This window comes from Vulcanisaeta sp. (assembly GCF_049966235.1).
In the GTDB taxonomy this organism is placed as follows: Archaea; Thermoproteota; Thermoprotei; order Thermoproteales; family Thermocladiaceae; genus Vulcanisaeta; species Vulcanisaeta moutnovskia.
On record NZ_JBMFVA010000007.1, the window covers coordinates 1 to 55,955 of the forward strand.

General features: G+C 40.9%; 65 protein-coding genes and 1 tRNA gene. 35 read left to right on the forward strand and 31 right to left on the reverse strand.

Annotated elements, in window-relative coordinates; all coding sequences use genetic code 11:
- The first annotated feature begins 165 nt into the window (after positions 1-165).
- From ACP5L5_RS05800 to ACP5L5_RS05820, 5 genes are all read left to right on the forward strand, one after another.
- Entirely contained in the window at positions 166-831 is a 666-nt protein-coding gene (locus tag ACP5L5_RS05800) for a TorD/DmsD family molecular chaperone (protein ID WP_428762281.1), read from the forward strand.
- A complete protein-coding gene (locus ACP5L5_RS05805; protein WP_428762283.1) occupies positions 818-2,155 on the forward strand; it encodes a 4Fe-4S dicluster domain-containing protein in 1,338 nt (445 codons plus the stop codon). The genes ACP5L5_RS05800 and ACP5L5_RS05805 overlap by 14 nt, the downstream gene beginning before the upstream one ends.
- A 225-nt stretch (positions 2,156-2,380) precedes the next feature.
- Entirely contained in the window at positions 2,381-3,820 is a 1,440-nt protein-coding gene (locus ACP5L5_RS05810; RefSeq protein WP_428762284.1) for a hypothetical protein, read from the forward strand.
- A 268-nt stretch (positions 3,821-4,088) separates the two neighbouring features.
- On the forward strand, positions 4,089-4,418 hold the full coding sequence (locus ACP5L5_RS05815) for an ArsR family transcriptional regulator (protein ID WP_428762285.1): 330 nt from the start codon (positions 4,089-4,091) through the stop codon (positions 4,416-4,418).
- Positions 4,415-4,696: a hypothetical protein gene (locus tag ACP5L5_RS05820; protein WP_273302315.1), complete on the forward strand. Its 282-nt coding sequence runs from the start codon at positions 4,415-4,417 to the stop codon at positions 4,694-4,696. The genes ACP5L5_RS05815 and ACP5L5_RS05820 overlap by 4 nt, the downstream gene beginning before the upstream one ends.
- A gap of 252 nt (positions 4,697-4,948) precedes the next feature.
- Here ACP5L5_RS05820 and ACP5L5_RS05825 read toward each other — a convergent pair whose 3' ends face one another.
- Positions 4,949-5,743 carry a BtpA/SgcQ family protein gene (locus ACP5L5_RS05825; protein WP_428762286.1) on the reverse strand — a complete coding sequence of 265 codons (795 nt, stop codon included), beginning with the start codon at positions 5,741-5,743 and terminating at the stop codon, positions 4,949-4,951.
- 32 nt (positions 5,744-5,775) lie between these two features.
- Positions 5,776-6,276: a cob(I)yrinic acid a,c-diamide adenosyltransferase gene (locus ACP5L5_RS05830; protein ID WP_428762288.1), complete on the reverse strand. Its 501-nt coding sequence runs from the start codon at positions 6,274-6,276 to the stop codon at positions 5,776-5,778.
- Positions 6,277-6,395: 119 nt separating this feature from the next.
- On the opposite strand from ACP5L5_RS05830, the gene ACP5L5_RS05835 reads away from it, so the two are divergent.
- From ACP5L5_RS05835 to ACP5L5_RS05850, 4 genes are read left to right on the forward strand one after another with little or no spacing between them, the layout of a single operon-like run.
- Positions 6,396-6,878, forward strand: coding sequence for a hypothetical protein (locus ACP5L5_RS05835; RefSeq protein ID WP_013603933.1), 483 nt, complete (start codon positions 6,396-6,398; stop codon positions 6,876-6,878).
- Positions 6,869-7,198 carry an NADH-quinone oxidoreductase subunit K gene (locus ACP5L5_RS05840; RefSeq protein ID WP_048056830.1) on the forward strand — a complete coding sequence of 110 codons (330 nt, stop codon included), beginning with the start codon at positions 6,869-6,871 and terminating at the stop codon, positions 7,196-7,198. The genes ACP5L5_RS05835 and ACP5L5_RS05840 overlap by 10 nt, the downstream gene beginning before the upstream one ends.
- 25 nt (positions 7,199-7,223) lie before the next feature.
- Positions 7,224-8,498: a proton-conducting transporter membrane subunit gene (locus ACP5L5_RS05845; RefSeq protein ID WP_428762290.1), complete on the forward strand. Its 1,275-nt coding sequence runs from the start codon at positions 7,224-7,226 to the stop codon at positions 8,496-8,498.
- A 39-nt stretch (positions 8,499-8,537) separates the two neighbouring features.
- Positions 8,538-9,107 carry a hypothetical protein gene (locus ACP5L5_RS05850; RefSeq protein ID WP_428762291.1) on the forward strand — a complete coding sequence of 190 codons (570 nt, stop codon included), beginning with the start codon at positions 8,538-8,540 and terminating at the stop codon, positions 9,105-9,107.
- A 15-nt stretch (positions 9,108-9,122) separates the two neighbouring features.
- On the opposite strand, the gene ACP5L5_RS05855 is transcribed toward ACP5L5_RS05850, so the two are convergent.
- The 6 genes from ACP5L5_RS05855 to ACP5L5_RS05880 all read right to left on the reverse strand — a co-directional run bounded on the left by ACP5L5_RS05855 (position 9,123) and on the right by ACP5L5_RS05880 (position 13,935).
- Positions 9,123-9,671, reverse strand: a complete 549-nt coding sequence (locus ACP5L5_RS05855; RefSeq protein ID WP_428762293.1) for a DsbA family protein — start codon at positions 9,669-9,671, stop codon at positions 9,123-9,125.
- 164 nt (positions 9,672-9,835) lie between these two features.
- On the reverse strand, positions 9,836-10,402 hold the full coding sequence (locus ACP5L5_RS05860) for a DUF998 domain-containing protein (protein WP_428762294.1): 567 nt from the start codon (positions 10,400-10,402) through the stop codon (positions 9,836-9,838).
- A 40-nt stretch (positions 10,403-10,442) separates the two neighbouring features.
- Complete coding sequence (locus tag ACP5L5_RS05865) at positions 10,443-11,636, reverse strand: M24 family metallopeptidase (RefSeq protein ID WP_428762296.1); 1,194 nt, start codon at positions 11,634-11,636, stop codon at positions 10,443-10,445.
- A 44-nt stretch (positions 11,637-11,680) separates the two neighbouring features.
- Positions 11,681-12,127, reverse strand: a complete 447-nt coding sequence (locus ACP5L5_RS05870; protein WP_428762298.1) for a hypothetical protein — start codon at positions 12,125-12,127, stop codon at positions 11,681-11,683.
- A 140-nt stretch (positions 12,128-12,267) separates the two neighbouring features.
- Positions 12,268-13,200 carry a heterodisulfide reductase-related iron-sulfur binding cluster gene (locus ACP5L5_RS05875; RefSeq protein ID WP_428762300.1) on the reverse strand — a complete coding sequence of 311 codons (933 nt, stop codon included), beginning with the start codon at positions 13,198-13,200 and terminating at the stop codon, positions 12,268-12,270.
- 72 nt (positions 13,201-13,272) lie between these two features.
- Positions 13,273-13,935, reverse strand: a complete 663-nt coding sequence (locus ACP5L5_RS05880; protein ID WP_428762302.1) for a hypothetical protein — start codon at positions 13,933-13,935, stop codon at positions 13,273-13,275.
- A 136-nt stretch (positions 13,936-14,071) separates the two neighbouring features.
- Here ACP5L5_RS05880 and ACP5L5_RS05885 point away from each other — a divergent pair, with 136 nt between their 5' ends.
- The 4 genes from ACP5L5_RS05885 to ACP5L5_RS05900 all read left to right on the forward strand — a co-directional run bounded on the left by ACP5L5_RS05885 (position 14,072) and on the right by ACP5L5_RS05900 (position 18,305).
- The gene (locus ACP5L5_RS05885) at positions 14,072-14,497 is read left to right on the forward strand and encodes a translation initiation factor IF-2 subunit beta (RefSeq protein ID WP_013603923.1); all 426 of its coding nucleotides are present in this window, start codon (positions 14,072-14,074) and stop codon (positions 14,495-14,497) included.
- Between the two features lie 88 nt (positions 14,498-14,585).
- Positions 14,586-16,226, forward strand: coding sequence for a B12-binding domain-containing radical SAM protein (locus ACP5L5_RS05890; protein ID WP_428762304.1), 1,641 nt, complete (start codon positions 14,586-14,588; stop codon positions 16,224-16,226).
- 65 nt (positions 16,227-16,291) lie between these two features.
- Entirely contained in the window at positions 16,292-17,425 is a 1,134-nt protein-coding gene (locus tag ACP5L5_RS05895) for an MFS transporter (protein WP_428762306.1), read from the forward strand.
- Positions 17,426-17,831: 406 nt separating this feature from the next.
- Positions 17,832-18,305 carry a hypothetical protein gene (locus tag ACP5L5_RS05900; RefSeq protein ID WP_428762308.1) on the forward strand — a complete coding sequence of 158 codons (474 nt, stop codon included), beginning with the start codon at positions 17,832-17,834 and terminating at the stop codon, positions 18,303-18,305.
- A gap of 14 nt (positions 18,306-18,319) precedes the next feature.
- Here ACP5L5_RS05900 and ACP5L5_RS05905 read toward each other — a convergent pair whose 3' ends face one another.
- Positions 18,320-18,829, reverse strand: a complete 510-nt coding sequence (locus tag ACP5L5_RS05905) for a hypothetical protein (protein WP_428762309.1) — start codon at positions 18,827-18,829, stop codon at positions 18,320-18,322.
- Between the two features lie 157 nt (positions 18,830-18,986).
- Here ACP5L5_RS05905 and ACP5L5_RS05910 point away from each other — a divergent pair, with 157 nt between their 5' ends.
- A complete protein-coding gene (locus ACP5L5_RS05910) occupies positions 18,987-19,322 on the forward strand; it encodes an AbrB/MazE/SpoVT family DNA-binding domain-containing protein (RefSeq protein ID WP_428762311.1) in 336 nt (111 codons plus the stop codon).
- A gap of 31 nt (positions 19,323-19,353) precedes the next feature.
- Here the strand turns inward: ACP5L5_RS05910 and menA are convergent, their stop codons facing one another.
- The 3 genes from menA to ACP5L5_RS05925 are packed head-to-tail and all read right to left on the reverse strand — an operon-like array spanning position 19,354 to position 22,038.
- On the reverse strand, positions 19,354-20,244 hold the full coding sequence (menA, locus tag ACP5L5_RS05915; protein WP_428762313.1) for a 1,4-dihydroxy-2-naphthoate octaprenyltransferase: 891 nt from the start codon (positions 20,242-20,244) through the stop codon (positions 19,354-19,356).
- Between the two features lie 54 nt (positions 20,245-20,298).
- Positions 20,299-21,711, reverse strand: a complete 1,413-nt coding sequence (locus ACP5L5_RS05920; protein ID WP_428762314.1) for an FAD-binding oxidoreductase — start codon at positions 21,709-21,711, stop codon at positions 20,299-20,301.
- A 12-nt stretch (positions 21,712-21,723) separates the two neighbouring features.
- Positions 21,724-22,038: a 4Fe-4S dicluster domain-containing protein gene (locus ACP5L5_RS05925; RefSeq protein WP_428762316.1), complete on the reverse strand. Its 315-nt coding sequence runs from the start codon at positions 22,036-22,038 to the stop codon at positions 21,724-21,726.
- Between the two features lie 238 nt (positions 22,039-22,276).
- On the opposite strand from ACP5L5_RS05925, the gene ACP5L5_RS05930 reads away from it, so the two are divergent.
- Positions 22,277-23,824, forward strand: coding sequence for a hypothetical protein (locus ACP5L5_RS05930; RefSeq protein WP_428762317.1), 1,548 nt, complete (start codon positions 22,277-22,279; stop codon positions 23,822-23,824).
- 200 nt (positions 23,825-24,024) lie between these two features.
- On the opposite strand, the gene ACP5L5_RS05935 is transcribed toward ACP5L5_RS05930, so the two are convergent.
- Positions 24,025-24,981: a heterodisulfide reductase-related iron-sulfur binding cluster gene (locus tag ACP5L5_RS05935; RefSeq protein WP_428762319.1), complete on the reverse strand. Its 957-nt coding sequence runs from the start codon at positions 24,979-24,981 to the stop codon at positions 24,025-24,027.
- A gap of 174 nt (positions 24,982-25,155) precedes the next feature.
- Between ACP5L5_RS05935 and ACP5L5_RS05940 the strand changes: the two genes are divergently transcribed.
- Genes ACP5L5_RS05940 through ACP5L5_RS05950 form a run of 3 tightly spaced genes read left to right on the forward strand, consistent with a single transcriptional unit; the run spans position 25,156 to position 28,114 of the window.
- Entirely contained in the window at positions 25,156-26,259 is a 1,104-nt protein-coding gene (locus tag ACP5L5_RS05940) for a four-carbon acid sugar kinase family protein (RefSeq protein ID WP_428762321.1), read from the forward strand.
- Positions 26,260-26,276: 17 nt separating this feature from the next.
- A complete protein-coding gene (gene pdxA, locus ACP5L5_RS05945) occupies positions 26,277-27,272 on the forward strand; it encodes a 4-hydroxythreonine-4-phosphate dehydrogenase PdxA (protein WP_428762322.1) in 996 nt (331 codons plus the stop codon).
- Between the two features lie 23 nt (positions 27,273-27,295).
- On the forward strand, positions 27,296-28,114 hold the full coding sequence (locus ACP5L5_RS05950) for an SDR family NAD(P)-dependent oxidoreductase (RefSeq protein ID WP_428762324.1): 819 nt from the start codon (positions 27,296-27,298) through the stop codon (positions 28,112-28,114).
- Between the two features lie 11 nt (positions 28,115-28,125).
- Here the strand turns inward: ACP5L5_RS05950 and ACP5L5_RS05955 are convergent, their stop codons facing one another.
- From ACP5L5_RS05955 to ACP5L5_RS05965, 3 genes are read right to left on the reverse strand one after another with little or no spacing between them, the layout of a single operon-like run.
- A complete protein-coding gene (locus tag ACP5L5_RS05955) occupies positions 28,126-29,193 on the reverse strand; it encodes an isocitrate/isopropylmalate dehydrogenase family protein (protein ID WP_428762325.1) in 1,068 nt (355 codons plus the stop codon).
- A gap of 58 nt (positions 29,194-29,251) precedes the next feature.
- Positions 29,252-30,952: a dihydroxy-acid dehydratase gene (ilvD, locus tag ACP5L5_RS05960; RefSeq protein ID WP_428762327.1), complete on the reverse strand. Its 1,701-nt coding sequence runs from the start codon at positions 30,950-30,952 to the stop codon at positions 29,252-29,254.
- A 52-nt stretch (positions 30,953-31,004) separates the two neighbouring features.
- On the reverse strand, positions 31,005-32,294 hold the full coding sequence (locus ACP5L5_RS05965; RefSeq protein WP_428762329.1) for an MFS transporter: 1,290 nt from the start codon (positions 32,292-32,294) through the stop codon (positions 31,005-31,007).
- A gap of 346 nt (positions 32,295-32,640) precedes the next feature.
- Here ACP5L5_RS05965 and ACP5L5_RS05970 point away from each other — a divergent pair, with 346 nt between their 5' ends.
- Entirely contained in the window at positions 32,641-33,393 is a 753-nt protein-coding gene (locus tag ACP5L5_RS05970; RefSeq protein ID WP_428762331.1) for an acetoacetate decarboxylase family protein, read from the forward strand.
- Positions 33,394-33,615: 222 nt separating this feature from the next.
- Positions 33,616-33,864: a sodium:solute symporter gene (locus tag ACP5L5_RS05975; protein WP_428762333.1), complete on the forward strand. Its 249-nt coding sequence runs from the start codon at positions 33,616-33,618 to the stop codon at positions 33,862-33,864.
- On the opposite strand, the gene ACP5L5_RS05980 is transcribed toward ACP5L5_RS05975, so the two are convergent.
- Together ACP5L5_RS05980 and purB are read right to left on the reverse strand one after the other, a co-directional pair.
- Complete coding sequence (locus ACP5L5_RS05980; protein ID WP_428762335.1) at positions 33,861-34,091, reverse strand: hypothetical protein; 231 nt, start codon at positions 34,089-34,091, stop codon at positions 33,861-33,863. The two genes, ACP5L5_RS05975 and ACP5L5_RS05980, sit on opposite strands and share 4 nt — an antisense overlap.
- A gap of 64 nt (positions 34,092-34,155) precedes the next feature.
- On the reverse strand, positions 34,156-35,577 hold the full coding sequence (purB, locus tag ACP5L5_RS05985; protein ID WP_428762337.1) for an adenylosuccinate lyase: 1,422 nt from the start codon (positions 35,575-35,577) through the stop codon (positions 34,156-34,158).
- A 110-nt stretch (positions 35,578-35,687) separates the two neighbouring features.
- On the opposite strand from purB, the gene ACP5L5_RS05990 reads away from it, so the two are divergent.
- Both ACP5L5_RS05990 and ACP5L5_RS05995 read left to right on the forward strand, forming a co-directional pair.
- Entirely contained in the window at positions 35,688-36,704 is a 1,017-nt protein-coding gene (locus ACP5L5_RS05990; RefSeq protein ID WP_428762339.1) for an adenylosuccinate synthetase, read from the forward strand.
- Complete coding sequence (locus tag ACP5L5_RS05995; RefSeq protein ID WP_428762341.1) at positions 36,701-38,119, forward strand: NAD(P)/FAD-dependent oxidoreductase; 1,419 nt, start codon at positions 36,701-36,703, stop codon at positions 38,117-38,119. The genes ACP5L5_RS05990 and ACP5L5_RS05995 overlap by 4 nt, the downstream gene beginning before the upstream one ends.
- Positions 38,120-38,137: 18 nt before the next feature.
- Here the strand turns inward: ACP5L5_RS05995 and ACP5L5_RS06000 are convergent, their stop codons facing one another.
- Positions 38,138-39,283, reverse strand: a complete 1,146-nt coding sequence (locus tag ACP5L5_RS06000; protein ID WP_428762342.1) for an MFS transporter — start codon at positions 39,281-39,283, stop codon at positions 38,138-38,140.
- Positions 39,284-39,561: 278 nt separating this feature from the next.
- Here ACP5L5_RS06000 and ACP5L5_RS06005 point away from each other — a divergent pair, with 278 nt between their 5' ends.
- The 5 genes from ACP5L5_RS06005 (at position 39,562) to ACP5L5_RS06025 (ending at position 41,248) form a co-directional block, all read left to right on the forward strand.
- Positions 39,562-39,768 carry a hypothetical protein gene (locus ACP5L5_RS06005; protein WP_428762343.1) on the forward strand — a complete coding sequence of 69 codons (207 nt, stop codon included), beginning with the start codon at positions 39,562-39,564 and terminating at the stop codon, positions 39,766-39,768.
- 453 nt (positions 39,769-40,221) lie between these two features.
- A complete protein-coding gene (locus ACP5L5_RS06010) occupies positions 40,222-40,506 on the forward strand; it encodes a hypothetical protein (protein WP_428762345.1) in 285 nt (94 codons plus the stop codon).
- Positions 40,499-40,780, forward strand: coding sequence for a hypothetical protein (locus ACP5L5_RS06015; protein ID WP_428762346.1), 282 nt, complete (start codon positions 40,499-40,501; stop codon positions 40,778-40,780). Before ACP5L5_RS06010 ends, ACP5L5_RS06015 begins: the two co-directional genes overlap by 8 nt.
- A 53-nt stretch (positions 40,781-40,833) precedes the next feature.
- Positions 40,834-41,094: a hypothetical protein gene (locus ACP5L5_RS06020; RefSeq protein WP_428762348.1), complete on the forward strand. Its 261-nt coding sequence runs from the start codon at positions 40,834-40,836 to the stop codon at positions 41,092-41,094.
- Positions 41,095-41,152: 58 nt separating this feature from the next.
- Positions 41,153-41,248, forward strand: a tRNA-Cys gene (locus tag ACP5L5_RS06025).
- A 57-nt stretch (positions 41,249-41,305) separates the two neighbouring features.
- On the opposite strand, the gene ACP5L5_RS06030 is transcribed toward ACP5L5_RS06025, so the two are convergent.
- Both ACP5L5_RS06030 and ACP5L5_RS06035 read right to left on the reverse strand, forming a co-directional pair.
- Positions 41,306-41,719: a hypothetical protein gene (locus tag ACP5L5_RS06030; RefSeq protein WP_428762350.1), complete on the reverse strand. Its 414-nt coding sequence runs from the start codon at positions 41,717-41,719 to the stop codon at positions 41,306-41,308.
- A gap of 137 nt (positions 41,720-41,856) precedes the next feature.
- Positions 41,857-42,129, reverse strand: coding sequence for a hypothetical protein (locus ACP5L5_RS06035; protein ID WP_428762352.1), 273 nt, complete (start codon positions 42,127-42,129; stop codon positions 41,857-41,859).
- Positions 42,130-42,299: 170 nt separating this feature from the next.
- On the opposite strand from ACP5L5_RS06035, the gene ACP5L5_RS06040 reads away from it, so the two are divergent.
- Genes ACP5L5_RS06040 through ACP5L5_RS06055 form a run of 4 tightly spaced genes read left to right on the forward strand, consistent with a single transcriptional unit; the run spans position 42,300 to position 44,807 of the window.
- Complete coding sequence (locus tag ACP5L5_RS06040) at positions 42,300-42,716, forward strand: DsrE/DsrF/DrsH-like family protein (protein WP_428762353.1); 417 nt, start codon at positions 42,300-42,302, stop codon at positions 42,714-42,716.
- Positions 42,717-42,726: 10 nt separating this feature from the next.
- The gene (locus ACP5L5_RS06045; RefSeq protein WP_428762355.1) at positions 42,727-42,969 is read left to right on the forward strand and encodes a sulfurtransferase TusA family protein; all 243 of its coding nucleotides are present in this window, start codon (positions 42,727-42,729) and stop codon (positions 42,967-42,969) included.
- A 15-nt stretch (positions 42,970-42,984) separates the two neighbouring features.
- Entirely contained in the window at positions 42,985-44,178 is a 1,194-nt protein-coding gene (locus ACP5L5_RS06050) for an NAD(P)/FAD-dependent oxidoreductase (RefSeq protein WP_428762356.1), read from the forward strand.
- A gap of 5 nt (positions 44,179-44,183) precedes the next feature.
- Positions 44,184-44,807 carry a DUF1641 domain-containing protein gene (locus ACP5L5_RS06055; RefSeq protein WP_428762358.1) on the forward strand — a complete coding sequence of 208 codons (624 nt, stop codon included), beginning with the start codon at positions 44,184-44,186 and terminating at the stop codon, positions 44,805-44,807.
- Between the two features lies 1 nt (position 44,808).
- Here ACP5L5_RS06055 and ACP5L5_RS06060 read toward each other — a convergent pair whose 3' ends face one another.
- Genes ACP5L5_RS06060 through ACP5L5_RS06075 form a run of 4 tightly spaced genes read right to left on the reverse strand, consistent with a single transcriptional unit; the run spans position 44,809 to position 49,011 of the window.
- On the reverse strand, positions 44,809-45,678 hold the full coding sequence (locus ACP5L5_RS06060) for a hypothetical protein (RefSeq protein WP_428762414.1): 870 nt from the start codon (positions 45,676-45,678) through the stop codon (positions 44,809-44,811).
- Positions 45,679-45,727: 49 nt separating this feature from the next.
- Complete coding sequence (gene trxB / locus ACP5L5_RS06065) at positions 45,728-46,735, reverse strand: thioredoxin-disulfide reductase (protein WP_428762360.1); 1,008 nt, start codon at positions 46,733-46,735, stop codon at positions 45,728-45,730.
- A gap of 46 nt (positions 46,736-46,781) precedes the next feature.
- Positions 46,782-47,762 (reverse strand): galactose-1-phosphate uridylyltransferase, encoded by a 981-nt coding sequence (galT, locus tag ACP5L5_RS06070; protein WP_428762362.1) that lies wholly within the window; start codon positions 47,760-47,762, stop codon positions 46,782-46,784.
- Positions 47,752-49,011 (reverse strand): galactokinase family protein, encoded by a 1,260-nt coding sequence (locus ACP5L5_RS06075; RefSeq protein WP_428762364.1) that lies wholly within the window; start codon positions 49,009-49,011, stop codon positions 47,752-47,754. The genes galT and ACP5L5_RS06075 overlap by 11 nt, the downstream gene beginning before the upstream one ends.
- A 67-nt stretch (positions 49,012-49,078) precedes the next feature.
- Between ACP5L5_RS06075 and ACP5L5_RS06080 the strand changes: the two genes are divergently transcribed.
- Complete coding sequence (locus ACP5L5_RS06080; protein ID WP_428762366.1) at positions 49,079-49,531, forward strand: aminoacyl-tRNA deacylase; 453 nt, start codon at positions 49,079-49,081, stop codon at positions 49,529-49,531.
- Here ACP5L5_RS06080 and ACP5L5_RS06085 read toward each other — a convergent pair.
- A complete protein-coding gene (locus ACP5L5_RS06085; protein WP_428762368.1) occupies positions 49,512-50,726 on the reverse strand; it encodes a PUA domain-containing protein in 1,215 nt (404 codons plus the stop codon). The genes ACP5L5_RS06080 and ACP5L5_RS06085 overlap by 20 nt on opposite strands.
- 5 nt (positions 50,727-50,731) lie before the next feature.
- Positions 50,732-51,079 (reverse strand): hypothetical protein, encoded by a 348-nt coding sequence (locus tag ACP5L5_RS06090; RefSeq protein WP_013603889.1) that lies wholly within the window; start codon positions 51,077-51,079, stop codon positions 50,732-50,734.
- A 90-nt stretch (positions 51,080-51,169) separates the two neighbouring features.
- On the opposite strand from ACP5L5_RS06090, the gene ACP5L5_RS06095 reads away from it, so the two are divergent.
- A complete protein-coding gene (locus ACP5L5_RS06095; protein ID WP_428762370.1) occupies positions 51,170-52,147 on the forward strand; it encodes an Lrp/AsnC family transcriptional regulator in 978 nt (325 codons plus the stop codon).
- Here ACP5L5_RS06095 and ACP5L5_RS06100 read toward each other — a convergent pair.
- A complete protein-coding gene (locus ACP5L5_RS06100; protein ID WP_428762372.1) occupies positions 52,133-52,558 on the reverse strand; it encodes a phosphate-starvation-inducible PsiE family protein in 426 nt (141 codons plus the stop codon). The genes ACP5L5_RS06095 and ACP5L5_RS06100 overlap by 15 nt on opposite strands.
- 131 nt (positions 52,559-52,689) lie before the next feature.
- Between ACP5L5_RS06100 and ACP5L5_RS06105 the strand changes: the two genes are divergently transcribed.
- Together ACP5L5_RS06105 and ACP5L5_RS06110 are read left to right on the forward strand one after the other, a co-directional pair.
- Positions 52,690-53,007 (forward strand): hypothetical protein, encoded by a 318-nt coding sequence (locus tag ACP5L5_RS06105; protein WP_013603886.1) that lies wholly within the window; start codon positions 52,690-52,692, stop codon positions 53,005-53,007.
- A 5-nt stretch (positions 53,008-53,012) separates the two neighbouring features.
- On the forward strand, positions 53,013-54,083 hold the full coding sequence (locus ACP5L5_RS06110) for a V-type ATPase subunit (RefSeq protein WP_428762373.1): 1,071 nt from the start codon (positions 53,013-53,015) through the stop codon (positions 54,081-54,083).
- Here the strand turns inward: ACP5L5_RS06110 and ACP5L5_RS06115 are convergent.
- Genes ACP5L5_RS06115 through ACP5L5_RS06125 form a run of 3 tightly spaced genes read right to left on the reverse strand, consistent with a single transcriptional unit; the run spans position 54,076 to position 55,846 of the window.
- Complete coding sequence (locus ACP5L5_RS06115; protein ID WP_428762375.1) at positions 54,076-54,213, reverse strand: hypothetical protein; 138 nt, start codon at positions 54,211-54,213, stop codon at positions 54,076-54,078. The genes ACP5L5_RS06110 and ACP5L5_RS06115 overlap by 8 nt on opposite strands.
- A gap of 32 nt (positions 54,214-54,245) precedes the next feature.
- Positions 54,246-55,004 (reverse strand): hypothetical protein, encoded by a 759-nt coding sequence (locus tag ACP5L5_RS06120; protein ID WP_428762376.1) that lies wholly within the window; start codon positions 55,002-55,004, stop codon positions 54,246-54,248.
- Positions 55,005-55,006: 2 nt separating this feature from the next.
- Positions 55,007-55,846 carry an aldo/keto reductase gene (locus tag ACP5L5_RS06125; RefSeq protein ID WP_428762378.1) on the reverse strand — a complete coding sequence of 280 codons (840 nt, stop codon included), beginning with the start codon at positions 55,844-55,846 and terminating at the stop codon, positions 55,007-55,009.
- Positions 55,847-55,955 lie beyond the last annotated feature (109 nt).

A 55,955-nucleotide genomic window follows, 5' to 3' on the forward strand; every position in this document is an offset into this window, starting at 1 on the left:
ATTATGCTTAAGAGTTTTATTGAGTCTAGGGTTAAGTTCTTCATATGCACCGCCAAGGAATAGTGAGTCCATGGCCTTATTACAGAAGCTGAAGAACGTTAAACCAACCGGCGGTCACTGCAGTGGTGGTGTAGGTAATGCTAAGGGTCAAGGCACGTGATTAATATGGAGAACTTAGATCCTCAGGCTTTAAAATCACTTGCATTTTCCCGTTCTATTATTTACGACTTTCTAGCCTCATCCTACATATACCCGTATAGGCTTAATGATTTTGAGAAGTTAATTAAGTCAAGGATTAGTAGGGTTAGGGATGTTGCCGAGGCACTGGCGAGACTTTACTCATCAATGAATAACCTAATTAAGTTGTTAGACATTGCTAAGGATATTAATGATTATAATGCATTAACGCCAATACAGGTAGACTTCACTAGGATTGATTATGGGGCGATACCCTACGAGGGCTACACTCATACTGGTTATCTTGATATGAACACTGAGATATCGCTTAAGAGGATTTATGCAGATTATAACCTTATCGTGAATAAGGAATTTAGGGATTTGAGAAGTGATCACATTGCCGTTGAGTTTGCCTTCATGAGCTTCCTGGCCTATGAGGAATATGATGATTGGAGTAATGCCACTAGGTATATTGAGGAAGAGGATTACTTCATAAATAATCACCTAATTAATTGGGTCTCAATATTCGTAAGTACATCACTCAAGCTTGTGAGGACTGATTACCTTAAGCTTCTGCTCAATTTCACGAAGGATTTCATGACTCAGGATAGGGAGGTCATTAAGATTATGAGGGATGTTTATGGTGGTAAGTGAGGAGGGCAAATTACTAATCCTTGAGGATCCAAGTGATGAGGAATTGAATAGGGCTAGGGAGCATAATGGTCCAATAATTATAGTACTTAGGAAGTTAGGTAGTGTCAATGTCCAGGGTAAGCACCCAATGAACATTTACATACTTAAGTCGCCGAGTGATGAGAAGTTAGAGGCGTTAAAGGCACAGTTAATGGCTAGGAGAACAAGCACGAGGGAGGTCGCCATCGAGGGCCCCATCAGCAGGAGGGAGTTATTGATAGGTAGGGTTGTCAAGGTCATTGAGAAGAACGTACCCACATACTTCGAAAACGCATGCAGTGCTAGGTTTGGATGTAATGATTGCGTTAATGCATGCCCAACCAATGCAACATCAATTGTTAATAATAGGGTTGTCATTAACGAGAATGCATGCATTGAGTGCGGTCTATGCGTGTCAAAGTGCCCAACAGGTGCCCTGGCAATGGTTGGCGCAGATGATAATGAGTACGTAGCCCTACTCAATAAGTTAAATGACGTGAAGGGCATTAAAAGAATAACATTCACATGCCCATTGAATACTAGGGAGCCTAGGAATGGCGAGTACATTTACAGGGTGCCATGTGTCGATGCCGTTAGCCCTGAGTGGGTGGCAATGGCGCTTGCCAAATCCCTTGAAGTAAGTATTGAATGTCCTGACCAGTCATGTAAATTGGGCGGTGCTGACTATGCTAAGGGATTAATCAACGCGTTTATGGGGTCGTTTAAGCTGGGTATTACCAAGGATGACGCATTGTCGATGGCCACTGACGAAACGTTGAGTGAGAGAATTATTTACATGGGTATTAGGCGTAATGACTATGTTAAGGCATTGGTAAGGCTTAGGCCGAGGAGTAAAGGTGTTACTAATGAATTACTTAAGATATTTAGTATTCACATTGATGATGTTAAGTGTTCATTCTGCGGGGTGTGCTTTGCTAAATGCCCTGAGAGGGCGTTTGATGTTGGTAGGGATGGCAATAAGACAGTGCTTAAGTTCAACAGTCTCAAGTGTATTGGTTGTGGCCACTGCGCGAGGTTATGCCCTGAGAAGGCAATAACAATTAATAGGGCTAGGGAATTCCCGATGAGCGATAGCACAGACGTGGTCTATGACGAGGTAGTCACATGTAGGATGTGCGGTAAGCCCTTCGACACGAGGAGACACATAATGACTATGAAGATTAAGCTAGGTATCAAGGGAGACCCGGAGTGGCTATACCTATGCCCAGATTGTAGGAGGTACTACACGGCGAAGAAGATGCTTGAGAATGCATTGGGCGTAAAGGGAGTTAAGAGCTATGTCTAGTGATATGTTTATCATTCATTAAAATCCAAATCCAGTAGTTAAAAGCTCTACGGAACTAGAAACAGCCCTACCACTGGTTGTGTCAGGTCTGTTGTTCAACGATAACCATATTTAGTTACTTAATGACCAAGATTTTCCTTAATTTAAATAGTACTTAGTAATTAGGTAAGAATTTGTAAGAGATTACGAAAAATAGAGTTAAATAAGACCGTGGGTACGTAGTCGATGAACACCCAAACAATAGGACTGGTAATACTGGTGGTAATACTCGCGGTAGGACTGGGATACGTGGGTTACCTATACTCAACTACGGCATCAATAGCTAGCAAATACATGGTACTTCAAAACCAATACCAACAGCTACAGAGTAAATACCAAACCCTGGAAAGCGAGTACTCAGTCCTGGTGACGAACTATACAAACCTTGAGAATCAATACATGAGCCTACAAGGTCAGTACCAATCACTGGAGGGCATGTCTAACTCAAGCATGGGCATGATGCAGCCAGAGTTCATACCTGTCGGTGAAGCCACGATTACAGTGAACGCAACGCAGGGAGCCACGGTTAGGCTTGGCAATATAATAGCCGTAATTAGGCCAGACACGTATGTAGAGACACCGAGCGGGCAGATTCTCAGTACATATCAATTCTCAATAATCGACTATATACTGGAGAATGTTGGTTCAACACCCATGGAGATGGGCATGGGAGGTTCACCACCAATATATGCCTTCGCCTACGCTGTCAATGGGCAGGTATCGCCAGGATACACATTCGTTAACCAGAAGGGTAAACCACAGGCGATAATAACCGTTGTTAGAATGCCGAGCACGTGGACCACTTGGACATGGCTTGGATTCACTGAGGAGTCAAACGGTACATTGATTAGTGGTCACTATGCCTTCCCAGATAACTGGGTCTATGTTGGCTCGGGCATATTCGTGAATTACCAATTCGTCAAGCCAGTGCCTTGGGTATTCGTATACACAGGAATGTCCGCAATGTCAATGACAGTGTACACCTCCGAGACCACGCCAAACAGTACCGAGGTAACAACAATGGAGACTGAGCTTGTGCCCATCAGCATAGGCACAATAATCGTGAATGCGACGCAGGGAGGCGCGGTTGCGGTGGGCAACCTACTGGCGATAATACCACCTGGTACCTACGTAAAGACACTAAATGGTCAGATACTCAATACGTACAACTTCAGCCTAGTGTACCAAGCAGTTTATAACCCAAGTTATCTAAATGAGAGTGGTATGATATACTGGCCAATCTTTGCCTATGCCTTTGCAATAAATAATGAAATAAGCCCAGAATACACCTTCGTAAACGCTTCAGGTTCCCCAACGCCGGTGATAACCATTGCCTTCCTACCACCACAGGCCTTCTACAACCCAAGTAGTATGATTATGCCCACGAAGATTTCGGCATCATGGACGTGGCTAGGTTATGCGGAGTTACCAGATGGAACGTTACTTGGTGGTAACTATGCCTTTGCAGACTCATGGCTTGTGGGTGATGACTACATAGTGAATGTTGTATTTGTTAAGCCTGTACCATGGGTATTCGTGGCGCCAATACACGGCTTAACAAACATGACCGGCAACATGATGTCAATGAGCCAGTCAACAAGCTACTCATCAGGAGGCTATTCATAGTGAGTATGTTGCATTTTAATTAAAATTCATTATTTCTCAATTATAACCCTCGTATATCATATACCGTAATTACACCACTTTATCTGTGAGTTGGGTAATACTTAGCATGGTGTTATTATTGAGGCTATTGCAGTGTTATTACAATTTAGTTTCCATTTCATTATTAATGCCCACATCCCAAATGCGCAACTGCCTTATTAATTGATTCACCTAATGCACGTTAATGCTTAAAACTTATAAATCATTGACAGGTAATGCTGCCTATCTAATGGTTGAGTATGAGAAGGATTTGAAGAAAATACTTATTTGGTTGCTTGGCGGTTCCCGCGGAGGTTTAATGAGGTTAAAAATCCTACTACTACTTAAGAAGAAGCCCATGAATCCCCACCAACTGGCTAGGGCGTTGAACGTGAATTACAGGACCGTGATTTACCACCTGGAGCTCCTTGAGAGGTACGAGCTAGTGAGTAGGCTTGACGTGGGTTACGGGGCACCATACTTCATTAGTGATAAACTTGAAAAGAGGTGGGACCTTATTAAGGATGTTATGAGTATAATAGGCATTGATGAAGAGGAGGCAGGGGGTGGTAAGTCATGACGCATTACCTATGGTACATAGACATTGGCGCCGCAGTTGCACAGACAGTAATTGTGGCATTAATATTCAGGAATTACCTAGGGATTGGTTTTACGAAAATTGGCAGGATACTACTCTCGGTATCAGCAATACTCCTTGTTGAGAGCATATCGATGATAGCTATATACTACATGTGGCTGAGCCTGGGCCTTGGAATGGAAGTCGCAGCGCCAACACTACTAATCACAATACTGAACCTAGTCGTGATATCACTATTGTACGTCATATCAAGGCTTTAATGAAGCTATAATGAATAACTGGTGCTTTCCCACCCGTTAAGTTAGCAGGAAATGCTATTAAGTACGCATAACTAAAGGACTAGATTTAAGTAAGTAGCCATTAATTGTCTATTAAAAACGGTTTAGGACCTGGGTGATTATTAGGGGTTAAGGGTTGGGTAGGCAGAGTGGAGGTAAGATTAGTCTTATCTCCGCTCTTTCAGTCCAGGATTTGACAGATAATACGACTTCCCTAGGTCGTAGGAATGTTGTTCACGGTCTTGCTAGTGCCTTTACTGCATTTACTATGTTCCTGGCCTTTGCGAGATCTATTTGTCCCTCCTCGTCCTTTAGGTATGTGCCTACTATGAAACCGTGGGCCTCCCTGTAGTCGTTTATGTTATTTGGGTTTATGCCGCTCCCAACTAGTACCTTTGTGTTTACGGACTTTATGACTCGCCTAAGTAGTAGCGGGTCTGGTGGTTCCCCGGTCCTTGGCCCAGTGACTACCAGTGCATCGGCCAGGGCCCTCTCCACGCAGTCCTTGGCCACGTCTTCAACAGTCATCCTGTGCAGTGGGCTTGCGTGCTTGACAAATATGTCCGCGAGCACCGTGACCTTAGTGTTAAGCCTGGTCATTACCTCAAGGACTTCCCTGGACACAGGCTCGATTATACCCTCGGCACTAACTATGGATTCGCAGTATGCATTTGATCTAATGAAGGATGCACCAGTAACAGCAGCTATGGCCACTGCCTCAGGTCCTGAGTTCCTGAGTAAGTTTATACCCACAGGTATTGTCATGGTTCTCACCACTTCTCGTGCTATAATCGCCATCGAAGCAATTGTTTCAGTTTCTTTAACCCTAACCCTAAATGGATAGTCATTGAAGTTCTCGAGAATTATCGCATCAAAACCAGTCTCATCAAGTACCCTGGCATTTCTCACGGCGAAGTCTATTATCGTGCTAATGTCAAGACCGCCATACCTAATAGAGCCAGGTAGTGGTGGCAAGTGTACGACTCCTATGAGTGTTGGTCGATCGTCCCGAAACTTCAATATAGGCATTGATTAATGGTCAGATAAGGAATTAAATAATATTACCATTCAAGACCCCTTACACCTACCACGCCCTTATCGAAGTAGTGTCTCTTGGCTTCCATAACAGTTATTAAGTCAGCCAACTCCATAAACTCATGGGGTGTGTCTCTGCCTGTTAATACGACATTAACCTCGGGTGGTAATGACTTAATACCATCAATCGCCTCCCTTGCCGTTAAGTATCCACTCGATACTGCATTATTAACCTCATCTAGAATTAGTAGGAATGGTTTAATCTCCATAGCCCTACTCAGCGCTATCTTAAATACATCTCTAGGTGTTAAATGCTGGTCTGGATCTAGTGAGTAGACATCAACATAGCCACTAAGGAACTTCTTAATTGCCAAGTACTCACCAACGTACTCACCCCTGTAGATTAGGGTCTTCATTAAGTGGGCGATTACTACTCTGTAGTCATGACCAATAGCCCTAAGCATTAATCCCAGGGCTGCCGTTGTCTTCCCCTTACCATCCCCTGTATAAAGCAGTATTAGCCCCATCGAGACACCTTATGAACCAGCTTAATTTGCATTACTGTGATGCTCTGTATCCTTTAGTAAACACTTGTAGAATGTCGATTGGTTATACTTAAAAATACATGAGTTATGTCTTCCTTGCTATGGTTAGCACGTACATTGGTGCATTAATAACGCTTGGCGTTTTCGCCGTATTATCAGCCATAGGTATCACTGTAACCAAGGACAACCTATACGCAGCGATATACCTGGCAATAACGACGGGGCTCATTGGTGCCGTTTACGGCTTATTTGGAATAACCTATGGTTTCATACTAATATACCTAGTATTTGTTGGGGCGACAATAACAATAACAATAGTCCTAGCTGCAACGTATAGGCGCATTGAGTTCAGAGGCGGTATTGGTAAGTCCTGGATACTACCAATGTTGTTATTCATAGCAACCATAATCATTGCCTCAGTATGGACAAACTATAACGTTGTACCAGTCACTAGTCAATCATTAATAAGCTTCGCATCAACACCAGACAGCATATTATTAATCGCATTATTGTCCTCGCTCTTGATGGCCATAATGATTGGATTAATAATGTACTACCTGGAGGTGAGTGGCCGATGGAGGTGAATGCCGCGATAATCTATGGATTTGCATCAATATTACTGATGATTGGTTACTACAGCGCATTGAGGGCTAGTGATTTAATTAGGGTATTAATATCACTGGAGTTAATGTTCAACGCAATATTCCTAACATTAGTGCCGTTTTTTGCCGTGAATGCCATCGCGGCTTTCGGTATTCTTATCGTTACAATATTGACATCATCCACGGAATTCATGACATTAATAACGGCGATAATGGCAATGGATAAGGTTAGGAAGTCCGTTAGGGTTGAGGAGATTAAGGCCGGTGGGGAGCAGTATGTTGAGGCGAAGAGTAATACTTAAATCGCATGGTTAAGGGTGATGCGAAGTGTCCATACCATACACATACATTCTCCTTGCCGCGACGATAATTAGTGTGGTTGGTACGGCACCAACATTACTTAGTGAGGAGACCAGGAAGTACTCATGGATAGCACCATTAATTTCAATGGTGATACTCCTTATAACAACTAACATTTACCTAATGGCTTACATAGCCTTCCTGGTGATTATTGGAGCGCTGGGTGTGGTCACATTAATGAGGTTAAACTCGCCAATAAGAGGCGTTGATTATATGCTTGTTTCCATAATGATAATAGCCACAGTACTAGCCCTATACACGAGTGACCTAGCCCTTGTCCTACTATCGCTAATGCTTGTTTCAGCACCAACGTACTTATTAATCCTAATGGGCGACCCAAGCATTAGCATTGAGGTTGGTGTTAAGTACGTGGTCAACATGATAATAGCCACGGTACTATTCTTCGTAGGAGCAATAATGATTAGTTCAGGGCCATCACTAATAACATACATAATAGGTTTCTCCCTATTATTGCTTGGTCTATCTCTCGAGGTCGGTGTAGCACCAATGCATGAGTGGGTTCCCGACGTATTCACTGCCGGTAATCCAATACCTGTCTCAATAATAGCATCAATAGCTAAGATAGCACCATTCATTGTTGCAGTTAAGATAACACTAACGTCGATGGAACTATACAAGGTATCACCCTATTACTTGGCCTACATAGCCAGTGCCTTCGCGGTAATATCGATGTTCCTAGGCAACATAGGCGCATTAACAAGTAAAGAGAGCCCCAGGGTATTGGCATACTCATCAATAGCGAATATGGGTTACGTAATGTCAGCCTTTGCAGCGGCAATAATGGGTGCCCAGGAAATGGGCATAACACTTGGATTAGCATTAGTTGGTTTATTACTTCAGTTGTTCATGAATGCGGTTGGTAAAATGGGGTTCTTTAACACAGTATTTTCAAAGGGCAATAATGCCGTGAGTACTTGGTTAATATCGCTAGCCTTCATAGGCACACCACCACTTCTAGGTTTCTGGTCAAAGCTATACATAATACTAGCTCTAGTTTATGGAAACCTGACATGGCTCGCTATTCTCCTTGTCATAAACTCAGTGATCTCAGTACCATACTACGTTAGACTTGCCAGGGAGTTAGGGACTGGTTGGAAGGGTAGCTTGGCTGAGGGCTTGATAATAGTGTTTACGATAATAGTGCTGTCAACAACAATACCACCCTCATGGCTAATAAAACCAATAATGAACTTAGTTAATTACCTAATCCTCAGTCTATAAACAATCCACTTAAAAATAAGATCCATTCATTAAACAACAATGAGCATTGTTAGGGGTGTTTATGAGGGATTAACGGCAGTAATTTATGGTTTCATATTTGACATAGCCCTAAAGTTACTATTGCTCATTGGTTTTACGGATATAATCTACGATATACTGCAATTGATAATAGCAATACTTTGGATAGGCATGGCAATGTTTGGTTGGGGTGGGGTTTGTATAATCAGTAAGGGTACCTGTAGATTATCAACTATTTATAGGTATGTAATGTTTATTGTAATACCAATAATGGCCTTTTCTTACATACTTTATCTATATAATAACGAGGTTGCGGCCGCCCTACTATTCCTAATAGCCGTAAGTATAACACTCGGACTATCAGTGTCAGGTTATGTCGGTGCTTACATAATTAGTAATCAGTTCAGGAATAACCTAGGTAGGATTGGGGTGGTAATATCGATAATTGCAGTAATTATGTGGTTAACATTGGTTCCCAGGGTTATGGAGATTGGTACGGCAATAAATGCCGTGGGTAATGCACTAATAGTGATTGCCTTAATGCAGGTAAGGAGAAGGTATTCACCAAACATTAGTATTCGCCGTAAATAAATTGATATAGGTAGTTTAATATATGTAGAGTTCCTCAATAATCTTCATAAACTTCATAAGTCCTGGATAGCCAAATACTCCTTGTCCAATATTCTTTACCAGATTACCAATTATTATTGTTGGTGTTCCTGGCGCACCTAGTTCCTTAGCTATTGACTTAGCCTCCATAACTCTCTGAAGCTCCTCATTAATACAATCATTACTAGCTCCAGTAATAGCCTCCTCACCCTTTAATTTACCGCTTAGGTAAGCCTCATAGTGTCTCTTAAGAACTTCCAGGAAAATCAACGGATCCCTCTTGTAAATGCACCTAAAGGCCGCATGAAACTTCTCAACACCCCTATGCACTGGGTAATCAACGAAATAAAGCGATGCCTTACCCTCCCTGAAAAGCTCGAGTAAGTAATCGCCAGCCTCGTCCTCAAGCAATGCGCAGCCAGGGCAGTATAAATCGTAAAAGATCACAATAATTAGTCTAGAGCTTTGAGCTCTAAAACCAAGCCCAACACCCTCGACCTTCTCCAGCACCCTCCTAATATCCTTAATCAACCACTCATCAGACATTAAGGCAGTTAATAATGATTAGCTTAAAAAGATTAAATGCTAAGTGCGGTATTTAGTGTTCGTGTTCATTTTATTTGAGGATTCATTGCCTTGAGTGTTATAAGATGAAGCGAAGAAGAATAATCTTGATTTTCCTGATACATGTTTTAACGTGATACCATGGGTCATTTAATCACGTGCCTAATCTCGAGATAGGTCATTACTGTTACCCAGGAATCTATTACTGCTATTCCATAGGCTTCTTCCGTAGCGGCAGATGGCCATGGAACAATCAATGCTATTATTGGCGCTATGATACCGAGAATTAATGAGAATGAGCCCAACACCCTATCTTTAGCCATTAATGAGCCAATCCCCCACGTAATTAATGCCATATCCATCTGGGCAAAGAACCAGGTTGAGACAAAGACATGCGGTCGGGTCCCAGCATGGTAAATACCTATTAGTGCCAGGAATATACCCGCCACAAATACGAAGGCTGAGGCGAAATTCTCAACCTTGTTTCTTGATATTAGTAATAGGTTTATTGAGTATAGAACAATAAATATTGACGTTATTATTAATCCATAATTGTAAATCCAGGGATCAGTAGCATGCGGTCCTCCTAAATCACTGAATGCGTTTTTCGTGAAAACGAACCATGGATTAACAATTATACTAATGATTATAAATAACCAAGCAAGTACTGCAGCCACCATACCTGTATACGCTAGAAATTGCTTAGCATCCACATGATAAAGATGAAACTATCTTTTTATACTTCACCCAAAATTAAATCTCAACCATAAGTGATTCAGTATCCCTTGGATAGTAAGTTATTACCTCAACATGATCCTCATGAATAACGACAGTATCCGAATGCCTAAAACCACCAAGACCCCTTATGTATATACCCGGTTCAACAGTAACAACCATGCCAGGCCTAAGCACAGTATCATCACCGGCATCCAAAAATGGCGCTTCATGACCCTCTAACCCAATCCCATGACCACTATGATGCAGCAAATATTCAGTCACGCCGAGTTCCTTTGCAGTCCTTATAACGGCCTTATCAACATCCGAAGCCTTGACTCCAGATTTTAAAATACTTAATGCAACATCCTGAAGCTTAAGCATTAATTCATGGTACTTAATAACATCATTACTCGGCTTACCAACAAAGAGATTTCTTTCTAGTTCCGCCATGTAGCCACCAACATCTGCCGAGGCTCCTGTCACCAACACATCACCAACCTTAATCGGTCTCTCAACACTTATTGAGTGAGGATAGGCGCCATGCTCACCAACCTGACCCCTAAAACCCGCGTAAGCAGGATACTCAGACCTCACCGGTTTATACCCAGACCCTAAGGCCTTCTTCATCATTATAGAAGCGTCAAGTGAAGCCCTCAGTGATACCTCGTAGTCATATATGCCAGGTGCCGTATAGTCTTGAAGGAGTGAATGAGCAAGATTTGACCATTTAGCACTTTCCCTAAGTAATTCGATCTCCACGTCACTCTTTATTAACCTCATGGAGTAAATATCGTCTGATATGCTCACGAACTTAACACCAGGAAGAAGTTCAGCTAGGCTTGGCCCTTTGTATCCCCAATAACCTACATAGCCTGGCGATGTATCATAACCAATGGCGGAGCTATCCAACCGAAGTTCCTTAAGCCAATCAGCAAATAATCGCATCGGATGTACCTCACCTGGGTAATCCCTATATGTATACACCCTACTCACGAACTTTGTCTGGTTTAGTACATGGTCGCTTTCAAGGAGTGGTCCAAAGAAGTAAATATCGCCATTCCTACGCACAATTATGGCCGCCGGTCTCTCTGTTTGTAGGTAGTAAAACCCTATGAAGTACGTAATGTTTATTGGATTAACTATGTAGGCAGCATCCAGCTTCTTCTCATCCATTACCCTATAAAGCAGGTTTAGTCTTCTCTCAAATTCCCTAGTTGGTACTGTGTACATCGTTCATTATTACTTTAAAAATCATTTTAATGAATTATCCGCCTCTAACCGAATAAATTAACCTCAGGAACATTCTCTGCAGTGGCCTTCTCACTAAGCACGTCATTGCTTATTTCAATCACGTACTTAAGTCTCGCAGTATAAACAACATTGTTACCCTCCTCGCCAGTTGGTGTTAGCGGTATTTCACCAGTAACCCTGGCATAACCCTTCTCCTCATTACCCCTCATCAACTTCCAAACCATGTTAATATTGTACTTACCGCCTACATCCTTAATATCCCATGTTCTCTCACCAGGTGTTAATCCATAGTCCGTGGAGAACGACTTAACAAGCTGCATGAAACTAGTGCCAGAATCATCAAGAGGCACCGATAAGCCAGCCTCCCTAGGCCACCTCTCAAGTCTCTTTCTCTTTGCATCATCGTTGGCCGATTTACTTATTTTTATTGGCACCTCCAAATCCCTTTCATACACGGGTGTGAAGCTCATCAAAATCTCGTAGTTTAGACCAGAATAAAAACACTTTCCTTAATGGTGGGTCTCAGCTAACACCTTACTCGTCATTATTGTCTGAACAGCCATCGCATCATCATTGATGATTACTAGATTAAAGAGTCGGTATTTAAAACCTACTCGGTCCCAATAACCTCATTTATATCCAGTACCTCTACAGCACCCTCAGCATTTCTACTAAGGTTTGCCAGGCATATTGGGCATACGGTCACCACGGTCTTCGACAATTTAGCCAATTTCTCGATCCTAATCTTAGCAATCTTCCTCGAGAGTTCAGGGCTAAGTGACTCAAGTGGTCCTCCACAGCATGTTGATGTTTCCTTACCAGTTATTACTGGGTCCTCAATATGCTTAATACCTGCATTGTCAAGTATTGATCTATAAACATCGTACTTACCCAGATACCTTGCGTATAGGCATGAGTCATGTATTACCACATCACTCCTCACCCTGGACTTAACTTTAATGCCTCTCAGTAGGTCTAGGTAATTAACGACCTCAAAATCAAGCTTAAAGTAATTGGGCGCCGCATTCACCAGTACATTATGGGTATGTGGATCTATCGTTATTACCCTCTTAACTCCATACTTCCTAAACGTCTTAAGTACGGTATTCTCAAAGTACTCCCTGAAAATATCCTCGGCACCAACTTCATATAGTAACGCACCACTGTATGGTTCATCCTCATAAAGAAAGCCAAAGTTAATTCCAGCCCTCTGTAATGCCCTTGCTATATTCCTAAGAATACCATTGGCCCTATCAATATCAGCCCTATTAGGTTTCACCACAAAACCAGCAAACCTAGATAGGACGCTGGCTAATCCACTCAATGGTGTTCCTCTAATCCTCTCTATCCACGGCACTAATTGATTAATCATCGGAGCCATTTGATAAAGGCATGACGTGTAGATAACCGTATCACCACCCCTAGGTATACCCAACCCACTTGCCCATTCTGTGCAGTAGGATTTATCCATCGGTATTGGCAGGCCATTAGAATCAAGGCTTCTCTTCATTATATCGATTAATGATTTAGCCCAACTCTCCAAGAAGATTCACCAAGGATCCTACGTCACCCAGTATTTAAGTATTATTTATTATTTATAAAAATAAATTAATACTTACGCAGGCTTATTACTCTTGATGTAGAAGTTAACCTTGGATTTGTTTATTATGGCGTCAAGATTACAATCACACTTAAGAAGTATTTTCATTAAACCGAGTATATAGCCCCTAGTGAATGGTAGGCCGGCGTCTAAGTCAAAGGGTTCTATTAACGATATACTGACCACATTACCGCCTCTCTCTAGATTAAGGTTTATATTCTCAATACTCCTTGCAAGGTTCATAACAACTAGCATGTTTATGGCTGTTTCAAGGACCTTATTCATAGCTGCATTTGTCGGTATTTCATACTTAGTCCTAAGCATTGTACTTGCCATTGATAGACCCATTTCATAACCAAGCTTTGTTAAGAATGCATGAACCTCGCCACCACTTTGCACCATACGCATTAATATACTCCTGAGAATCTCCTTATCAAAGCCCACAAGCTCCATTGGCGCCTCATGGCTTGCCCAAACATCATGAACACCATTAATACTCCTTAATTTATCAAGGGCACTTATTGGTAGGGAATCGCTAAGTCTCATTGCAATAACTCTCTCTGTCTCTGATGGTATTGATACGAAGACCCACTCAATGCTCGTATAGTCCTTAATTATACCGGATATCTCATGAAGCATTCCACGCCTATTGGCAGTCTTAATTACGAGTAAGGTCATTAATGATTTAATAAAACGCAGAGACTTTAAACCAGACTGGCCGTAGATTCGAGAGGTAAAATCCTAGGAAATTGATGATGCAGTGCTATGAAGGCAAGAACTTATTAAGCAAAGTGTTAAGTCTCCTGAGACTGGTATGCCAAATGAGGGTAATTACGATGAGCTATACATGAAGTTATTAGATAAGGCCTACACATTGATAACGCCAAGGATCCAGAGAAGGCAGGAAATACCCAGGTTAAGCATTCAAGTCCAGCCTAAGAAGACTATTATTCAGAACTTTAGGGATGTTGCGCAGAGACTTAATAGGGACCCAACGCACATAGCCAGGTTCTTCCTTAAGGAACTGGCTCTTCCAGGTAATATTGAGGGTAATGCCCTTGTTCTGTATGCAGAGAGGAGTCCAAGGACTCTCGAGGCTGTTTATGAGAGGTACATTAAATTCTATGTTGAGTGCCCAGTGTGCCACTCAATAGATACTTACCTGGAGAGGGAGGGTAGGATATACGTACTCGTGTGCACTGCCTGCGGAGCGAGGACCCCCAGGAAGAGTATTAGTTAATTTTCAATTTCTAGGTTAAAGTACATTTAGTCAATAGTTTATGTTAATGAAGAAGGGTTTTTATTTACTACAGGTATATAGCCAAACTGTGTCATTTGATGGATATCCAATCGTTTTAACGGGCGAGATTGCAACAATGAGTGACACGCACGGTTCATCTGTGGTTGGATTCGCAAGTGCAATACCGGAGAATTACTTCAGGGATTGGGCTGCCCGTAGGTTTTTCAGGGTTAAAAGTGATAAATATGGTAGGGTTTTGAGGGCTCCATACGGCTTAGCCAAGGTGGAAGCTGCACTACTTGCTCATGGCTATACGAGGAATGATGTCATTATAGCTGATCCATATAAGCTCGATAAGGTCATTGGCACTAATACACGTGTCATTGGTATTTACGTAATGGATCCACTAGGTTTGAGTTATGGTTCCGGCATAGTTTACTGGATATTGAAATTGGCGGACCTACCATACAGAGGCTTACCATACATTGCCAAGTCATTCTTTCAAGTCATTAATCATCCAGCAATTAAGAGACATAAAGACCATTTAAAGATTGTCGTTGGTGGACCAGCCGGTTGGCAAATCATTGATACTGGTAAGCAAAGGGAATTAGGGATTGATGTCGTTTATGAGGGTGAGTTTGAGGAGGATGGGCCACAATTATTTGATAAAATAATGAAGGGCGAGCCCATTCCCGAGAGGGTTGTTGCCCATAGACCCGTGCCTATTGATATGGTACCAACGATAGTAACACCATCAGTTGGTGGTATGGTTGAGGTTACGAGGGGTTGTGGTAGGGGTTGTCAGTTCTGTACACCAACATTGAGTGGTATGATTAGGTCATTTCCATTTGAGGGTCATATCGATAGGGAGATTAAGCTCAACATTGAGGTTGGAGGCTTTAGTGAGATAACGCTTCATAGTGAGGAATTCTTCAGGTATGGTGCAAAGGGTATTGAGCCAAACCCAGATAAGGTACTTGATTTGACAGTGAAGGCCTATAAGCTCGTTAAGTCCTATGGTGACGACCATGAATTAACCACGGACTTCACCACAGCTGCTGTCGTGAAGTATGCACCGAAGCTTATTAAGGAAGTTTCGGAGTATATGAATGAAGGAGGAACATGGCACTTTATCGAGATGGGCATTGAAACAGGTTCACCTAGGTTACTAAGGATGTTAATGGCTGGTAAGGCGCTTCCGTATAAGCCTGAGCAGTACCCAGACGTTGTTGAGGAGGCAATTGGAATACTCAATGATAATTATTGGGTTGTTGTTGGTACAATGATACTTAATCTACCTGGTGAGACTGACGATGATGTTGTTAAGAGTCTCGAGCTACTTGATAGGATCAGTAAGCTTAGGGTTCTTACGTTCCCATTACCCTTCATACCAATGGGTGCATTAAGGAGGAGGGACTTCACAATACTTGATGAGATGCTTGATGATCCATTGAGGCGTGAGTTCATACTTAAGGCATTGATAAAGTCCTTTGAGGAGGCTAAGGCATTTAGTAGTCTCATAACTAGGAAGGTTGAGAATTTCATTGTCAAGAGACTTATTGGGTACATAGCCGTTAGTAGCTTCAACCTGGTGCTCAAGAGGTATAAGGAGAAGCTTGGTTCATTGATTGAGCAATACGGAGAGTTCAAGGAGAGGATTAAGGAGGAGGTGAGTAGGGCCGTAATATCCATAAAACTGGATAGGGGTGAGCAGGATAATAATTCATGAGTTTCTCTTTATCTTAACTGCCAATAGTTAGAAACCTTGATAAGGGGCTTTAATGCTAGTTTCATGTGGGGGTTAATAATAAGCCTATTGAGGAATTGGATGCATTAGTCATCAAGAGAGCCTATTATGTGCTCGGCATTAGTATAGTAGGTCTATCATTAATAATGTTTAATTGGTTAAGCTTGTCAGCAATAATGTTTAATATAATGGCTATAAAGAAGGTGGTACTCAACGCCGTGTATTATGTAATACCCATGGCCACCGCGATGATGGGCTTCGCTACAATGCAATTACCAGCTACACTCCTATTTAGCAGGTTTGGTAATAGGGTCTCCATGTTCCTAGGCTTGATACTAAATGGTCTATCTCTCATCTTCTCAACAACAGGTAGTTATCACACGGCACTTCTCCTTAGATTCCTGGCAGGTATGGGTCTTGGGCTATACCTAATGCCCTCACTCCTGTTAATACTTGGTTGGTGGAGCATTAGAGGGTTGACTAGGTGGGTTCAGGTTACTTACTTATCATCAATAACGACACTGATTCTACTTTCATCAGTAATTACTATGGATATAACACAAAACACGGCATTATACCTAGGCATAGCATCTATTGTACTTGCCATCCTCATTCTCTTTACTATGAAGGATGCCGTAATAATAAAGAGTGTCTCGGTAATGGCCGTTATGAATAACCCAGACATTCTCATGTTATCCATAGCCTTCTCAATACCCTGGGGAGTATACCTAGGTCTTCTCCCTCTTGTTATTAATGCAGGTAGTTACTTAGGGATCACTGAATTAACAGCGCCACTAGCCCTAACCCCATTGCTTTATAGGTTTAGGCATTCCATAAAGACTGAGAGACGTAAGGCATTGTTGTACTTAACGGTAGCCCTCGGTGCATTAACAATGCTTATGGGCATTGCCAAGGCTCAAACAATAATTCTAGTTATTGTGGGTTTCACATTTACACTAATCCTACTCTTGACATTATATGTTGTGAATGATCTCGTAAGCCCAATACTAATTGCCCAATCCACTAGTTACTTACTCACCGTATCCTCAATAATAGGATCAATAGCAGGTATAGTCATGGGATATGCAATACAATACTTTGGAATGTTTGGTTGGGTAATGATTGGGGCTCTAATAATCCTATCATCACTAATCTACAGAATCCTAAAAATCACCCTCTAAACCCTCAGATGTCTATCAAGCTTTGCAGTATATTGAATGCATATTTAATAAGGGTAATTATCATGATTAGAGTTCAGGATTGCCTTGGTGTTTTAGATACCATTAGAACATTAAGTAAGATACCGAATAACTTGCTTACCATATAATAGGCATACAACCTCAAGGCTTATAAGATAGGGTAATAATTTAGGCAGTATGATGAGTAGGGACCTCGACTGCCAGAGAAGTGACGAATTTGCCGAGTGCTGATTTAACCGTTACTGGCTAGCTCTTTCAACCTGTTAATTGCGATCTACTTCTCATTTTCTATTTCTAAAAGACTCTCTTTATAAATTGAAATAATAAAATAGAAATAAGGAACAAAGTACACCGAAAGTACTACAGAAGTAATACTTAAAAATATTAAATGAGGATATTACCTATGACGAGGAAAGCCCTAGCACTAGTACTACCCGCTTTACTACTCGTAGTAGCACTAATGGCAGGAACAACAATGGCAATGCAAGTAACAAAAATAAAGCCAGACACACCAGGAGTAACAATAATCAAGGAAGTAACAACACTAAAACTAAAAGTACTACCACCAACCCACAGAATAGATCCTTCACTAGCGCCTTATACAGGAGTTCTTATAGGTCCATTTTATTTAAGTAGCTCAAATGAAGGTATTGCAGTCTATGTTACCTGGTCCCCCTCATCAGCTACCCTATTTATTGGAGTTGTGAATGCCAATACAGGTAGTGGATACGGTGTTAAGGATACTGGTGGTTCTGCTTTCGTTGTATTTTTCCCAGGAGTTGGATCTTGGTATGTAATGATTTACAACCTTAGTCCCTATTACGTAAATGCTAATGTTTACATATATATAGTATATTCATAAACATATAATAAAAATCACTTATTATTTGTTAAATTAACATAAACATAAAAAATTGATGATCCATTACTGCTAATACTACGTAGTTGGGAAGAATTCATATATATTACATTACTATTGTCAGTACATGTTGCTAAAATGTAGTTACTATTATTCGTTAAGGTTGCGTGTACGCAATTTATTATCTTATAACTATTATTATTTGCATTTACAATTACACCATTTAATTCATTTATATGCGCTATAAATATTATAATTATAAATGTTAATAATATCATTATGGAGATTAAAAGACCTAGGTATATTTTATTTGTAAATAAATTATGTTTTATATTACTATAAATATTCTTACTAATTACTTTTTCATTTTTTATTAGTATTTTGTTTAGGTTTACTTTGTCTATTGTTCCTATGTAGTGCCAGGTGTTTCCGTGCTTAACATATACGTAGTTTCCTGCCTTTATTACTACTGTTCCTGGTTTTCCGCATCTTGGGCATACTCCCATGCCTACTGCTCTGCTGGGCATTTGGTTTTATGTTCAATCCCTTCTTTAAATCTCTTTCTGTTCTTTATCTTACGTGAAACCTTTATTTACCACTGTGCATGTTGGCACATTTTCAATTTGGTTTCACGTATTTTCCACGGAGTATTACTTAAGTGTGGTAGTGTTGAGGAACTGATCGGTGGTAGGCGTGGTTGTTAGGGTGACTGTACGTAGGAAGTTGGAGAGGTTTAATGTGACCACACTGCCCTTCACGGTTAGGTTGTACATAAATAACCAGGTGTTGTTACCAGCAAGCTTAGTTAGGGCTTTGGGTATAACCCACATAAGGTTCGCTGATGTTGATCTTGAGTATAAGGGTTTCATGATTGAGCTGAAGGGTGTTAGGTTGCTGAGGACTAGGCATACTGACTCGAGACAATTCACAATACCCAGGGGTGTTAGGGAATTGTATGGTATTGGACCTGGCGATACCATTAAGGTACTATCCATAAGACCATCCGTTATTAACCAATGACACTTTAAATAATCGAGAAATAAAATTAAAATCAAAACCTAATTAGTAATCCTATGACCAGTAGTATTGTATATGCCAGGGAGTATAGTGACGTGGTCTCATCAAGGTGCTCAAAAACCCCATTAGTAGCATTCCTAATCATCTTAATTGTTAATGGGATCAATGCAATGGTTATTAATGTACAAATGGGTAATAACCTAAGTAATATTAGTACTGACTGGGTTGCATAGGCACTTGCTAATAATGCCACGTAAAACCACTTAGCATTACTACCAAGTCTAATGGCCAGCGTATACGCACCCCTACCTCTATCCCTCTCAATATCTCTAACATTATTTGCATACAATGTGGCAACCACAAGGAGAGCCACGGGCACCGATACTATAGCAACCGCGTAATTAATAAGGCCGGTTGAAGCAACTATGGATCCTAACGCCATTAATGGACCCCATGCCAGAAACACCGATAATTCACCAAGGGCCCTATACTTGAGTTTCAGTGGTGGTCCTGTGTATTCATAGACCAGGAATATGCCGGTGATACCGAGTATTAGTATTAATGGGCTTACCACAATGGATAGGTAAATCCCTATTAATGAACCTGTTATTAGTAATATAAGGCCTATGTTGAGCATTGACCTAGTGTTTACAATACCCATGAATATTGCATGAGGCCTGTACTTAAGTACATCAGGTGCATCTACTCCATACAATGTGTCGTAGTAGTCATTAATCACATTAACGCTCATATGAAGCAGTAATGCACCAATTAATGCCAGGGTAAAGAATACAATGTTAATTCTGTAACCGAGGTAATAGGCATACGCTGCACCAAGTGAGATTGAGGCTATGGTCATAGGCATTGACCAAGCCCTAACAATGACAGTCCATGCCTGTAAATAACTCAAAACCTTACCAATCATCAACCCGGCAATCTAAGGCGTACTTTTAAGCCCTATGGGTTAAAGACACGGGCTCTAATCAAATATCTTACCTGGGTTAAATACGCCATATGGGTCAAATACCCTCTTAATGTTCTTCATTAGGTTTATTACATAGTCGCTATTACCATCATTCCTACTACTAATTGCCTCCCGTAATAATCCCTTCTTCTGTACTCCAATCCCATGCTCAGCGCTTACCGTACCATTAAGCCTTATAGCCAGTTTACCAACATCCTCAAAGAATCTCATGATCCTCTCCATTTCATCCTTATCAGAACGCCTAGCCCAAACAGTTGGGTGTAAATTCCCATCACCAATGTGCCCACCAATGACCATCTTAACATTATACTTCTGGCCAAGGGCCTGTATCTCCCTAACCGCTTCTGGTAACTTGCTCGTTGGTACTGCAATATCCTCGAAGGCTACGAAGGCGTCTGTGCCATAATCATTAAATGCGGCCTTTAACGTTGCTGAGTAAAGCATTCTTCTTGGTTCCAAGATCTTCGAGAATTCCTGCCACGTGAATGCCTTATCAATAATCTCACCACCACTTAGTGATACGTCATTATTAAGCTTAGAAAGTATTTGCTGTTCACTACCACTGTAGGTGTCAATACCAATCCATAGGTAATACATAGGTTCAAGACCGAGTACTTGTGCAATCATATAATCAATGAACTCAGTTACCATAGGCCATAGTTTATCTCTCTTAACCCTAATCACAGCATTAACTAGTGATTCGGCATCCCTGAACCTTGCCATTAACCCTACAAAGGATTCAGGTAATGGTGCCAACCTTAACGTTGCCTCTGTAATTATTCCCAACGTACCTTCAGAACCAATGAAAGTTTGGACCAGGTTATATCCCTCACGGCACTTAACAGTCCTACAACCAACCCTAATAACATCACCAGTTCCAATAACGGCCTCAAGGCCGAGGACCCAATGTGATGCAGGGCCATACTTAGCACCACGCATCCCACCACCACCATTACTAATTACACCACCGACAGTCGCAGTCTTCGATGACGCAGGATCCACAGGCCACTGAAGGCCATAACCCATCAACTCCAGGTTTAGTTCATCATCTTTAATTCCAGGCTGGACCCTAGCGTACCAATCAATGTCAGAAATCTCAATTATTGAGTTCATTCTCTCTAGGGAGACTATTACCGTATTCTCAAGCTTAGGTGTTGCGTTACCGGATAGACTTGTTGATGAGCCAACCGGTATTATTTTAAAACCATAATCAATGGCTAACTTAACTATCTTAACAACCTCATCAACGCTCACCGGTTGAATAACAGCCATTGGTTTAACACCAACTTCGGAAGATGCATCATGACTATACAAAGACAATATATGTGGTTCCGTGAATAACCTATCCTTAAACACTGCCTCAAGCTCCTTAATTACATCACCCTGTCTCTGAGTCATACTAACCATATCGATTCACCACTACTTAAGTATTGTTCCTAAGATAAATGCCTTAAAACTATGTATTGCATCAGCAATTTTGATACCAGCCGGACACTGGGTATCACAGGACGCGCAGTGTAGGCAGGTCATTATTGAATTAATAACATCGCCATTAATTTCTATATTCTTACTCTGCCCAAAACCATTCTCAATTAGTGTCTTAATTAAGTTGATCCTACCCCTAGGCCCATAGGCCCTACTACGTAGGGCATTGAATGTTGGGCATGGAAACTCACAAAATCCGCAATACATACATTTTTTAACTTCCTCGTGGATCTCCTTAATATTCATCATTTATTTATCCCTCTGTTTACTCATTTTTATCTTAGTATAATATATCTTTAGTTCGTTAATAATTAAGATGCACATTATACGATGTCTCGACTTAGTCATGTTATTGCTTAAGGTCTTCATTTGTTTAATTTATTCTCGTGTCTTATTAAGTACTTTGATGCAATAGTTAATCCATTGACTAAGTATATGCTTGATGTTTTGTAGTTCCTTATTAATTATTTTGAGAGTTTCATAATGTATGTCTGGTGTTTTAGGTCAACTTACAGAATTTAGCACGGGACTGTTAAGGGCTAATCACTTTTGCATGGGTAAAAGGAGGGGTAAGAGGTATGTGTGCGGTGGTGATGTGAGTAATCCTAAGGTGATTGATGATGCCATTGAATTATTAACAGAGGCCATTAATCGAATGCTTAAGTGGCGGGTATGGAACACGTGGTGGATTGATGGTCACAGAAATGAGTGGTTAGTAATAAGAAAGAACATAGAGGAGAAGCTGAGAGACAAGTACGATGACGAGGTTGTTAATAGCGTTTTGAAATTAGTTAATGAGTTCACCATATATATTGGAAAATTTAGAAAATACTGGAGTGAAAACACCATGTGGAGTGAGGTTAAGAAGATGATCGATAACCTAATATACGGAAAGGCTGAGGTCATTATTTGGGAGAATGAGAATGGAGTTAGCGTTCATTCTAACTATATAACATTAAATGTAAGTAAAGCAGCAGAGAATGGTATAACAGTTCAATTGATACTTAAAGAATTTGATGGTATAACCATTAATGTGCCTGATGTATATATAAAAACGCTTAAACCTGAAGATTACGAAAAGTTCATTAATGAGACGTTAAAGTGGTTAAAGAAAGGCTTTGCGATGACTGATGAAGGCGTTAATGAGGAGAAACCGATAATGGTAACAACACAGGTATGGCAGGCCATTTTATGGTCATTACTATATTCAGGAGAGGTGTATATTAATATAGATGCTATTAACGTAAATAAAGAAGGTATATCAGTTAAATGGTATCTGAGGGCGAATGGTCATAATTCATTAAAGACCTTAGAGAGTGATAGGAAACCCAGTAATGAAAACGAGACAATATTACTACTTTTAACAGCAATATTAGGTGATGGGTACGTAATCATCACTAAATATCATGGTAGGTATGATACACCGGTCATCTCAATCACGATGAAAACCGAGAGTTTTAATAAGTGGGAGCCCATACTTAGTAAATTAAGTATAAGGTGGAGAAAATATCAACAGGGTAGTAAAACAGAAGTAATGTGGAGGTCAGGCCATGCGATTGACCTTACCCGCGTAATACTTAATGTTCTGCCGCCCATATTTAAGGATATGTTAGACGCGTTAGGGCCGAAGAAATGGGTAAATATGAAGAAAATCGCTGAGATTGAATTAAATTGGAGGTTAGGAAAGAATAAGGTTCTCATTGCTGGTTATGAATTTTCAGTAAACGTTCTTAAGACCACGGTTAGATTACGGCATCTTGCCAAGAATAAAGACGAGGTTGATATGATACGTAAAGCATTAATGAAAGTTTACGGAGATAAGTTCATAAGTCAGACACATATTAATGGCAATGGTAAATACATGGAAGTCATAATACCAATGCGACTTATTATGAAGTATAACGATATTAAAATGCAAGTAGTTCAGGTGTTATGTAAGATACTTAAGAAAACGAAGGATGAGCAAAAGAAACAGACAATTACTAATCATATAATGAAACTTATACCCACGGTAAGTATGACAGCATGTCGATGACTCATTTAAGGGTAATAAAGCCAGGTATTACCTAGTGAAGTAGTTCGTATAGAAGGAAGGCGTGTAAAGATATGTTCAAATACATAGTGAGCATTATGTAAAATTAGAAATTTAACTTAATTTCTAAGGAATGTGCCATGAGACAAATCCGCAGAATTGACATTTCCTAACCTCCTCATAAACGTCCTTAAGGCTCATCATCACCCGCTCACCTCCATGATCTCGGCGATGTCGTATAGACTAATCTCAACACCACTGAGTTTAACGCCTCTCCTTAGGTTTACGTAACATATTGGGCATTGGACAACTACATTACGGGAGAGTCTAGCCAATTCCCTAACCCTATTACTTGCAACCCTACCAGCAATCTCAGGATAAGTGGATTCGATGGGCCCACCGCAGCAGTGCGATGTGTCCCTACCCGTTATTACTGGGTCCTCCTTAACATCAGCCTTACCCCTAAATAAGCCTCTGATCAAGTCATACTTATTTAGGTACCTGGCGTATAGGCATGAATCATGTATTGTGAATTCACTGAGCTTTACCTTGACCCTGCCTGGGTCCAGGTAATCCAAGTAACTTCTAACCTTAATGTTGAATTCAGGTACGTACTTTGGATAGAGCTTCTCGAGGGTATGCTGGGTATGTGGGTCTATGGTTATTACCTCATTCACGTTATTGTCCCTAAAAATCTTGTAAACACTTTTGGCGTAATCGGCAAAATCATTTACGAAACCTAACTCATAGAGCAGGGCGCCACTGTAAGGCTCGTTATCGAGGACCCTAAATTTGATGCCCAAGGCCCTAAGCGTGTTGTATATGTTCTTAACGATTACATTAGCCCTATTAAGCTCCTCGTCACTGGGTCTAAGTAATGCCTTACCAAAAACCTTGGTACCAACAGCTGCAAATCTAGCTAATACGCCGCCCTTAGTGACGCCAAATCTCTCAAGTTCAGTAACAGCTCTTTCAATAACAGGAGCTAATTGGTAAAGACATGAGGTATACAGTACAGTGCCACTATCACTATCAAAGGCCAGACCCTCTCTCCACTTGTTACATATTGACTTATCAACGGGAAATGGAAGCCATGAATCCCTAAGACTGGTCACAATGACATCCCTTAAGGACTTAAACCAGTCAAGAGACACGAACATAAAGAGTCATTTAATAATTTAAAAATTTAACTTGCCTTAAGATGATATTTTATTATTTACGAATGATAAAGATTGCGTTAAATTATTTATATATTGTAATTCATTATCTCTACATTTTTATTTGATAAAATAGTAATACTTAAAATATAATAGGGAATTATGCTTGAGGTTTATATGGATCTGAAGTTCATTGTGATTTCAGATGATTTAACTGGCGCAAATGGTATTTCTGGCTTCATGTCTCGTTTCTGTAATTCTATTGTTATTAATTATGATAATAGCTTTATCAATGATGTAGCTTCTTTACCATATAATTGCGTAGTTGTAAATACTAAGAGTAGAATGATAGACGGCGTAAGTGCAAAGAACCGTGTAAATTATGTACTAGGGTTATTTAATAATGGCAGGTATAGATTTGGTAAGAGAATTGACAGTGCATTAAGGGGGAATATTGAGGATGAAATTTTACCCTTCATTGAAGGAGGATTTATTATTGTAATCACCGATACGATACCTGAATATGGTAGATATACAACTAATGGCTTTACGGTAATAAATAATTCAAGGGATAGCATACTTACTAGATTCAGTCGTGTTACTCCAATCATAATAAATGACATTAACAAACTGATTGATATAAAGAATACTACTGGTAAGGTATTTATAATCGACTCAAGGTCTCATGATGACTTAAGGAAGATAGCTAATTTCATTACAAGAAATCAAAATATAGTACCTGTGGATCCATTATATTTAATTGCCTATACCGCTCAGCAGCATGCTGCATTAATTCACCAGGAACAGTCACGCCTAATAATGAATAAAGTCGCTAGGAGAATAGCTTTTGTTATTGGTAGTACGCAGGAAATGACAATTAAGCAAATAAATTATGCTAAGAGTCATGGTTTTTATGTAATTAGACTTTATGATTTAATCAAAACAAATTATGCTGTTGATAATGATTGGATTATCATTTACTTTGATTACGTGAGAGATAGAGGGTTACTAACGCAGGAATTGGTAAAGTATTTAATGAATTTTGATGCGATAGTTCTGAGTGGTGGGGAAACCGCAAATTTCATTTTTGAATTATCTGGCGGTTTGTTTATTGAAAGTATTGCCGATATTATGCCATTAATTGGTGTCGGTATTATAAAAGGAGGCATATTAGATGGTAAGTTGATTGTAACTAAGGGAGGGTTCATTGGAAAGGAGGATACCTACGTAATAATTAGGGATTTCCTACTAGGTTTAAGTGCGAAAAATAAAAATAGATGATAAGTACTTAATGGATCGTGAGGCCCAAGATAGGTATAACCTTAGGAGACCCAGCTGGAATTGGATATGAGATTACTGCCAAGGCACTAAGTAAATTAAAGGATAAAAGTAATGCGGATTTCATCCTAGTTGGGAATAAGGATCAATTTCTAAAGGTACTAAAAATACTTAATTTAGATCCAACTGATATATTAAGAAGTATTGACTTTATTGAAATTCCTGGTCAAGATATAGAGTTTGGTAAAGTGCAAAGGGAAGCCGGCAGGATATCTCTTGAGAGTGTTAAATTAGGAGTTGAACTAGCAATGAAGAATGAAATTGACGCATTGGTAACCGCACCAATAAATAAAGAAGCTTGGAAATTAGCTGGCTCTAAACATATTGATCATACTACGTTACTTCAGGATTTAACAAACTCCAGTAAATCCATAACGATTTTTGAAGTTAAAAAGTTAAGGATATACTTCCTAACTAGGCATATACCATTTAGTAAAATAGTTTCTGAAGTTACTAAAGATAAAATAATAAGGGGAATATTCGAAGCTGATTTATCACTTAAGTTATTAGGCGTTAATAACGGTAAGATCGCAGTTGCCGCCTTAAATCCCCATGCTGGTGAGGATGGATTATTAGGTCGTGAGGAAATTGATGAAATAAAACCTGCAATTGAGGAGGCTAGGACAAAGTACGATATTGAGGTTTACGGGCCGTTTCCAGCCGATTCTGTATTTTATATGGCTGCCAGGGGTAATTATGATATTGTGATTTCACTATACCATGATCAAGGACATATAGCTGCTAAAATGTATGATTTCAGGAGAACCGTGAGCTTAACACTTGGATTGCCGTTCTTAAGAACATCAGTTGATCATGGAACAGCATTTGATATAGCCGGTAAAGGGATTGCTGATGAAACAAGTATGGTGGAGGCTATTAAAAAAGCTGTTAAATACGCAGTTAAGTATAAGGAGAATTATTCACGATATTATAAGGATACTAATGGTAATATTTAAAAATAAACACAATATAACGGTATATGGGTAAATATTCTAATGTCGATGAGATGAGGGATTTATTTTCTATTAAGGGCTTGGTTGCTGTGGTTACCGGTGCTGCTTCGGGTATTGGTCAAGGTATTGCCTTTGCGTGGGCTGCCAATGGCGGTAAGCTTGTTATCAGTGATATTAATGAGGATGGACTTAAGGAGACTGAGAGGGAGATTAGGAGCGTTACCAATGATGTTGTTAGTGTTGTTGCTGACGTTACGAAGCTTGATGACGTTAAGAGGCTAGTTAATGAGTCAGTGAAGGCCTTTGGTAACATTGATGCGCTTTATATAGTTCCTGGTATCAATGTCAGAAAGTCAATACTTAGTTATACTTATGATGAGTTTGAGCGAGTTCTTAGGGTTAATCTATGGGGTACGTATTACCTACTTAAGGAGTTTGGTAATGTCATGATTAAGAATCCGAGAGGTGGTTCAATAGTGTTAATGTCATCAATTAGGCACTTGGTTGTTGAGCCTGGTCAATCAGTCTATGCAGCCACTAAGGCCGCAATGGTGCAATTAGCTAGGACAGCCGCTGCAGAGTGGGCTAAGTATAATGTTAGGGTTAATGTTATTGCACCTGGCGTAGTTGAGACAGAATTAACGCAACAAATTAAGAAGGATACGGCATGGTATGAGGCATATAGGACAAAACCAGCCCTCAGGAGGTGGGCAACGGTGAAGGAAATAGCCGGCCCCGCTATATTCCTAGCAACACCAGCTGCATCCTACATAACGGGCGCAGTAATCTACGTTGATGGTGGATGGACAGCTATAGACGGAAGATACGAACCAAACATACCATGAATTTAAAAATGTTAGCGCCTTAAAACCCTATTTATTATTTCGTTTGTAAATTCCTCCGTAGTTACCTTACCGCCAATGTCAGGCGTTCTTACTCCACTTCTTAATGCATCAAGTATTGCATCCTCAATTATTTTAGCTTCCCTTGAATAACCAAGCCAGTCAAGCATCATTGATGTTGCCATTATCATAGCCGTCGGATTTGCAATGCCTTTACCAGCAATGTCAGGCGCACTACCATGAACAGGTTCAAACATTGCTCTATCATCACCAATATTACCAGACCATGCAAGTCCAACACCGCCCACGGTAGCCGCGGCTAGCTCAGAAAGTATATCACCGAACATATTCTCAGTAACCACAATATTCAGCATTTCTGGGTGTAATATCATGAACTGAGCCATGGCATCAGCATACATAAAGTTATACTTAACATCCGAGTAATTCCTGGCGACCTCCGTGAATACTTTCCTAAAGAAATAGAAACTTTTTAAAACATTGCTCTTATCAACGCATGTCACGACTTTTTCACCATAGGCATTGCCCTTACTTCTCCTAGCTAATTCAAATGCAAACCTCACTATTCTCTCAGTACCCTTCCTAGTTATTGTTTGAATATCAATAGCTACATCATCCCTAAGTATTAAACCACCAAAATGACTTGAATAAAGTCCCTCACTGTTCTCCCTTATTAACACATAGTCAATTGTTTTACTACCATCACCATAGTCCCTCAATGGAGATTGAACGCCAGGAAGCAACTTAATAGGCCTTACATTTGCGTAAAGGTCAAGGTTAAACCTAAGTCCAAGTATTATGTCCAAGCCAGCCTCAACACCCTCCTTGGTCCTAATATTTGGGTCACCCATAGGTCCCTTTAAAATGGCCCTATACTTCCTTGCCTCATCAAGTACGTAATCAAGGGTTACTTTACCAGAGGCTATATTCCTCGCATTTATGTTATCGTAAACCTGTGATTCAATCTTAACATTAAAATTACTACGCATTATTTCAAGGATTCTTAGTGCGCTTCTCATAATTTCAGGTCCAATACCATCGCCAGGTAAAACCATTATATCCATATATCAATACTTACATTTAATGATCCTTTTAAGTTCTACCAATTCTGATCTATAAGGTCTACTCTAGGACAGCACCTCTTGATGCACTTGTTACCAACTTAGCATACTTAGCCAATACTCCCGTTGTGTATTTAGGTTTTGGTGGTGTCCAATTCTTCATTCTATTTCTTATCTCATCATCACTCAACTTAACCTCTAACCTCTTTTCATAGGCGTCAATGACAACTATATCTCCATCCTTAACAATTGCTATTGGACCGCCGACGGCAGCTTCGGGTGCAACGTGGCCTACCATGAACCCTCGCGTAGCGCCACTAAATCTTCCGTCAGTGATTAACGCAACCGTATCCCCAAGTCCAGCACCAACTATTGCCGAAGTTACTGAAAGCATTTCTGGCATACCAGGTGCACCCTTAGGACCTACGTATCTAATGATCACAACATCACCAGGCTTAATCTCGCCTCTTGTTACGGCCTTAAATGCATCTTCCTCATTATCAAAGACACGTATCGGTCCTTCATGTCTTAATCGCTTAACTCCGGCAATCTTAACAACAGCGCCTTCAGGTGCTAAGTTACCCTTTAGAATCACAATGCCTCCCATGGGCAGTATTGGTGAATCAGCATCTTTAACTATGGTCTTATCCTCCTCCCTAACAGGTAAAAGCCACGGAGCCTTATACTTCTCAAGGTTCTCCTTCAACGTCATCGTAGTTACAGTTAATACATCGCCATGGATTAATCCCTTCTTAAGCAATCTTCTTAATACCAATGGTAATCCACCTAACCTATCTAACTGCCAAACCGCGTATCTACCCCCTGGTAACAAATCAGCTATGTAGGGAGTCTTTGAGTAAATTCTGTCGAAGTCATCGAGGGTTAATTTAACCCCGGCCTCATGGGCTATTGCGAGTAGATGAAGTACGGCATTTGTTGAACCACCCATCGCAGCATCAATGGCTATGGCATTTTCAAACGCCTCATAAGTCAATATGTCCCTAGGCTTAATACCAAGCTCTAATAACTTCATCACTGCTTCGCCAGCTGCACGAGCGGCAATCCTTCTCCTAGAATCCACAGCAGGTATTGTCGAGGTTCCAGGCAAGGCCATGCCTAATGCCTCAGCTAGTATGGCCATTGTATTTGCAGTATAGAGCCCAGCGCATGAACCAGGTCCTGGACATGCATTGTTCTCTATTAACTTTAATTCCTCAAGCGTTATCTTTCCTGCATAATATGCACCTACGGCCTCAAACGCATCACCTAATGACAGCATTTTCTCGCCAAGGAAGCCAGTCATCATGGGACCGCCATTAAAGAATATGGCAGGGATATTCATTCTAGCCCCAGCCATAAGCATGCCGGGTTCAATCTTATCACAACTAGCTAGCAAGACGACAGCATCAAGGCCATGAGCCATAACCATTTCCTCTACAGAATCCGCAATAGTCTCCCTACTAACTAATGAATACTTCATACCCTCATGGCCCATGGCTATGCCATCATCAATGGCTATTGTATTAAACTCCATTGGTGTACCACCAGCAACTCTAACGCCCTCCTTAACATACTTAGCTAATTCATTTAAATGAATATGGCCAGGCACAATCTCGTTCCAGGAATTAGCAAGTGCAATTAATGGTTTAGCTAAATCCTCGTCACTGTAACCATCAGCCTTAAAGAGACTCCTATGAGGAGCTCTTTCAGGACCTTCAGTAACAACTCGACTTCTAACCTTAATTGTTACTTTGCTTGTCATGGAAAATAATAATATATACAATTTTTAAATTTTAATTTAAATTGTTTTTAACCTACGATTTAGCACTAACCTGTACCTGCTTAAACAGCCTTAATGAATACACTAACACTGCCGCTATTATGAAGAAAATAGTGAGTATTAGATACGCTAATGCAAAACTATGAGTTGCGGTCTCTACATAACCAACAATGTAGGGCCCTACGAAGCCTCCCAAATTTCCAACTGAATTTATAAGGCCGATAGCTACAGCTGCTGCAGCGCCTGATAAGTATAGCGTTGGTAGGCTCCAGAAGGAACCAAAACCACCCAGTATGCCCATCGTCATTAATATAAGCGCTATTGTTACGACCGTGAAATTACTTGGAAACGCCAGCGCTAAGGCAGAGCCCACCGTACCTATTATGAGAGGTATTGCCGTATGGTGAATTCTTTCTAAGGTTTTATCTGAATGCCTGCCCCAAAGAACCATCCATATTAGGCCGATTATCCATATAATAGCCACTATAATACCAATCACTAAATAACCATAACTACTACCCAACTTTTCAATAGCCGGCGTCCATATATTAACTGCGTAGAAGTCCGTAATCCAGAAGAAGTATATTAATGCCAGTATTATCGTGACAGGGTTAGCCAAGGCCGACCAAATGCTCTGCTTAGCTCTCTTAGCGGCCTCCTCCCTCTCAGCATTAAGTGCTTGCTCAAGTACGGCCTTCTCCTCATCACTTAGCCACTTGGCATCCCTAGGTCTGTTTGTAATGAAGAAATAGGCTATTGGGGCAAATATTATGGCGAGTAGACCTTCTATGTAAAATACCCAACGCCAACCAAGCGTTATTATTATATAACTAGCTAATGGGCTGTTTATTATGGTTGACACGGGTATTGCTGTCATGAACAAGGACACCGCCTGAGCCCTCCACTTTTGTGGGAACCATAGTGATAAGTAATAAATTATTCCAGGAAAGAATGCTCCCTCCATGAAACCTACTAGGAATCTATAGACGTAAAGTTGAATAATATTCGTAATAGTACCCACTAGGAGCCCAAATAGGCCCCAACCAAATAGGAATATGGCAACTATGGTTCTGGCGCCAATTTTTTCAACTAAGTATGTACCTGGCATTTGAAATATGAAGTAGCCAATGAAGAATATACCTGACGCTAAGCCCAAGGCAGCATAGGAGAATCCTAATTCCTCGTGCATTGGTACTATAGTGAACCCTATATTGGTTCTATCGAAGAAGGCTATTATGTACAGTATGAATACAAAGGGTATTATACGGCCCCATAACTTGCCAACAACCTTTTCAAGTGTAAGCTGCTCCGGCTGGGTTGGCATATTCTGTCTTTTAATATTTTGTCTATTTAAGTATTTCTTTTGGCTAAAGTTAAATATATTTCCATAAACCTCTTAAATATAACCATAAGAATAAATATTTAAATAAACTATTTTTCTTTTTACTATTATTATTACTTATACATTCTTCCACACAGTTAGTATATAGTATTTCATTTTTCTCGTATTTACGGCATTTCTTATAGCATTCTAATACCATATTATTTAGATTAAAATTTATATTCTTAAATAAATTCCTCTTAATGAACTTTCGTATCTTATTACGTAAATATTGCCGATACTTTTCTTAAGGCAAAACTTAATTTCTGTAATTATGTATCAGCCCTTAATGGCTATGCAAAATAGGATTAAAGGCAAGCTTTCCGTTAGAAATCTCTGGTCAATGCCAGGAAATACACCTCTCTTTGCAAAATTACCCCAGTATTTTCCTGATGCCGAAGTCCTCCAGGTATTCTTCGAGGCTGATCCAGAGGGTGCCGCTGAGGTGATTCCCGAGGATTTGGAGGTTCCAGTGCCCACAGAGGTCATCATCACCTTCTTTAAATTCCCATTCAGTACTCTAGGGCCTTATAATGAGTTTGCCGTGGACATTAAGGTGTTGCTTGATGGTCAGGAGAAGTATTATACGGCTTATAACTACGTTAATAGTGACGTAGGGCTTGCGGCGGGTAGAGAAGTGTGGGGTGTTCCCAAAAAATTCGCGGTTCTTGATATTAGGAGGAGCTTTGACTTGGTTTATGGATTCCTAGAAAGGCCTGAGGGGTTGAGACTTATAACTACCGTGATCAGGCCTGAGGAACCTGCTAGGATAGAGCCACTGCCGATCACTAGGCTTGCCCTTAAGGTTATTCCGCCAGCCGGTGATGGTGCTGAGCCGCTGGTTCAATTGGTTGATAGGTATAGGCATAAATTGACTCCGAAGAGTGTTTGGACTGGTCCTTGTACGTTGGTGTTTAATAACAAGAGTGATATTGATCCGCTTTATAGGTTGGGGCCGAGGAGAGTAATTAGGTGTGTTTATGGGACCTTTGACTACGTGCTAGATTTTGGTAGGGTCGTTAAGGACTATAGTAGGTATTAATGTTCTGGTGTTTTTAGTAATTGAAATTAAATACCATAAGGAATTATTTATTTTAAGGAATCTAGGACTTTAAGTTAACTAGTATTAATCAGGAATATTTTAATCTTATTCAGTCATATTAAGCTCTAGTTATAATAATATGAATATGCCAATGCTATGGCTATGTAATCTAAGCATCGTTACTAATAACTTATATTAATTAGTTATTTTTGTTTTCTGTTAGTGCCTAGTAAGGCTTTGGCTAGGTTTGCCAGGGATTTAAGTGAATCGGGGTTTAGGGGTGTGGTTAGGGCTTACTACGTCAGGGGTGGTCCCAACTCGTTGAGTATTGAGTTCATTATTTATAGGAGACCGAGTGCTGTCAGGAGGTTTTGGACTAGACTGAGGAGGGCTGTTGAGACTGTGCCGTCCCTCATTGCTGCCATGATTATTGGCTTTATCCTAGCATTAATAATGAGGTGGCTTGTTTAATGCAACAATGCTTCACTCAGGAAAGCTATTACTGTGCTTAGTCTCACGTTGTTTAGACATTTACTTTCAATTACTTCATAATCATCACTTATTAGGATCAATCGAATGCAATCATCGCTCCTAATCATTAATCTGTAGGTGCGTTCCTCGTGCATAAGCACCATGTCTAACTCCTTCACAATAATGTCCATTAACTTCCTCCTCAATTCATACTTACTGCTCTGCATGTAATTGGCTTTATCAGGTGGCTTAATTATTGCTGGGTTATTTTAATTGGTCGCGGTATTCGTATTACTGCCCTAAAAATTCAAGGGATTTCAGGGTATTAACCTCGTTACTCATTTTAGCCCTAATGATCTCCAGTGTATATTTACACTGGCTTAGGCAGTTCATGGTTAAATCCCTGGCATAACCAATGTATTTACCTGGACTTAGTCCGCGCAGTACATCATCATTAACGCCTAATTCATCTAATACCCTCTCATAATCCTCTATTCCCATTCTCGACCTCCTGAATATCGCTAACGCCCTCTCATAGGCATCAGCCATACCCAACGCCCTAAGCCTAACCTGAACAGCCTCACTAAGTACCTCCCAATGTTCATTCAAGTCCTTACTTATGGCATCATCATCAACGTCAATACTGCTCAATACGGCATTCAGTCTCCTTACCCCAAGGATCACGTGAGCAATGCCAAGCCCAATATTCCTCTTAATAGTTGAATCACTTAAATCCCTCTGAAGCCTACTCACTTGAATATGCCTACTGATCTCCATGAGGATTGAAGAACCAAGCTTCAAATTGCCTTCAGCATTCTCAAGATCTACTGGATTAACCTTATGAGGCATTGTGGATGATCCTATGGGTCTACCGTGAACATGTACGTAACCAAGCATATTATAAATCCAAAGGTCCTGAGCGAGATTAATAAGCGACTGAGACATTAGGCCAATGGATGTTAATAATTGGGTCAGTGTGTCAGGGGGCAGTATTTGTGTTGTGACCAGCGCAGGTTCAAAACCAAGCTCCCTAACGAATTTGTTCAATTCCTGTGGCCAATCAATGTCCCTACTAATCATTGGGAAACTGGCCATAGACCCAGTGGCACCCGAAACCTTACCCTGCAACTTAATGTCAGTTGTCATACTTAGCCAATAGGTTAACCTGCAGGCATGATATGCAATCTCCTTACCGAGGGTTGTCGGTGTCGCTGGTTGTCCATGAGTCCTCCCAAGCATTGGTAAACTGGCGTACCTCTCCATTAGAGTAACCAACGTACTTAATAAATTAGTTAGTTCAGGCATTAGGTAATTGTACGTGGCAATCCTAACGAGGATTCCAAGAGCCAGATTATTCACATCCTCAGAAGTTAATCCAATGTGCGTTAAATGGGTTATCCTGCCAAGATCAACACTACCAAGTTTCTCCCTGAGCAGGTACTCAATCGCCTTAACATCGTGACCGAGCTTACCTTCAATCTCCTTAAACCTTTCATAATCATCATCACTAAACCTCAATGAAAGCAATCTTTCCTTCTCCTCTTTAGTCAATGGCTTCACTAGGCCTACCCTACTTAGTGCATCAACTACGAAGTTAAGGTATAGAATCTCAATCCTCAACCTATACTTCACGAATGCCTTTTCGGAAACTGCCGCCGCGTAATCCCTCAGTTCCTCGTAATACCTATCATCTAGTGGTGATATATAATCCACAGTAACTTAATGGTATCGTTATTTAAAAATTTATTTAATGATAGTGGCCATGTATTACGTGTACCTGCTGAAGCAATGTTTAAATAAGTGTTGATGTCTTTAATTAAAAAGTGCCACTAACAGTAGTTGTTGGTGGATGGTTTGGCGATGAGGGTAAGGGTAAGGTAGTGTCTTATTTAGGTCTCGTAGATAAAGCAAGTATTTGCGTTAGGACTGGTTCCATAAATGCTGGTCATACCGTAAATTACGGTGGGAGGTACTGGAAGCTTAGGATTGTACCTTCATGCTTCATTAATAAATTGACAAGGCTTATGATAGCGCCAGGCGCGTTGCTTAAGATTGATGTCTTATTTAGGGAGATTGAGGAGACAGGTAGCAGGGGTAGGATTTGGGTCGACGCCAATACTGGTATTATTGAGGATAAGCATGTTGAAAGCGAGAGAAGTAATGAGTACTTAATGAAGGTTATAGGGTCAACTGGTCAGGGCGTGGGTGCGGCGATGATTGATAGGGTACTGAGGGTTTTAAGGACTGCCAGGGATTTTCCCGAGCTTAGGGACTTAATAACTGATGTTAGTAGGGAAGTTAATGAGGAGTTGGATAGGGATGGTAATGTAATTATTGAGGGTACCCAGGGAACCTTCCTGAGTCTTTACCATGGTACTTACCCATTCGTGACTTCGAGAGATACCACGGCCGCGGGCATTATTAGTGAGGTTGGGATTAGTCCAAGGCTTGTTAGTGATATTATACTCGTGTTTAAGGCCTATGTGACGAGGGTAGGTGCTGGTGAATTACCTGGTGAGTTAAGTATGGATGAGGTGGTCACGAGGGGCTGGGCTGAGAGGGGTACAGTCACTGGTAGGCCAAGACGCGCTGCGCCATTTAATATTGACTTAGCCAGGAGGGCTATAATGCTAAATAGACCAACTCAGATAGCCATAACAAAGTTTGACGCATTATTTCCAAGTATTCGTGGAAGGAGGAGGTGGGATGACCTACCCGTTGAAGCGAGGAGGTGGATTGAGAGCGTTAGTGAGGTTCTGAAGGTACCGGTTACGTTAGTAGGGACTGGCGAGGATTCCATGGACATGATTGACATGCGCCGTGAGGTGGTTGGGCCATGATGTATGATGTGGCGATAATTGGAGGTGGACCTGCAGGTTTATTTGCGGCTTATGAGATTGTAGAAAACACTAGGGATACAAGCGTTGTGTTGGTTGATAAAGGCTACATGCCTAGGCAAAGGCATTGTCCATTGGCTAAGATTGGTAAGTGTGTCTGTGTGCCTTGTCACATAACTCATGGTATTGGTGGCGCTGGGCTCTTCAGTAGTGGTATTATTAACCTAAGGCCTGACATTGGTGGTGATCTTCAGGAAATCCTCAATAGTTGGGATGCAGCTAACCTACTCATTGATTACATTGATAGGATCTTCCTAAAGTTTGGGTCGCCGCAAGAGAGGGTTTTTGAGCCTAGGGGATCTGCATTCGAGGAGTACCAGAGATCACTGGCTCGTGTTGGTGCCCAGCTCGTGCCCATTAGGCAGAGGCACATTGGTACTGACGGTTCTATAAGAGTTATTGAAAACTTCGCTTCATACTTAACAGAGGCCGGAGTTAAGTTCGTTATTGGTACTGCGGTTGAGCGTATAGAGCGAGGTAATGGGTTCTTCTCGTTAAAGACTAGGAGAGGAATTATTGAGGCTAGGACGGTACTAATGGCACCAGGCAGGGCTGGAGCTGAGTGGTTTAGGGATGAGGCGAGAAGGCTAGGCATTGAGTTAATGCCTAATCCACTCGATGTTGGTGTTAGGGTTGAGGTTCCTAAGTACGTTATGGACCCAATAACTAGCCTGTATATGGATCCAAAGGTTATTATGTATACGAAATCTCATGATGATAAGGTTAGAACATTCTGTGTTAATCCAGGGGGTTTTGTGGTCATGGAGAGATATGATGATGGTACGGCTGGTGTTAATGGGGAGACATACGTGGATAGGAATAGCAATAACACTAACTTTGCATTATTAACTTCGATTAGGCTTACGGATCCCATGGAGGATACGATAGAGTATGGTAAGTCAATTGCTAGGTTGGCTACGAAGTTAGGTGGTGGTAAGCCAATAATTCAGAGGCTTGGTGATCTTGAAGATGGTAGGAGGTCTACGTGGGATAGGGTCAGGAGAAATGTTATTGAGCCAACGCTTAAGTTTGTAACACCAGGTGACATAGGGATGGCATTACCACATAGGGTTCTCGATAATTTAATGGAGTTCCTACACAAGGTGGATAATGTAATACCTGGACTCGCCTCAAAATATACATTGCTCTACGCACCAGAGATTAAGTACTATAGTATGAGAGCCATTACTAATAAATATATGGAAACCACAGTCGATGGAATATTCGCAGCCGGTGATGGTGCTGGTTTATCAAGGGGCATAAATGTAGCTGCAGCCACGGGCGTCTTGGCTGCGTGGGGAATATTGATGAGGTTAGGTAAGGATGTTAAAAATGAGCTCATAAATAAAATTAAATAAGGATAGATAATTGGTTCCTTATCCTGCCCTAGTTACCCTTTTTATTATTAATGTTGATACCAACGCCACAACAGCGCATATAAGTAATACTACACCTAGTCCAAAACTCAGGTTTTTAATGAATAAAATCGCCACAAGGGGAGGACCAACCCCACCTAATACCCTACCCAATAGAAACGCGAAGTTGGAAGCCGTTGCCCTAAACCTCATGGGATAAAGCTCACTTATGAATACACCCAGGTATGAGAATATTGATGATGAGAAGTATGCCATAGCCATGGGAATCACTACGTAATCTAAGGATGTAACTGGTATTATTAATAATGCTATAGCCGACACAGCAGCTATAGTGCTTAGGGCAAGTAGGACTTCGGTCCGGCCATATACGTCCGAGAGGTACCCAGCCAGTATGTAGGCTATAACACCAATTATGGGTAATGCGATTAACCAAGCATGGAGATCACCAACCCTAACCACGCTCAGGTATGTGGGGGCTAAAGAGACCAGTGGTATTGTGTAGAGGAATGCTGAAGCCACCAATGCCGTGGACAACACAGTCAATAGCAGGTACTTACCCCTAAACAACTCACCATAACCAACCCTAGAGATACCCACCTTGCTCGTGGTCTCGGGTATTGTGATCACAAGAGGTACTGATAAGACAAGGGATAGGGCACCAACAATAAATAATGCTATTCTCCACGACGGTATAATACTCGTTAAAGCAGCATCCATCAAAATACCGACGAAGTAAATACCCTGAACAAGACCACCCATTAAACCCCTGCCACCCTTCCAAACTTCAGTGATCACGGCATACGTTATCCCATTCTCAGCATTAACGCCAAAACCAACCAAAAACCAAAACACATACAACACCCACAGCACATTAACAAAACCGGCAACTAAGGTAAATACTGAGAAGATCAATACTGACACCAACAAGCCAACACGCCTACCATACGCATCAGCAAGCATACCCAAAACAACACCACCCAAAGCACCACCAATGAAGGATAACATCACGAGAAACGAAAGATACTTAATACTAACATGAAACTCAGCGGCAATCCCAGGAAATAAATAAACAACGGAGAACACGCAAAATGCGCTCATGAGAAACGGAACAAGAACACCAACAAAAACCAAAAACCTATTAACCATCATAAACAATATAATCAAACAAAATATTAAACCTTCTCACAAATCCAACAACATAAAAGGTGTAACCATAACTAGTGGTAAAAACTCACCTTGACAAGTCGTGAGCTATGTCTCGATTAAGCCCTTCACAATATAGGAATAAAACAGTCAAAGCACATAATTTACGAAACAAATCCATCGAAACCCCTTACCCCCACGTTCCTCATTAATTAACTTTCTACCATTACACTGAAAGTAATTTATTAACCAAACGGATAAATTAAACGTATGAATGCTCAATGGCTCCTAAGATCCCTGACAATATAGGGATTTACTATGGTGATTGCAGACCAGGTAGGAAGTGCGTGGCGAGGGAACCCGTGACGGATAAGGCTACCAGAGACGAAGTAATTGAACTACTTAAGGAGACCATAGATAGGATTGATAAATGGGTATCCATGGAGATCGGTGGATTAATGATTACGTTAGTGAAATTAAGGAGTTAGTTAATAGGTTCGGGAACTACGAAGAGGTGAATGAACAGCACAGATCAGTAATAGGTTCGATCAGGGAGATCCTCCATCACTACTAAACAGATGAGTAACGACCTAAGAAATTACTGGACCAGCGCTTTAGGAAATGAGGTTGCGGAATTAACCCGGGAGATAACGAGTGGGAGGGCCCGCGTAATAATAAACAGGACAAGCAAGACTCTTGCAGTCCACGTCTATAAAAACCACGTGGGGCTAAGCATAAACAAAATACGAAACAACGACAAAAGCATAACAATACAACTAAGACTCAAAGGCCTAAACGGACTCAAAATACAAATACCCAACATATTCAGGGAAACCATGAACAACTAAGACTACGAAAAACTCGAAAAAGAAACACTAACACCACTAAGACTAGGGCTTGCAATAACCGACGAAGGAAGAGACGCAAACAACAGACCAACAATGATCACAGCATACCTATGGCAAACCATACTATGGATGCTACTATACCCAGGCAAGATATACATCAGCATCAACGCCATCGACATAAACAAAAATGACGTAAAAATTAAATGGTACTTGGTGGCTAATGATTATGTCTCACTGAAAAACAAGGCTATTGATATACTTAGAGGATTTAATTATGGGGAGTTACTAAGGTTTATGAGTACGGTAATACTTGGTGATGGTAATGTAACCTTACTAAAACATAGTAACAGTAAAGCCAGGCTAAAGCCCCGTGATTAAAATATCCATTGGCCAAGTTGAGTTTAATGAATGGGAACCGATTCTTAGCATGCTAAAAAATCATGACATTGACTATGAGATATTCAACAGCGCGAAAGGTGAGGTTCCAATATTTATTAGAGGTAATAATGCCATTAACTTGGCGAGGAAAATATTTGATACTACACCACCGGTAATAAGGATATTATTTGATGTTCTTAATATTGATAAGTGGAATAAATTGAAACAAATGACTAATTTAATGCCAATAGGAGGCATCCTCAAATTAAGATAGCTGGTATAAGGTTTTCTATAGATGTTTTTAAGAGGGGCGTCGAACTAAGGGTTGTGAGATACAATGAGGTTGATGCGCATAAAATTATTAAGCAATTAAAACAAATATACGGTGAGGATTTTGATGTTAGGAAGAGGAAAGCTGAGAAGTGTGTAAAGGTTGTAATTCCCTGGGATGAGGTTAGGGCACGTGAAGACATTAAAATGTCGGTCATTCCTAAGCTTTATGAAATGTTAAATAGGACGAAGAACGAGAAAAGGAAAGAACGAATAATCAGGGCATTGACGGAACTTGATCCGAATTATAAAGGATAAAAATTATTCAAACCGAACCTGCCGAAAGGCTTAAATCTCCCGTACAAGAACATAAAATGCCCCGGTGGCCGAGTGGTGAAGGCGTTGGGCTGCAGGATCAATTTCTAATGCAGACACCCAATCTTCCCGGGTTCGAATCCCGGCCGGGGCTCCAGGAAATTTTATTAGTTTGTGTATTGGCGTTTTAGGCAGTGGGCTTTGGGTGGGGTTTTTAGCAGTTTAGGTTGGTTATCACACTTGTTATCGTTATCATTCTCCTTGTCCTGCCTTTGCTCATTGCCTTTCTACACATCCTCTTTAGTACTTTGTAGATCTCGACCACGAGGTCTTGGTATTTCTTGATTTCATTCATGCTCATGTAGACCATGCATCTTCCGTTCCATTTAGTCAGCTCAGCTCCATTATAACTTGTTCTCTTCAACCTCTCTAAAATACTCATGGCATCCCCATAATCCATACGCACGGTCCTAAGCTCCACGTAGCCGCTATTATCCACGTAAACAATCAACTTCACATCGGCTTCATCAACTAATGATCTATCTAGGGGCTTAACATTCATGTTGACTAACGCCAATAGTTGCCTAAGCTTCTCGGCATCAAGCAACTTGCCCCAGTCCTCAATCAAAGTCTCAATCGGTTTTGTCAGTGGACCTTGGTCACTGTAGCTAGGTAAGTAACGCCTAAGCCTGGTTCATGCAGGGTGGTTTACTTGGAGTAACTTACTTAATGCATTCATTGCCTTGGTGAATTCATGGTGAACAATCATGATTGACTTAACAACATTATAAAGCCCCTTGTTTTTGTGAATCCTAGATGCCAGTTTCTCCCTAAACGCCATAACCCTAAAGCCCATTGACGACTTAACCTACCCAACCCCTTAACCTTCCTCTCGAGGTTGATTAGGTAGACCCACCTGTTGAAGGATTCATTGACACCAATTGACAATTGGTATGACTTGACATTGCCAGGAGACACAACGAATGCACTTGGCATGTAGGTTAACTTACTCAGTAACTGATCATTAGGAGTCTCCACGATAAGTTACGTAGTATGGACATTATTGACTTATGAATGCTTTTATACTGTTTTGTTTTTATCTATATTTTTTCTTGGTCTTTTGTTTAGTTTTATAAGATTATTTTTTAGGTGCATAAAATGCACTTGATTTTATTATTTTTATTCATTTGAATACTCCGTATCCTTGTATGAGCTCGGGTAAGGATAAGATAAGCATGATCGTGTTCTCGGGTACGGAGGATAAGTTAATACCAGTGGGTGTGATTTCTCAGGCAGCTGCGGCGCTTGGTTATGAGGTGAATATCTTCTTCACTGGATGGGCAATGTTTAAGCTACTGAAGAACCCAACACCACCCGTTTGGCCTAGGGAGTTTGAGCAGTTTGCTCCTAGGCTTCAGGAGGGTATGGCCAGGATAAAGGCGCCCACATGGCTTGACATGCTTAGGGAAGCTAAGAGCATGGGTGCTAAGGTGTATGTTTGCTCCATGATGTCGTCGGCAGCCGGTCTTAAGAGAGAGGACTTCGATCCAGCACTTGTTGATGATATTGTTGGTGTAACAACATTCCTGGAGATGGCAAAAGGAGGACAAGTATTATTCATATGAGGTGGTGGTTATGAGCCAGGGTAACAAGGTTCTTGTGGATGCGAGGGGTATTGCCTGTCCTGGACCCATTACTGAAGTTGTTAAGGCGTATAGGAATGCAAAGAATGGTGACATTATCGAGGTCTGGGCCACAGACTCAGGCTTCGAACCAGATATAAAGGCCTGGATACAAAGAACAGGAAACCAACTAATTGAATTAAGGAAAGAACCCGACAAAATAATCGCCATAATCAAAGTAACCGCGAAGAAATAATTAGGGTTGAGAACAATGTCCTCTGTTAAAAAGAGGGTTATTATTATTGGTGGTGGCGCCGGCGGTGCAATACTTGCTAATAGGCTTCCTAGGGATGAGATTGAGATTACTGTCATCGATAGGCAACCCTATAACTATTTCTGGCCCTGGCTACTGTACATAGCCTTCAGGGGCTCTAAGAAAACCATTAAGCGTGAAATACGTTCAGTGCTAAAGCCCTGGATCAATTTCATCCAGTCAGACGTTAAGGCTGTTAATCTCCAGGATAGGTACGTGGAACTTAAGAATGGGAAAAGACTAGAGTATGACTATGTCATAATAGCCACAGGAGCCACCGTGGAATACTCAAGGATTTCCGGCCTTGATAAGGTCACCGAGATGTTTGGTAATTACCATAGCAATGAGGAAAATGCCTGGAGGGTTTGGCAGACATTAAATAGTATGAAAGAGGGTACGTTAGCGATAATTCTGGCTCCAGGTGCATATAGGTGTCCACCAAGCCCCTTGGAGGGTACATTCCTTGCTGAGGAATTCTTCAGAAGGAGGGGTTTGAGAGATAAGGTGAGGATTGTCTTTGCCACTTTCTATCCAAGGCCATATCCCGCGGAGCCCATGAATGAGTTAATAGAGCCATTGCTTAAGGAGAGGGGTATTGATTACGTAACCTTCTACACACTCGACCGCATAGACCCTGAGAAGAGGGTTGCCTACTCAATGGAGGGTGAGGAGCTTAAGTTTGATGCGGCAATAGTTATACCACCTCACGTTGGTGTTGATATTAAGTATATGCCTGAGGACATACTCGACAGTGATAGGTTTATTCAGGCGGATAAGTTCACGAATAGGATTAAGGGATTTGATGATGCCTTCGTTATTGGTGATGCCTCAGCACTACCAGTGGCTAAGACTGGAGTTACTGCTCATCTGCAGGCTGATGTTGTTGCTAGGATACTTCAGGGTGAGGATGCCCGTAATACTGGGCGTACTAACTGCCCATTTGATGTTGGTTATGGTCTTGGTACATTCGTAATAAGTGATTTCAATAACTCAACTATTAAGTATCCGATAAATAGAATTAATCACTTATTTAAGGTAGCCTTTGCGGCCGCTTATTGGGACATAATACTATATCCAGAGCTCTGGGATTCCATATTCGAGGCTTATTTTGAGGCAACGGAACCCGCGAAACTACGTTATCTGTATAGGTGAGTGACATGTTCGAGAATCAGCTAGAGTTTGAGAGCAAGCTTCTTGAGGTGTTAACGCCTGAGTACCTTGAGCCTCTCATTAAATTCCTAAAGGTTATGAAGAGACTTGATGAACTTGGCATACTTGATTCATTAAATGACTTATTGAATAATGAGGTTGTTGAGGATCTTATGAAGAATCTATTAACGACAAGCATCATTAAGTTGCTCAATGATTATGATAGGCTACTATCCATACTTGTAAAGCTTACAGAACCTCATGTAAAGGAAGGCCTTGAGAAGGCACTTGACCTGGTAGGTGCAATGGGTAATGTTGGGTTATTAGATACGTTGAGGGATTTACTCGGTGATCCCGAGGTATTGAGTGAATTAATGCATACACTTATTAATGAAAATAGTACATATTTAATGACCAATTTAGATACGTTGCTTGAGTTCATGGCACGCATTAGATGCTGTGCATATGTAGCGTCCCTAAATGCTGCGAGGGAAGTTACTATTGATGGTAAATCCATAGCCGAAACAATGAGTGAGGTATTAAGAGATAATGACGCCAGAAGAGGATTAAGGTTCCTATTACTGGCGGCTAAGTACTTAGGCAAGCAATTGAGTGAAAGTGAGGTTAGGTAAATTACACCTTTAAATAAACAATGTATGCCTTTAATCCATTAAAATTGTTACCCATATCATATTCCTTAAACCATAATCCGTCATTACCCATTGCTAAGACATACGCCTTAATGTAGTCTCTTAATTGAAGAGTCTCCTTGGTTGTTATTACACGAATTATAATGTTATCTCTCCTATATGATACCTTATCCTCCCTCTCCATTAGTAATAACTCAAGAGCGACCTGTATTGGTGAGACGCCAACGACTCTGTAGATCATTATTCTGTTATTACCATCACCTGATTGATAGATTGCATCTAAGTATGGCTTTACAACCTGAGAGTCTAGTAATGAATCCATGACTAATGCCACAGAACCACCATTATTAGCAACTGTATACACTATTTCCTCAAAACCCTGCGGCTCATAATTCACTAATCTCTGCATGGCGCATGTACATTTAGTGAACTCAAGGTAACTCGTTGGAACACTATCAGTATAGAAGGCCACAGCAGTAGCCCTCAATACCCTATAGATCCTAAATGTCATGCTTGGTATTGTGCCAAGCCCAATATCTATGGCGTAAAGCCCAGGTGTTACGTCAATCCTATCCTGCGTGAGATTCCTAAAATTAAGCCTATACATGTACCTCCTTCTCTCCTTAACATCCAGGTAAGTCTCTATCAATCCTCTTTTACGCAGTAGATTAATGGCGTTCCTAGCCGTTCTTGTTCCAAGGCCTGTGCCATCAATTATCTCCTTAAATGTGATGTAATTCTTATTATTTATTAAGTGCTCGAATTCTAAATAATTAATAATCAATCTGGCCGAGAGAGGTAATTCCTCAAGTGTGCCTACGGTCTCTTCCTCCTCATTATGCTCACCTTTCATCACAATAAATTAGATTAGTACCTCGTATAAATAAAGTTTCCTTTTTATCTTAACGTCTGTTAAATCCGTATCTCCTAATTATGTAGTTATAAGCTGAGTAGGCTGCTAGGGCGCCTTGACCAGCGGCTACTACGATTTGCCTAAAGTCCCTTGGTGTTAGGTCAATGCAGTCACCAGCTGCGTAAATACCTTGTATGCTTGTTTCCATTAGGTGATTAACCTTTATGTAACCATCCTGTGAAAGTTCAAGGCCCATCCTCTTAAACAACTCAATAGGCGGCTCTGCGCCTATTTCGACAAATAATCCATCTAATGGTAACTCAAGGACCTCCTTAGTATCTACCCTCTGTAGCACTGCCTTTCTGAGTAACTTATCACCTTGCAATTCCTTAACAACGGCGTTCCATATGATCTCTATCTTCGGATTCTTAAGCAGTAAATCCTGGTAATACTTCTGAGCCCTCAATTGATTCCTTCTGTGTATCAGGTAAACCTTACTGGCATACTCAGTTAGCAACAGTGCTGCTGATGCCGCTGAATCACCACCACCAACCACAGCAACAACCTTACCCTTAAATAATGGTGCATCACAGGGGGCGCAATAACTAACACCCCTACCATTGAATGCATCTTCACCAGGTACGTTAAGCTTCCTCTTCTTCTCACCAACAGCGATTATTATGGTTCTACCCGTATACTCATCCCCATTTAAAGTATAAACCTTGAATAAGTCGCCATCCCTCTCCACATTCTCCACAGAATCAATAATTATCGGCACATTGTAGTACTTAACATGTTCCTCAAACTTAGTCACTAGGTCGGGGCCCATTATCCTTGTATAGCCGAGGTAATTCTCAACCCAGCCAGACTTACCAACCTGTCCGCCTATTTCCTCCGTAATTATTATGGTGCTCATTCCATACCTAGCCGCGTAAATTGCTGCTGATAAGCCTGCAGGGCCTCCGCCAATTATTATAGTATCATAAACCTTTCCACTCAGTTCCTCACTAACTCCAAAATCCATCTTAGTGACTGAGATCTTGAAGGTGCTGCTCATTGTGCCGTAAAAAGCAGAATTTAATAAAAACCTAACGCAGTTATTATCAACTCTTATGAATACAATTCATATTTATCGAATCCCTTATCCTTTGGACATTCTCCTCAGGTACTGAGTCGTACGTGAAATTACCGCCTCCAGTCTCCATACCCGCCGCATACTTAATCTTATCCTCCTCCCTCAATATACCATAAACCTCAATGTGCAGATGATAATATGCATAGTCACCCCTTAAGGGCGCCTGGTGTAATACTAGTATGTATGGCATGGGTTTACTAAATACATGTGTTAATCCACATAATGATACCTTAAGGACTTCTGACAGGCTTCTAACTTCCTCATTCGTAAGCTCAGTGATCAATTGAACATGCCTTTTTGGGTATATATGTACCTCAAAGGGCCAATGGGAATAAAACGGCATGAATGAGACCCATTGATCATTGTTATAAATTATCCTAGCATCGTCTTTAAGCTCGGCCTTAACTATGTCGCAGAAAAGACACCTACCATAATTATTGAAGTATTCCCTGGCACTATAGAGTTCTCTCTCAATTCTGCTTGGTGTGAAGGGCAATACGTAAACTTGACTATGTGGGTGTGTTAACGAAACACCGATCTCCCTACCCTTATTTCTAAACCAAAGAAAGTAATGCGCATAGTCCTTACCTGATTCTTCCCTCACCTTATTAATTATCATACTTAGGACATACTCTATCTGGTCAATGGGTAAGTCACTGATATCATCAATATTATGCTCAGGGGTCTCAACGACCACATAGCACTTACCCACTGACCTACTTGTTTTATAGAACCAGTGATTACCAGGTTCCGGTGGGTTTTCCATCAACATTGGGTACCTATTCTCTAGAATGAGGGCCCTCCATCCATAACCAGTCTCTGGATTTCCAGGGCAAAAAGGACAATAATTACTTGGTTGCCACGGTCTGAAGCGCCTAATATTGGATACCAAGACCCATTCCCTCAGTATTGGGTCCCACCTGAGCTCCATCGTGGGCTTACTGCCCATGTATAGTCACCCCACTGTCTATACTAACAACCCAGCCCCTGTGAGCCAAGCCCCTATCCAGGACCTTACCTAACAACTCCTTAGCCTTATCCTCATCCCTAACAAGTGCTATGACAGAACCTCCCAGACCAGCCCCAGATAATTTAGCTCCATAGGCACCCTCACTCACTAGGAAATTAACTAACTTATCTATTTCAGGTAGGCTAACATCATAGTACTCACTAAGTAATTTATGTTGATAGGTCATAACCTTACCAATCAACGTCTCCCTCCAATCATAACTGGAAACTAAGCTATCTACCTCAGTATTACTTAAGTTAAGCGTTTTTATTAAGTCCTTAATATCAACGGCCTCTCCCTTAATAACCTTCAATGCCAATTTCGTACTTTCGTTAGCTCTCAATGTATATAATATCCTTCTCCTGGGTGTGTCATCCAGTTCCCTAATAAATCGCGACATATCATCTTCCTTGATCTCATCCCAATGAACCTCCCAATAATGGATCCCAAGTTTCTTCCTCAGATTCCCTGGTATGTCCATATTAAGTAATTTACTAAGTCCTTCATCTATCTCCTGCTGACGCCTAGGATGTATATCCGCAGTACTATGCCTAATGCCTGTATCCACAACCAGGAACGCTCCACTGAGGCGTGGTAGAACCTCGACATTATAGGGAGGCTTGGTCTCAATAACGACAATATCGCCAAAGGCAGCCGCATACTGATCAAGCCTACCGCAAGGTATACCCATAACATCGTGCTCTGCCTCGTAGGCTATCTCGGCGACTGCCTTTCTATCGAGGTTGAATCCATTAACTGCACTGATTGCAGAGGCTAACGCTACTAATAATGTTCCGCTACTTCCAAGTCCTGACGCTATTGGTACATAACTACGTATCCAAGCCCTAAAGGGATTAACTACATAATCGTGTTTCATAAATGCCATCACAAGAGCCCTAATGTAATCACCAAACCACTTACCACCAATTAATCTTAAACCACTTAGTGAGAATTTGTCGAAGTAATTCACATTATCATCCCTTAAATTACCTGACGCCACCATAAACTCACCCTGGGATTTAGAAATAGCGATGTAAGTCCTTAGATTAATACCAACGGCAACCACCGGCAACCCTTTATAATCCTGGTGCGTATTCAGAAAGTCTAATCTGCCAGGTGCCGAAGTTACCAGGGTTGGTTCCTCATTAAAGAATTCCCTGAATTCCCTAGTAACTATGTCTACGGCCATAATTACTGAAGTGTCTTTATAATTTATTGTATTAAAGGATTAAAGGGCAACTTATTAGTTAAGTATTGTGGTTGAGGTACGTAGAGAGAACATTATGGGATTAACGGTAGACATCCTCGAATTCAACCATGGTGTCGAGACAGTGGAAAGCGCGTCAAGGGAGAGTGGTGAACCTGCAACTAAAATAGTGAAGACATTATTACTTAAGGTAGATGATGAATATTTAGTGGCGATAGTTAGGGGTGATAAGGCAATTAATTTTGATAAGTTGTCCATGTTGCTGGGTAAACATGCGGCCATGGCTAAGGCTAGGGAGGTTAGGCAGGTGTTGGGTGTTGATGTTGGTGCAGTAACGCCACTTAGCAATAAGGTTTTATCGCTTAGGGTTATTATGGATCCATCAGTACTGGAGAATGAGTATGTATTATGCGGTGGTGGATCCAGGAACACGTTGATTAAGATTAATACTAGAGATTTGGTGGATCTGCTTAAGCCTGAGTTCATTGACGCATTTGAGTAGGCTTCCTGAGTTTGGCTATAAAATAGCCTGGCGTATCATGTACATGCGGGTAAAACCTAGTGACCGAGTTTCTATACCTATCAACAAGACCGCCGGATGTGTTAGGTATGCTTATGTCAATAACCTCGAACCCCAGGTTCTCGGCATAGGCTATGTTGTCCTCGTTCTCAAGTGGTGGTATTGTGCATGTTGAGTAAACCAGGACCCCACCTGGCTTCAGTAGTTTCCAGGCAACCTTAATGAATTGCTCCTGGTACTTTGCTGCCGATTTCACTGTTTCCATGGTCTTCATGTCAAAGAGCCTGGGTCTAACGCCCATGTCAGTGCAGGGTGGATCAATTAATATCTTATCCACAGTGTTAATTAGGTCGGGTTCATCAATGTCCAGAAACCTTGTATCCCTAACCTCAACCCTATATAGGCCATCCATTCCCAACCTACTTAGATTCTCGATTATTTCCCTAATCTTATTCTCACTTCTATCAAACGCATAAACCACAGCCTTACCACCACTAAGTTGTACTATGTGGCTCGTCTTACCACCTGGTGCAGCATTCATGTCAACAATCACATCACCAGGTCTGGGATCTAATACATGGGTAACCCATTGAGCTGGTAGGCTCTGATCATAGAAAAGACCAAGCTCATACTCACGCAAATCCCTAACCTTAGGCATATTATATACACTAACCAGTGTCTTAACAGCGATGCCTCGCCTAATGCTTCTAGCCTCATCACCATTAACCTCAGCAATTCCAAAGGCAACTATCTCACCATTGGGAGCAACTATATTAACCTCATCACCCTTCTTAACATCCTTATTCATTTTAACCACGCCAGGTACATATAAGTTAGCACCCACATAAACACTCTCAGAGGCTTTTTTATCGGCTAAGACGTACTTACGCGCCGAAGGTACTTTATTAGGTCCCTTTACAGGGAACCACAGGGCCTCGGGTAGATCCTTATCTTGATAAACATCAACTGAGTGTTCGCGTAATAATTTTAGTAATTCTTCAGGACTTATCTTCAATGTATTGACTCTTATATAATACTTACTCGGTGGTTTCCTTATACTTTCGAAAATGCCCTGCAATTCACTGTCGGAGAAGTACTGTAAAAGGTATTTATATAATTGATAGTCAAGCCTATGTCCTTTAACAATTTCCACCTCTCTTTCCTCACTACCCCTCATTCGCGTTAAGTCTGGGTTCCATCATAATTACTTAAATCCCTTAATCTCCTCAGTAGTACGTTAGCGGCGCCATTGGGATTCTCCTTGGCTAACTTCCACAACTCCATACTCTCGGTTATTATATACCTAAGCACCCTAGACCTAGTCTTAATGGGTTTAGTACTCTCAACCCTAACATAACCATCACTCGCCAATTTCCCAAGGACTTTAGCCGTCTTTAATATGTCGGAGTGCCTACCATTAAGTCCAGCGAATTTGAGCAATGACCTTGCCTTAATCGTGACCCTCCTGCCCCTGCTCTTACTTATTAAATCAATGAGTGCTTTAACAATTCTTGAATCATACTCCTCCATACAAAGCACACTTCAATTAAACCCTATATAACAGTTATTCACTGAGACACAACGCAAATCTCTTTTAAATAGGGCAAAATAACAGGTACTGTGGAGCTTGATACTAAGTTAAGATCGTTATTAATGGAGCTACAGTATAGCTTCCCAATAGTAAAAAGGCCATTTCTTAAAATTGCAAATAGGCTTAATGAGGACGAGGACTGGGTACTAGAAAAAACAAGGGATTTGTTTCGCAATAGTGTAATTAAGAGAATAGGTGCCCTCGTGAATTATAGATCAAGGGGATTGGTATCAGCATTGGTCGGTGTTAATGTACCTAGTGATTTAATTAATGATGTTGCCAAGGCTATAAATTCTGATGCGCAGGTTTCGCATAATTTCGTTAGGGAGCACCCTAGGTATAATGTGTGGTTTGTTACAAAGGCCAGGAGCAGGGAGGAGTTAATAATGAAGGTTTCCAATACTCTATCTAAATTTAGTATTAATGACTTTGTAATTCTAACGGCTTTAAGGACCTATAAGATAGATGTTAAGTTCGACCTAATGAGTGGCGTATCTCGCACGAAGCCCATGGTATTACCACTTAACGTGCCATCAATAGAATCCGCAGGACTATCAATGGAGTTCTTCAGGAGGTTAAGGTCAATAAACATTGTGAGGGAACCCTTCAATGAAATAGCCAGTTTAGCCGGGACTAGTGTTGATGAGTTGGGGAATTTACTGGGTAATTTAATGAGGATTGGAGTAATAAGGGACTTTTACGCAGCACTGGATTCGGATAGGGTAGGTTTTAGAGAGAACGCCATGGTTGTCTTCAAGGCAACCCCAGAAACCTGTGAGAGGACTGCTTTAATTGAGGAGACGACACACGTAGTACTTAGGGAAGTGACCCTTGGTTCATGGCCCTACAACTGCTATTTCATGATACATGGTATTAATAGGAATGTGCTTGAGGATGCCATAGGAGATATAATGAGGAGACTCGGCGTTAATGAATACGAAACCCTGTATAGCACCAGGAACTTACTGCCTGAAATGCCGAGGAGACTTGAATTAACTAGTATGTGATATAGCCTTTGCCCTATTGACTAACCAATATGCCAACGCAAGTATTAGTATACTCATAACTAGTAATATTCCATAGTCTAGGGAACCGCTGGGCGATGCAATGTAAAGCAGTAATTCTCTTGAGATGGCAGTGAGCACTACGGCTAATACTAAGTCAACAACCACGGTACCTGACCTAATGTACTCCAGAAACATATCAACAAATTCAAGGGCAATAACCACAAGGAATACTGCGGACAAGGCGCTCAGTATTTTTAGATCCGATATTGAGGAGAAGGGCATTAATGATGCTATATCCCTAATGGCGAGGTACAGTGCCACTGCACCAAGAATTACTGTTATGACAATTATCACTAGGTATAGGGCGATACTTATGAACCTGAATATCCTTACAACATCCTTAACATCCACACTGTGAATTTTTGGGGAGATTTTTAAGGCTCTGTCATAATTTATCATTATTAATATGTCATGGATCAAGTCCTCAGTTTCATGAATTATAATGCAATAATATTTTTAAGGCTCTCCCATAGGCGCTTATCGTGTCCTTAGAACGACTTTATGAGATTCTTAGGAAAGTTGATAGTAAGGTTGATGAAGTATATAAATTGAGAGATAGTAGTGATGCTGAGATTGCCAGGTTGATAAATGAGGTTAAGGTTAAGGTTCAGAGCGAAGTTGAGGAGTATATAAAGAGTGTCGTTAATGAGTATAGGGAGAGTAAGTCTAGGGAAATTGAAAATGAAGTAAGCAAGTATTCTGAGCAGTTACGTAAGGAAACTGAGGAGTTCAGAAGGAAGGTAAATGATGCGATTGACAAAACTGTTGATGAGGTCATTAAGTTATTAATCGGTGAATAGGCGAGATGTCGAGTAGTTACGTAATTAAATTGACGGCATTAGGTCCTAGGGTTAGGGGGTTAAGGGCTAGGTACTTAACTAAGGATAAGTTAAATGCATTAATACTTGCTCAGACGCTTGATGATGCAGTTAATGTATTAAAGGGTACTGACTATGGCGATGTGCTTGAGAGGTTAGGTAAAATAGTTGATGAGGCTCAAGTAACTAATGAAATTAGATCTCATGTAATCAAGTCAATAAGTTTATTGGCGTCATCAGTGCCATCACCAGCATCTACAGTATTAAAGTCATACTTAATGAGGTTTGAGCTAGAAAATATCAAGGTTATCACCAAATCGTTAATGAAGAGTTTGGAGAGTGGCGTTTCTCTGGAGAGCTTACTTAATGTGGCTGTTGAGGAGGAACTTGGCAGGAGGCATATTCTAGCTGCCATTATGAGTGTTAGAGATGTTGAGGATCTACGTAATAAGTTAATGGAGTTTCAGCATCCTGCAGGTCCTGCACTCGACGGTTTCCTAAAGGTTAGTAAGCAGTATCCTCAATATAGTATCATGCTCATTGATACGTTCATTGATAAGGCCTTCATAGAGTACTTAATGCATTTAGCAAGGATTGATTACTCGGTTGGTAAGTTCATTAAGGAGCTTGTTGATTACTATAACCTTAATGTGTTTCTAAGGGGTAAGTTGTGGGGTATATCTCAGGAGTTAATTAATGAGTTAGTAATACGTTCAGGCGCGGTGTTTAGTACCGTAATTAAGATCTACGGTGAATCACCTACGAGAATTCTCGAGGAACTAGCCTCAGTATTTGTATCATTAGATCAGTTAATTAAAGTAGCCGGGTCCTCAGATTTAAGGTCGTTAGTTCAGTACCTCGGACCGTTCAGTTATAGGTTTACTAAGGATCTTGAGGATTCCATGATATCATTATTCACAGAATTCTCTCCAGGGGCTTCATTAGCCGCTGTGCACTTTAAGTTTATTGAAAGTGACATGGTCATTGCATTACTGAATGCCTTCTTAGAGGGCATACCTAGGGATTTCGTAGTTAAGCTTTATGGTCCAGTTATTTAATGTTCTTTATATCCTCAACCTTCTTCAGTAACTCCTCCTTAGCCTTATTTATCCTCTCATTTACCTGCTCGAAATACTTATTCACTATCTTCTTTGCTTCCTCCTGGACAATCTCGTTAATACCTGGCATCAAGCCTTGTATATTGGCAAATTATAAATGTTTTATGCCCCATAGATCCATCGCTTAATTTCAGGGATTAATGAAACCATGAGTGCAATTAATGAAGTTAACAGGAGTATTAATACGTAGGTCCTATAGGGATTATTACTAACCGCATTACTGCTCTTTATATACGCGATTGATGTTATAATGGCGCTGTTACGTTCAACGCATGTGCCGTTCACTGATACGTTAACTATAGTGTTTATGCAGGGGCACGATAATGGAACAGCCGGTTTTATTAGTAGGTTAACGCTATCATTGGCGTACGTCGATATGTATAGTGAGTACGTGTATGGGGTATAATCAACGACTCTCCCATTACTTAATACAGTAATTGAAATATACCCACTACCAAGTATTGTTGTATTTATTGTGAGGATGCACGAACCGGGTAGTGTAATGTTAACCCACTTACTCGTTGGGTTATAAATGTTGAATATAACCTGGGTTTGATTAATGATCCTTACGTAATTAACCATTGGTATTAACGTGATTTCGCGGGCGGTTATTGAACCATTACCTAACTTTTCAGGTTGTCCATTATTTACTGATACTAAGGCATTACCAATCACATAATTATTTATCCTAACTACCTGAGGAAATACGCAGGTCGTGTTGTCTCTTAACTCACCGTTTATGCATGTGTAGGTAGTGAGCATGCCCTGGCTTGGCGGTATTACCAGTAGTATTGAACTTACGATTAATAGTAACAACGATATCACTCCCAAATACTTAATAACGTCTAGGTTTCTCGACATTACTAAGCCCTACGGAAGTGATTACTTATTGCATCCCAATCCTCCTTATTTAACCTCCAACCCATTGCACCCGCATTCTCCTCAACATGCTCCAACCTACCAGCCTTCGGTATTGACACAAGATTATCAATACCTATGTACCAATTAAGCACGACTTGTATTGCAGACTTACCATACTTCCTACCAATACTTCTGAGGAACTCATTATTAGCAAATTCGCCCTTCTCAAGCGGCGTATATGCCAGATAAAGCATGCCATTTCTCTGCACGTATGGTATTACTGAAGCCTCATCAACCCTATGAAGAAGGCTATACCTATTCTCCACGGCAGCAATATCATACTTACTAAAGCACTGCCTAGCTCTCTCAATACCCTCAACATCAAAATTACTCAAACCAACAAACCTAACTACACCATCATCTATCAACCTCTCAAAGGCCTTCATAGTCTCGCAAATAGGTACGTCAGTGGCGGGCCAATGAAGTAAGTACAGATCTATATACGTGCCCAGTCTCTCCCTACTCGCCCTGGCCGATTTAATGGCGTCATTATACTTCGAGTGCGTCGGCCATACCTTAGTGACTATGAAGAGTTCCTCTCTTGGGAAGCCCCTTATTGCCCTACCAACTAATTCCTCCGCATGACCACCACCGTACATCTCAGCCGTATCAATAAGCGTCATACCCAACTCAATACCTCTCCTTAATACCTTGACCCAACCCTCGTCGTTTGAGTAATCAGGTGACCAGAAACCTCCGCCGAGCCCCCACGTCCCCATTCCGATTACGGAAACCTTACCATTTATTGATTTTATGTACTTAGTATCCTTACTTAATGGCATGAGCGATCATGAAAGCGCTTTCATGAAGCTTATAAGGGTTATGCCGAAGACCTAATGACTTAGTTCTTGAATTGAATTATCGTATTAATTTAATATTATTCATTATTAA

Excerpts from the sequence above, each read along its gene's own strand:
- ACP5L5_RS05800 (WP_428762281.1), top strand. The coding sequence starts at position 166 with ATGGAGAACTTAGATCCTCAGGCTTTAAAATCACTTGCATTTTCCCGT.
- ACP5L5_RS05805 (WP_428762283.1), top strand. The coding sequence starts at position 818 with ATGGTGGTAAGTGAGGAGGGCAAATTACTAATCCTTGAGGATCCAAGT.
- ACP5L5_RS05810 (WP_428762284.1), top strand. The coding sequence starts at position 2,381 with ATGAACACCCAAACAATAGGACTGGTAATACTGGTGGTAATACTCGCG.
- ACP5L5_RS05815 (WP_428762285.1), top strand. The coding sequence starts at position 4,089 with ATGGTTGAGTATGAGAAGGATTTGAAGAAAATACTTATTTGGTTGCTT.
- ACP5L5_RS05820 (WP_273302315.1), top strand. The coding sequence starts at position 4,415 with ATGACGCATTACCTATGGTACATAGACATTGGCGCCGCAGTTGCACAG.
- ACP5L5_RS05825 (WP_428762286.1), bottom strand. The coding sequence starts at position 5,743 with ATGCCTATATTGAAGTTTCGGGACGATCGACCAACACTCATAGGAGTC.
- ACP5L5_RS05830 (WP_428762288.1), bottom strand. The coding sequence starts at position 6,276 with ATGGGGCTAATACTGCTTTATACAGGGGATGGTAAGGGGAAGACAACG.
- ACP5L5_RS05835 (WP_013603933.1), top strand. The coding sequence starts at position 6,396 with ATGGTTAGCACGTACATTGGTGCATTAATAACGCTTGGCGTTTTCGCC.
- ACP5L5_RS05840 (WP_048056830.1), top strand. The coding sequence starts at position 6,869 with ATGGAGGTGAATGCCGCGATAATCTATGGATTTGCATCAATATTACTG.
- ACP5L5_RS05850 (WP_428762291.1), top strand. The coding sequence starts at position 8,538 with ATGAGCATTGTTAGGGGTGTTTATGAGGGATTAACGGCAGTAATTTAT.
- ACP5L5_RS05855 (WP_428762293.1), bottom strand. The coding sequence starts at position 9,671 with ATGTCTGATGAGTGGTTGATTAAGGATATTAGGAGGGTGCTGGAGAAG.
- ACP5L5_RS05865 (WP_428762296.1), bottom strand. The coding sequence starts at position 11,636 with ATGTACACAGTACCAACTAGGGAATTTGAGAGAAGACTAAACCTGCTT.
- ACP5L5_RS05870 (WP_428762298.1), bottom strand. The coding sequence starts at position 12,127 with ATGAGCTTCACACCCGTGTATGAAAGGGATTTGGAGGTGCCAATAAAA.
- ACP5L5_RS05880 (WP_428762302.1), bottom strand. The coding sequence starts at position 13,935 with ATGACCTTACTCGTAATTAAGACTGCCAATAGGCGTGGAATGCTTCAT.
- ACP5L5_RS05885 (WP_013603923.1), top strand. The coding sequence starts at position 14,072 with ATGCCAAATGAGGGTAATTACGATGAGCTATACATGAAGTTATTAGAT.
- ACP5L5_RS05900 (WP_428762308.1), top strand. The coding sequence starts at position 17,832 with ATGAGGATATTACCTATGACGAGGAAAGCCCTAGCACTAGTACTACCC.
- ACP5L5_RS05905 (WP_428762309.1), bottom strand. The coding sequence starts at position 18,829 with ATGCCCAGCAGAGCAGTAGGCATGGGAGTATGCCCAAGATGCGGAAAA.
- menA (WP_428762313.1), bottom strand. The coding sequence starts at position 20,244 with ATGATTGGTAAGGTTTTGAGTTATTTACAGGCATGGACTGTCATTGTT.
- ACP5L5_RS05920 (WP_428762314.1), bottom strand. The coding sequence starts at position 21,711 with ATGGTTAGTATGACTCAGAGACAGGGTGATGTAATTAAGGAGCTTGAG.
- ACP5L5_RS05925 (WP_428762316.1), bottom strand. The coding sequence starts at position 22,038 with ATGATGAATATTAAGGAGATCCACGAGGAAGTTAAAAAATGTATGTAT.
- ACP5L5_RS05930 (WP_428762317.1), top strand. The coding sequence starts at position 22,277 with ATGTCTGGTGTTTTAGGTCAACTTACAGAATTTAGCACGGGACTGTTA.
- ACP5L5_RS05935 (WP_428762319.1), bottom strand. The coding sequence starts at position 24,981 with ATGTTCGTGTCTCTTGACTGGTTTAAGTCCTTAAGGGATGTCATTGTG.
- ACP5L5_RS05940 (WP_428762321.1), top strand. The coding sequence starts at position 25,156 with ATGGATCTGAAGTTCATTGTGATTTCAGATGATTTAACTGGCGCAAAT.
- ACP5L5_RS05950 (WP_428762324.1), top strand. The coding sequence starts at position 27,296 with ATGGGTAAATATTCTAATGTCGATGAGATGAGGGATTTATTTTCTATT.
- ACP5L5_RS05955 (WP_428762325.1), bottom strand. The coding sequence starts at position 29,193 with ATGGATATAATGGTTTTACCTGGCGATGGTATTGGACCTGAAATTATG.
- ilvD (WP_428762327.1), bottom strand. The coding sequence starts at position 30,952 with ATGACAAGCAAAGTAACAATTAAGGTTAGAAGTCGAGTTGTTACTGAA.
- ACP5L5_RS05965 (WP_428762329.1), bottom strand. The coding sequence starts at position 32,294 with ATGCCAACCCAGCCGGAGCAGCTTACACTTGAAAAGGTTGTTGGCAAG.
- ACP5L5_RS05970 (WP_428762331.1), top strand. The coding sequence starts at position 32,641 with ATGGCTATGCAAAATAGGATTAAAGGCAAGCTTTCCGTTAGAAATCTC.
- ACP5L5_RS05980 (WP_428762335.1), bottom strand. The coding sequence starts at position 34,091 with ATGCAGAGCAGTAAGTATGAATTGAGGAGGAAGTTAATGGACATTATT.
- ACP5L5_RS05995 (WP_428762341.1), top strand. The coding sequence starts at position 36,701 with ATGATGTATGATGTGGCGATAATTGGAGGTGGACCTGCAGGTTTATTT.
- ACP5L5_RS06000 (WP_428762342.1), bottom strand. The coding sequence starts at position 39,283 with ATGGTTAATAGGTTTTTGGTTTTTGTTGGTGTTCTTGTTCCGTTTCTC.
- ACP5L5_RS06005 (WP_428762343.1), top strand. The coding sequence starts at position 39,562 with ATGGCTCCTAAGATCCCTGACAATATAGGGATTTACTATGGTGATTGC.
- ACP5L5_RS06010 (WP_428762345.1), top strand. The coding sequence starts at position 40,222 with ATGATCACAGCATACCTATGGCAAACCATACTATGGATGCTACTATAC.
- ACP5L5_RS06040 (WP_428762353.1), top strand. The coding sequence starts at position 42,300 with ATGAGCTCGGGTAAGGATAAGATAAGCATGATCGTGTTCTCGGGTACG.
- ACP5L5_RS06045 (WP_428762355.1), top strand. The coding sequence starts at position 42,727 with ATGAGCCAGGGTAACAAGGTTCTTGTGGATGCGAGGGGTATTGCCTGT.
- ACP5L5_RS06050 (WP_428762356.1), top strand. The coding sequence starts at position 42,985 with ATGTCCTCTGTTAAAAAGAGGGTTATTATTATTGGTGGTGGCGCCGGC.
- ACP5L5_RS06055 (WP_428762358.1), top strand. The coding sequence starts at position 44,184 with ATGTTCGAGAATCAGCTAGAGTTTGAGAGCAAGCTTCTTGAGGTGTTA.
- ACP5L5_RS06060 (WP_428762414.1), bottom strand. The coding sequence starts at position 45,678 with ATGAAAGGTGAGCATAATGAGGAGGAAGAGACCGTAGGCACACTTGAG.
- trxB (WP_428762360.1), bottom strand. The coding sequence starts at position 46,735 with ATGAGCAGCACCTTCAAGATCTCAGTCACTAAGATGGATTTTGGAGTT.
- galT (WP_428762362.1), bottom strand. The coding sequence starts at position 47,762 with ATGGGCAGTAAGCCCACGATGGAGCTCAGGTGGGACCCAATACTGAGG.
- ACP5L5_RS06075 (WP_428762364.1), bottom strand. The coding sequence starts at position 49,011 with ATGGCCGTAGACATAGTTACTAGGGAATTCAGGGAATTCTTTAATGAG.
- ACP5L5_RS06085 (WP_428762368.1), bottom strand. The coding sequence starts at position 50,726 with ATGAGGGGTAGTGAGGAAAGAGAGGTGGAAATTGTTAAAGGACATAGG.
- ACP5L5_RS06090 (WP_013603889.1), bottom strand. The coding sequence starts at position 51,079 with ATGGAGGAGTATGATTCAAGAATTGTTAAAGCACTCATTGATTTAATA.
- ACP5L5_RS06110 (WP_428762373.1), top strand. The coding sequence starts at position 53,013 with ATGTCGAGTAGTTACGTAATTAAATTGACGGCATTAGGTCCTAGGGTT.
- ACP5L5_RS06115 (WP_428762375.1), bottom strand. The coding sequence starts at position 54,213 with ATGCCAGGTATTAACGAGATTGTCCAGGAGGAAGCAAAGAAGATAGTG.
- ACP5L5_RS06120 (WP_428762376.1), bottom strand. The coding sequence starts at position 55,004 with ATGTCGAGAAACCTAGACGTTATTAAGTATTTGGGAGTGATATCGTTG.
- ACP5L5_RS06125 (WP_428762378.1), bottom strand. The coding sequence starts at position 55,846 with ATGCCATTAAGTAAGGATACTAAGTACATAAAATCAATAAATGGTAAG.